Source organism: Desulfomonilaceae bacterium, assembly GCA_041662605.1.
GTDB lineage: Bacteria > Desulfobacterota > Desulfomonilia > Desulfomonilales > Desulfomonilaceae > CAJBEZ01.
The window spans coordinates 1-42,039 of sequence record JBAZSD010000032.1 but is presented as its reverse complement, the minus strand read 5'-3'; the positions used below and the strand labels follow the sequence as shown (position 1 = coordinate 42,039).

Sequence of the window (42,039 nt, the reverse complement as noted above, 5' to 3'; positions counted from 1 at the left end):
TTTTTTACGTTGGCGCTTGGACCTGTTCAGTTTTCTGCTGATACGAACCGGGCCCTTCAAGCAGCTTGATAAAAAAACCGGTCGGAAATTTTGGATGATTTTAATTCCCAGACCGACGGGCTCCTAGAATTGCTACCATCTGGGGAATACTCTCCCGCTGAGTCTCCAATTCTGAAAGGAGCATTGCCGCCAGGGATAAATAACCGCCAACCTGTTTCCGAGATAGTCATAAGGAACGAGAAAAACGATCATTGCGAACTATATATTCAGGAGGTTATTGAGTGAGCGAAAATGTGGGAAAAGACGGTTTGTTGGCTTTTCTTGGACTTTATCAAAAGCTATCTAACGATGGATTTCTCGGCGCTGTGCTTGTAACGGACACTCAAGGGATTCCCGAATCACTTCATGCTCGGAACGTAATTGGATGCTACACATCGTCTCGCCCCTTGCTTTTTCTGGTCGGTAATTGTCTAGCGGCCTCTTCCAATTGTTTGACATAATCAACTTCAGCCATTAACTCCCTGAATTCCCTTCGGCGAGCCTCAAATTTGTCATATTCGGTTCTCGAATGGTCCTCGGCTGTCTCTTTGCTAACTTTGCCGGCGTCGGGAAGTACCCTGCGATCGTTGAACCGAAGAAATTCGTCAAGTTTTTGTTCCCAGTCCTTCACGAACACCTGTTTTCGCCGTTTGGCCTGATCCTCAGCAAAATCGAGCCACATAACCACAATTCGGTTCAGTTCCTCAATTTCCTCTTCTTTAAGATAGCTTTTGCCGTGGTCATATCGGTCTTGCGAACTTCACTTCCCTTCCAGGTAGTGAGGCCCATGTTAGGCATTTGATGGTCGGCTCGGGACCGGATTAGTTCAGCAGCGGTCATACCGGTAGCGGCAAAGTGCAGTTTGTTCTGGATGACACTGAAGAATTTCGTGGTTTCTCTCCATGTCGGTTCGTAATCCGCCGCCATGGCGAAGATTTCTCTGACCCGCAGGTACATGCGCCGTTCGCTGGCACGGATATCACGGATACGGGTTAGCATTTCATCGAAATAGTCAGGAACGGCCGATCCCTTTACCGGCGGGTTCTTAAGCCGTTCGTCATCCATTACAAATCCCTTGACGATGTACTCTTTCAAGCGCTCGGTAGCCCAGATGCGAAAGCGGGTGGCGACCAGGCTTTTCACCCGATACCCCACCGAAATGACCGCGTCCAGATTGTAGAACGTGAGTCGACGGACAACGTGTCTGGCCCCCTCCAGGCGAACTACCGAGAATTCCTCGGTAGTTCCTGATGGGGTGAGTTCCCCTTCGCTATAGATGTTTTTCAGATGCAGGGAAATATTGTCCGCAGTACATTGAAACAAATGCGCCATATCATTTTGCGTCATCCAAAGGGTCTCCCGTTCCAGCCGCACATCGAGTTTTATCTTTCCGTCGTCCGTCTGGTAAACCAGGATTTCAGTCTTGAAAAGTTCATCCTTTTTCATATTCAATCAATGGGCCAACACCCCTGACGCATTCCTTGCTGATTTCAGAGATGGTTTTATATCCGTCCTTGAACGCCCCCGACGCTTTGTCGCAACGTTCTGGTAGTTGAACCATGATGAACTTACGATTACTACCATCTTCGGCGTTGAGTCTCATTACAGCGTTAGCGATGGTTCTTTCAAAGTCTTTGTCGTCGTCATCTGTTTCTTCGTCTCCTGTCGCGCTTGACGCCATGGGATTTAAGTATAACCCCAAAATATCCTTCTTGTCCAAAAGATCCCAAGGAAAGTGTCTCATCCTGAAGATATGGGTCAATCTGGCCTTGTAAAATATCCAAAAATAATCTTGATAGATCTGATTTCGTTTTTTGTTGGAAACCAGTCGTCTTTGCAAAACATGTCGAGCCTATTGCAAGATTCTGCCGGAGATGAAAAACGAGTCGATTAAATGAATATGAAAACTATTTTTGGGAATTGACGTATCTCGCGGATTGAATAAAGAGGATCAGTTATTTCTTATTTTCATCCCATTTAATCGTGTTATCCTATAAACTCTAACCTTCGACTTACCCTTGAGTCCGGGAGTCAACTTCTATGAACCTTTTGAGCTACAAGCTTTCACCGCTGGACTTACGTCAGGAACTCATTGGTCTTGTGGAAAGAGAGATTCTCGGTCCGGCAGGTGGTCCCGAAGAAGAAATAGACGAACGTCGAGTCAAAGACCGGTACCTCGTCGGGTGTCTCGCGCCTAAAGATTCGATGACTGTCCCTGAAGAAATAGATGACTCAGCCATCGGCGGCGATGATAGGTCCGATGATGGCAAGGCCGATTCAAAGCCAATAGAACGCGCGACCTTTCTTCAATCGTCACTCGGATTCACCCTGATTGTCGACGCTGACGCCCCCAAATTACGAATTGGCGCAAGATGGGGGCAATACACCAGGCAAGAAAGCGCTAACGCGATTAATGAGAAAACAGGTGAACCGAAACTGGTCTGGAAGCGAAATCCAGTAGAAGGAAGTTGGGACAATGTTGATGTAAACTCTCTGAACCAGGACTCGTACGAAATTTTTAGAAGCGATTTTGGCAAGGTTTTTATTCAGTTGGTTTCAAAAGCTCTGGTCAACGAACAGGAATCCCCAAAGAGGAATAATGTTGGAACGCTGTGAAGGGTTGACCAAGACCTATAATTGTTTCCACAAAACAGATGAGGATTCACAAGATATAGTCGAATTGCGCCGTTTACATGTAGAAATGGACAATGCTGTCGCAGCGGCATACTGCTGGACGGACCTAGACTTGGGCCATGGCTTCCATGAAACGAAACAGGGCATCCGATACACAGTAAGCGATGCCGCTCGTCGTGAGATCCTTGACCCTCTCCTGACATTGAACCATGAACGTTACGAAGAGGAAGTTAGAAAGGGCCTCCATGAGAAAGATAAGCCCAAATCCAAAAGCGCAGGGCAGCGATCGAAGAAGGGTGGATCCGGGCCGCTGTTTGGGGGCTAGAGCTGGTGAAGCCAAGAATGCGTAACTGGACATTGATAATGTCAATCTGACTGGACCTAGAAAAAGATCGAGCGAACCTATGACAACGAATAAGACACACGACTTACATGATTTCATGCGGCAGATTAGTGACCAGATGGCCGCCGAATATGAACGTATAGAAAAAAGAGCTATCGCGGATCCAGGAACTGCCGGCGATCAAGGAGAGGAAAACTGGGCGGCCCTACTAAGAGACTGGCTTCCCACATATTACCACGTTGTGACAAAAGGCAGGATCATCGGCCAAGATGGGAATACAAGTCCTCAAATCGATATAATTGTTTTGAAGTCGTGTTACCCCCATAAACTTCTTAATACAAAGCTGTATCTTGCTGGAGGTGTTGCCGCTGCATTCGAATGTAAGACAACTCTTAAAGCTACTCATATAGCTAAGGCTGTTGAAAACTGCGCCAAAATTAAAAAACTTTGTCCGGAAAGAAGCGGCACTCCATATAAAGAACTCCACTCCCCCATCGTATTTGGTCTTTTAGCGCATTCCCATAACTGGAAAGGTGAGAAGGCAAGACCGGAACAAAATGTTGAAAAGAGACTGATCCAGGAAGACGAAAAGCATGTTAATCATCCGCGCCAACAATTGGACCTGCTATGTGTTGCTGATTTAGGAACATGGACATCTTCAATAATTACCTTCTTAGGTCCGTGCAACCTACCGTCAAGCAAGGCCGATATCTGTGGCCCCAGTGGTTCAGCATTGACTGCCTATATCGGCAACACCCGCCGACATGAGTCCCAATCCCTTCATTTTAAGCCCATCGGTGTATTAATTTCCTATTTGTCTCAGAAGTTGGCGTGGGAAGACGTTTTGATAAGAGATCTTGCAGATTACTATCGCATTACAAATATAGCCGGGGCCGGGACAGGTACAACACGCTCGTGGCCAAGCACGATCTATTCAGAAGATATACGACCGAGAGTAGAAACAGGCCATCTTTCCAATGGTGTATTTTGGGATGAATGGTCAGTTCACTTTGAATAGTTAAAATATCATCCGGACGTCAATTCAGAGGATTTGCTTTTTCCCGTCCGCTGCGATGCCCTAACAGAGCCAATTATGCTCGTAGAAACGTCTAATAACATTAACAAGCTTTTGATAATATCTCGATTTATCGAAGGGCTACATTTGTTTAGCAAGGAGCAAGTGAATGACAATTGCAAGCGCTCCATTTTACGCTTCTTTTTTATCCACATTGACAATTTACTCAAGATTGTCCCCAGGACAAAGAACAACCTGTTCAGAGAATGTCTTATAACTCAGAAACAGAAAAAGGAGATTGAACGACTCACAAAGATCCTATCAAAAAGCTATGACAACGCATACGACACTATAAGGGACAAAATTGGAGCCCACAGCCAACCCGTTGACCTAAGCTCATTACTGAAGTGGTGGCACGAAATAGATTTTACTACTGTTGAAGTGCTTTATGAAGACGCCACAAATCTTCTATCAAGTTTTTCCGTTGTCAATTGTGTGAAATTTCTCCCTGCGCCGGACCATACCCCGGTAGTACTCCCTGCAAGGTCAAGGCTGTCTCCAGATGTAACCCAACCTTCAATCTCTACGGACAGGTTGGCAGTCATGAAGCCGAACACGATGGCCATGATTGCTTGCCACCCATCCCAAGAGAAAGCGCAGCTAATTCTCTCAATAATAGAATTCTTGGAGATTGATTTCGAATTTACATCAATTGTGGAGGAGCCAACGACGATCTACCATTCAACCCTGTTTGAAGTCGCTTGGCTTCTTGCCATAATGGATACCTGCTCTTTGCTGGACAATTTATTTGAAGATACCGGGTACGACAAATCACTCTTAAACTACTGGAAGGAGATTAACGCTGCCGGATGCCATGATCTTGAAGATTTTCTATCGAGGCGTGATAGCGAATTCGAATCATCTCTAAGAAATATCAGAAACACCTTGGCGGCTCATATAGACAACGAAAAGCCCTTTCAGGAACTATACAAAAGATATCTGGAACTTGATCTGGAAGCCCTCTACAAATACGCTTGCATATTTATTAATTGCTTCCGCACAGCGTGTCGCCGAGATCATCGAACAAAAATGTTCAACATTCACAACATGCCGGTCGATGGCGTTATCAGTGTACCAAATTGGACTAAGCCCTTTGACAATTGAAACTTGCTTATCAGAATAGCCGTAAATGAAAGAAAGAGAGAATTCAATGAGAATAATTACGGTCACTGTCGATACCAGTAACTGGATTGCGTGGCTTCACAAATGTGAATCCTATGATTCTGTGTGCAAGATGCTTGATTGGCATAAAAATAAACTTTTCGAGTTATGGAACACCAGTCGAGTGGTGCAGGATTCTGCCGGAATGGATTCGGGTCAATCGGCTAACCTGCAGAGACTTTTCAAAGACTACGCGATACGCATGTCTTCTTGTCCGTTGCGCTGGAATTACTCGCGATGGAATGGTCCGGATGTTTTTCCAGGACCAGCAACAGAACACCGCCCGCTTCAGCAAATAATTGAATTCAGAAAACTCATTCCTGAACCCACAAGTCTTCCTAAAGATCAAATCGGTAATAGACTTTCGAATAAGCTTGGGGACTATGATGCACTTAAAGATCACTATGAAAAAAACCGGGATGTCTTTGTCACTCTTGATAGGCATGACATTTTTCATGTCAACAAACGGCCTCTCTACAAACAAAAATTGGGATTAATTATTCTCGATCCCAGAGAGTTTGTTGCATCATATGGTTCGTCTTTGGTCTGATAACAGGAATTAGTTGTGTTGGATATCGCTGCATTACGTAAAGAGCCTGTCACTGCAGCCGAACTTGAGGAACTGATTCAGGAGCTACTCACTCATGGACGCTTGTTTCAACTAGATGACGAGGGCATTGCCAGATCTTTCGTTGATCATTTTTTCGATGGAAACGCGTGGAAGTTAAGCCTAGGTCAACTCCGTCAAGTGATTGCAAAGTTGTACGGCTGTTCGGAAGACATTCCTTCAGACCCAGATCAAGTACCGAACTGGGTCAGAAAGGAACTGTTTGGGTTTGAATATCTGCCTCGAGACAAGTTGGCAGAAATTTACAGTTGGGCATCGGAAGACCTTTCAGCTATAGAAGCAAACATAGCCGATTGTGATCGTGCCATAAAGAAAGTGGAGCGCCGCTCACCGAAGACGGATGAAGACCCATCAGACATTAGATTCTATAGGTACTATCTGCAATTAAACAAAGAGGCAAAGGACGAGATTATTGATGTCCTGACAAATAAAAATAAACTATGGCGGAAAGCCCTTAGTGCTTCATATAGGCCTTACTCAATGATTGCCGGCTTAACGATGCAAACGCCATGGTCATTTCGATGGTACCCTGAAAGATTTCACCCCTCTAATTTCTCATCAGTTCGTCATGCGTTTGGTCGGCTTCCCCTGCGAATATTTCGTGAGTTTGAAAGGCTTTACGAAGCTCAGGATAAAACAGCTCAGAATAAAATTCAATTTTATCAACGCGTGGAAGAATTTATTGCGCACTTTAAGCCAACCGAAGATATTAGACGCTTGCTCGATGAACATCACTTACTTGCAGATCGAAAAAGGATCCTGTTGCCAGCGCTTGAGGCCTATGAGCGAGAAGAGTTCGAGTTGTTCATCAGCGCCACAGCTACGCAGATTGAGGGCATCATAACAGATGGCTGTTTTTTGTCTGGAATCTCACTTGAAAAACTGCGGTTGGGCTCGATCATCGAAAAACTCGAGGTTCTTGTTCGTGATACCGCTGTTCACATTGACTATGTCTACTATGCCTTCAAATTTCCTGTCTTAAGAAATCGGATTGCTCACGGCCACATGCTCAGAGATGACGTGCGACACACCGCACATTTGCTACTACTGGACCTTTACGACTGTTGTCGAATTGTGCGTGAGCACCCCGGCGCTCCGAACTCATTAGTGGAGTTCCTGCGGCGAGTAAAGTCTGACATGGCGACCGTAGCTGACCTGGTAGAATTTGCCGCAATTTATGTGGAAACCGATGGTGAACCTCCGAATGACTTTTATGAATTAGATCAGGAGTTTGAGAAGTTTCGGTTGCTCCTGGATAGGCAGGCATTCTGGAATTTTCTGCACAAACTTCTCGATCCCAAGCACGAGGTAATTGACATCGGCTTACGGTTCATCACAGATCAGCTAAATCATGAGACTCCGGCATTAGGGATCAGGTGTAAAAGCCTCATGAAGGGCATGGGACAAAGGGGCGTAGGCAAATTTGATCGAGATGATTTCATGAGTGCTGTACGACGCCAGCAGGGTCATGATTGTCTTGTGAAAAATATGGAAGAGATTCGTTAGTTGCTTATTGTCCGCTTCAGGGATAGGGCGAAAAGCCCCATCTTGAAGCGAGTAATTCAGCAGGCCTGCGTGTTATGCGCCACCGTCACAATATTTCGCACGCAGTTAATGACGTGAAGCGTAGCGCAGGGCGTATTCACGAGATGGGATGGACAGCGGGATATATTGGGTCTCAATAGCCCATAGGAGTGTTGAAATTCAATCAAGATAAATTCGGTGGGCCATCTCCAGAGCTTCTTTTTTAGACTGAGCAAAGTCCTTAAAACACGAGGCCGTCTTCTCTTCCAGGGAAGAAAACGCCTTTTTTAAATCCTCTTTGGACTCAAACAGGACAACCTTCTTCATTTTAAGCTTCTTTAATGAGTTCACTTTATACCTCGCAAAGGTTATTTAGAGCGTGACTTCGGACTGCGAATGACGACAATGTTGCATTTTTTCGAGTGTCGGTAATTCCCTGATCGTTTCCCCAGCTTTGCTTTCGGCAAGGCGCAGGTCATAGATCTTTTGCAGGTTCATCCAGAATTCCGGGCTTGTTCCAAAGAAATGCCCGAGACGCAAGGCTGTGTCGCCGGTTATGGAGCGACGACCTTTCAGGATTTCAGTCACACGGTTTGTCGGCACATGGAGCTGCCGAGCAAGCTCCGCAGCGCTTATGCCAAGCTCTTCAATCTGTTCGGCGAGATGTTCGCCAGGGTGTATAACACTTCGGCTCATTGTAAATGTTTCCTTTGCCGATTCAATCACCGAATTGCCGAAGCGAATTAACGAATTTCAGGTAAATATCCCTGAAGTCTTTGTAGACCTTTTGGTCGGGATACTTGATACCCATCACATACCGTGTGTTTAATTGTTTGTTCTCCGTGTCAACGTAAGACCTCGTGTAGCTCTTGTCCCTGGCTGCAATGGTAAACCAGCGAACCGACAACTTGGCGCCCATTTTTTGTCTCTCGTCAGGCTTGTTCTCAACCTTTTCAGACACCAATTCTTCGGTTTCGGGCTTTAGGGCTATGTCTGATGGTTCACCATTCCATTGAGGCGAGAACACATAAAATTCAACAGCTCCGTCGGGGGAAGTGAAAAAAGCGCTATCAACTCCTTTGACTGAGGTTCTGCTCTTTAAGGATGGCCTGACCTGGAATCCGGACGGATATTCAACAGAAAACCACGCGCCTTTAAAAGACTTCCAGCCCTCTTCAGAGTCGGCCATGGCGCATGACGTCGCGGCAAACAATAACGTAAACAGACATAGACACATTCGGCTGATTCTTTGCATCTCATTTTTCCTCTGGTTTGGTTGCAACGAGGCTGCGCGTAAGTCAATTTTACACGGATCGAGCCGTAAGAGTATAAACAAGTCTCGTTCCGTTATGAGTTTTTTTATTGACTGAACGAACCTCGATTCATGGGCAGACCCAGATAGCCCAATATTCGAAATAGGCAAAACTATTTCCTGGAAATCAATCCAAATTAGAAGAGAGTATTGTTTTTTTCAGATTTCATAATTATTGTCAGACGCACGAAAAAACATTAGTCGGATGACCAATTTTACAGTAATGGACTCGAAATGGACGAAGATCCTATAATAATCGCCGCAATGATGGACGAAGAAGAAAGACGCCGCATGGAAAAGAAAGACGCTGAAAAAAGAAAGAAGCCGCTCTTTGATCTTTATCAGCCATTCCAATCCGATCAACCGGGTGGTGTTTCCAGGCTTGGATGGATCATTGTCGGAATTATAATCGTCGTCATCTACTTAATATTTCGTTTCTGATACCATATTCTTACGTTGGCACAAAACAAACTAATCACTCTTGTTTAGTGATTCCATTGCTGATATCCGACAACTCGAGTTCCTCTTTGGAGTGCCAGTCCCCTCCTTTTGGAAAAAATATTTTTGGAACATCAATTATGACGATCAGCGCAACGACAGGATAGCAGTAGTCTACTCCCGGGTAGCAACAATGACCCCAAGCAGAATGAGGACACCGCTGAGGACATGGATAAAGCGAACGGGCTCATCGAGTAGCGCCAAGGCTTCAACGCCACTGAAAACCGGAAGTGAATAATATACAAACGCCGAACGAACTGGGCCAATAACCATAATTGCTTTGTTCCAACATAGGAAAGCAAGCAATGACGGGCCAACACCCAGATATACGATGGATGCTATTGCGGTTGAAGAGAGATTGATGGTGTCCACGTTTCGCAGTTCCCATATTACCCATGGAACCAGAAATATCAGCCCAAGCACAAAGGTGGAACATAAGAAGGCTATTGAACTCAGGGCCACGGGCTTAATGCGAGCGAGGATGCTATAGGCGCCGAAAATTGCCGCTGCCAGGATCATCCATACATCGCCCTCCGAAAAGGTGAGACCCATGACTCGGTGTAGTTCACCTTCTGTGACAAGGAGGACAACCCCAGAGGTGGCCACAATAAGTCCGATAATTCTGCGAGGAGTGAAAAGGTCTTTTAGGAACAAGCGGGCAAACAACGCTATGAATATAGGTGATGAGACAGCGATTAGCGACAGGTTTACGGCCTTCGAGGTATGAGCTGCAATGTAAATGAGTGTATTAAACACTGTGACCCCCAGAAACGCCGTCAGGGAAATATAGCCCAAATGGGCGCGAATGACCCTAAAATCACGGCAAATGGGTCTTATGGCAAACGGCAAGAGCACAACCGCTGCCGTCGCCCAACGCAAAAAGGCCAGCGTGACGGGAGGTACAGAACCGGAAAGAATTCTTGCGACAATGAAGTTGCCTGACCAGATTGCGGTAGCGGTTAATGCGAGCAAATAACCAACAGCATCATTTGACTTCAATTCAATAGCGGCGCTGGAATGTCTCTGCTTAGTAAGTATGTCCCATGCCTCCTTTCCGTAACGCAGAGACCTAGGTATAGGCCATTCTTTCTGACACGAATCAGACCCATTTGGCGAGAAAAAAGAATGTCAGACCGTTTATTTGGTCCATAAATGGCTTTTTTCAGAATTGATCGCCAGGGTGTATAATATTTCGTCCCATTATAAGCCTCAATGATAATCATCAATTTCTACAATTACCGACCCCGGAGATCCAGCAACCGCCATCACGTTCCCAAACAAACATCCTGATATAATCAAAAAGGAACAGATGTTTTTAATTGAGCGCAATACCTGATATAATCCAAACAACACAAACGAGTAACATGGAGAGACTGTTCGAACTCAGAATAGCGTTCAACCGTCTACAATCCCTAAAGTTTACCACAGGGTACCCAACCAATATAAGCGAAAATGGAGGGTCGATACTAATGGCTAAGACAATGGGGCTCTCAGATTTTCTCAAGTCAAAGGCACACAGCGCCCAAGACGAGACTGCTCTAACTCCAATGGATTGGCAAGACAGGAAGAAAAAATGGCTTAAACGTATCGATGACTTATATGGACAGGTTAGGAACTGGCTGGAATCCTTGGAGAAAGAAACCATTCTAAGTTTAGTCGACTCAGAAATAACTCTAGATGAACCTCCGCTCGGTCAGTACAATGTGAAGGTTTTGACCATTGTCATCGGCGGTCAAAGAATTAGTTTCGTTCCGAAAGGCACGCTAATCGTTGGGGCGCAAGGAAGAGTCGATATACAGGGTCATAAAGGCATGAGGACGATCATCCTCAGTGGTGACAAATGGTCCATTGTTCAGCGAACGCCGAACCTTAGACTTCTGGATTTTGACCAGTCGTCATTCCAGAGCATTCTTGATGATGTGATGGAATAAACAGAGATGCGGCGCACCTATGAACAGGTCTCCCTCGAAGAGGTATGGGATCACTATGAGCTTACCAGGGACAGCCTTGTTCGGAGAAAGGAGAGTATCAAGCAAAATTTACTTACCGGCCGTGGATCAACCGAGCCCAGATTCTTAGGTATGAGCTTGGATGACATAGATGAGTTTATCAATTATGAATTAAATGAAATTGATCACCGTACGTGCCTTTTTCTTATAGCTGCCGCTGAAGCCGTCCTTGTCGTTGACTTTTTGAATCGGGTAGGTGGTCGTAAAAAGGACACGACAAGTAAGAACTTCAAGGATATATTGAAAAAAGAATGCGAGAAAAACTAAAAAAAGTCCGACTTGATAAACATATTCTCGATGTCTGGCGAGACAAAGATGGTAAGACGAAATCTCTGATCGGTGATTTTCGGGGCGCTCTCAATTACCGCCATTGGTTGGCTCATGGAAGACACTGGACCCCAAAGCTTGGACAATATTATGATCCTTTGGGGACAGCGAATATTGTCATTCAACTTTTTAAGGAAATAGGACTACGCATACCCAGCATAAAGGCTAACCAAAACTAATTGTGGGATTCACAGACATCGTTTCACTTCTGCTAATTTCAAATATTGAATCGCTCGACTGATTTCCCCAGCAATCGGAAACAGGCTTCACTCAGTCCTTTCTCATCTCGCTCCTGAAAGATTTCCCTGGCTGCGAACATCACTCTGCCTCACTTCTGTCACCGATACCGCTACAGGATGGCATTTATGTGGTATTTATACCACAATCAACGGAATATTAGATGGCTGTTAAAGGAATTAACAAACGATGCGAACGGCTATTTGCCTCGGCGTTAGCTGTCCGTTTGAGTTCACTCTGAAACTCGTAGGTGGCCTGAAATTCATTCAACCGAGTGATTCAAAATCCGAAGTTATCAGGTGGAGCAATATATATGGAGAGATTTTCTTGCGATGTATTGGTTTTAGGGAGCGGCGCCGCAGGTCTGCGAGCCGCTATATCAGCCCGTGAAGCAGGTCTACGAGTTTGTGTGGTGTCAAAGGGCCCTGTGGGCAAGTCGACCTGCACTTGGCTCAGCGCCGGCGTAATGGCTGGTGGTTTTAATGCCGCTACGATCAAAGCGCATCTCGAACGCACACTCCTCGCCGGTCGCGGTATCAATCAACCGGAACTGGTAGAAATCCTTGTAAATGACGCTCCTCAGAGATTGGATGAGTTGCGTAAGTGGGGGATAGAAGCCGAATTCAGGAATGGATACCTGTTCGCCAAGGGGCATCCACCGGTCCAGGGTGAAGAAATTATAAGATGTCTAATAAATAGAAATCGAGAACTGGGAACTCAATTTTTAAGTAAGTTCATGGTAACTGATCTCGTGATGAAAGACGGCGCCGGTATGGTGAAGGTTCTGGATCAACCTTCCGGCGAATGGCAAACTCTTTCGGCTAAAGCGATCATTTTGGCCACTGGTGGGGCGTCAGCGCTCTATTTTCGTCATGACAATCCGAAACGGATGTTGGGTGACGGCCAAAGACTGGCTCTTGAGGCCGGCGCAGTCCTTCAGGACATGGAATTCGCTCAGTTCTATCCTCTGTGTCTATGTGGGCCAGGGATCCCACCCCTAGTGATTCCTCCAAAGCTCGCTGACCAGGGACGACTCGTAAATGACCTTGGCGAGGATATCCTTGTCAAGTATGGAATTCAGGAGCGTCCTGCGGGGGAAAAGGCGAGAGACCTCCTGTCTCAGGCCATCTTTACCGAAATTTATCGCAATGGACAGAAGGTGAATCTGGATCTTAGCGACGTGTCTGATCAACAGTGGCGCAGTGACCCATTCTCAGCTTCAGTGGAGCGCATTTTAGAAAACCAGCATGGAGCGAAACACCAGCCGGTGCAAGTTGCTCCTGCAGGTCACCACGTTATGGGAGGAGTGAAGATCAATGGCGCCTGCACGACTTCCGTCCCAGGTCTTTTTGCGGCTGGAGAGGTAACAGGAGGGCTTCATGGAGCAAATCGTATGGGAGGGAACGCCCTGACCGAGACTCTGGTTTTCGGCGCGCGGGCGGGAGTTTCCGCTGCGCATTGGGCAAAGGGAATCAGCGATTCTTATGAAAAGATCCCGTTCGAACAGATGTCCGAGCGTCCAGTTAGAGAAGACTCAAAATTGTCCATAGCTGATCTTCAAACAAGACTCCGAAAGACTATGTGGGAAGAGGCTGGAATTATCAGAAACAAGAACAGTCTGATTCGAGCCTCAGATACCGTAAACGAATTACGCGAAATTGCGCTCAGTATGCCTATTGAATGTTCACGTCAAGGCCGTGTGGGCACAATTGAACTCCGGTCCGCAACGAGAATTGCCGGTTTAATCATACGGGGGGCGTTGAAAAGAAAGGAGAGTCGTGGCGCTCATTTTCGAGAAGATTTTCCGCAACAAAATGACGAAGAATGGAGGGGCCATCTTCAGGTCCGTGTGATAAACGGAAAAGATGAGTGGGATTTTCAACCTCAGATCCAGGGAGAGTAAATCCGTGACATATTGAGTCAAGGCCTGAAACCAAGGAGGGATTACAAACATGGGTAAAAAGCAATTCAGGGCTATGGTTGTCAACGAATCCGTTGATCACATCTTCACAAGGAAAATTACTACCAGATTTATTGATGACTTGCCTCACCACGAAGTGCTTATAAGAGTGCATTATTCGTCGGTAAATTATAAAGACGCTCTTTCAGCCTCCGGAAACAAGGGCGTTACAAAGAATTACCCGCATACTCCTGGAGTCGACGCCGCGGGCATCGTAGAGGATAGCTCGGTTGAATCATTCCGGCCAGGAGACAAAGTCATAGTCACAGGCCATGACCTCGGAATGGATACACCTGGAGGGTTCGGTGAATATGTGCGTGCGCCGGCGGAATGGGTCGTTAAGTTACCAGAAAATATGTCCTTAAAGGATAGTATGATCTATGGAACAGCAGGCTTCGCCGCAGCGCTTTCTGTTTATAAACTCACGGGAAACGGAGTCTCTCCGGAGCAGGGGGATATCCTCGTCACCGGCGCCCCCGGAGGAGTTGGAAGCGTCGCTGTATCAATTCTGGTGAAGTCAGGGTTCCAGGTTGTGGCTCTGAACGGGAAGATAGATCAGCGGGAATATCTCCTAAAACTCGGAGCGAGAGAGGTGTTGAGTGTCGAGGACGCCATGGATAAGTCCGGAAGACCGCTTCTTAAAACACTCTGGGCAGGTGTTGTCGATACAGTAGGCGGCGCCATACTTTCGACCGCTATACGATCAACGAAATATGGCGGTACCATTACTTCCTGTGGAAATGCGGCGTCTCCAGACTTACCACTTACGGTCTATCCATTCATCTTGCGTGGAGTCAGTCTTCTCGGGGTCGAAACAGTTAATTGCCCACTAAACGTTCGTCGCGAAATCTGGCGCAGGCTTTCTCAAGAATGGAAATTGGAGCGCCTCGACATGATTGCCACCGAAATTTCCCTGGATCAATTAGACGAAAGCCTGGATCTCATGTTGCAGGGTAAGCAAAGAGGGAGAATCGTCGTCAACTTGATGAAATAGCATATACACAAAGGGGTTGCGGGAGTATGCCGTGAAATTGGTTATAGAAGGCAGGCGATCATGGTTAACCAATCCACCCCCAACACGCAACAGATTTTGCAAAAATCATATGTCTGCCATGGAGATGATTGCATTGAAAATTGAAATAAAACATGAATTGCCCGACTCCAACTGGGACATCATTTCCGAAACCCTGAAAGCAGTTGGAATGGCCTATTATGAACCACACGTTCACAAAAAAGCATTCGAGAACAGTCATACCAGTATTTTCGTGTACCACGGAGGTCGATTGATTGGATTCGGTCGGGCTATTTCTGATGGGGTTTATCAGGCAGCCATCTATGACGTTGCCATTATCCCGGAGTTCCAAAAGGAAGGAATCGGGACTACCATTATCAAGAATATTGTTTCGCGTCTCCCCTCGTGCAATTTTATTCTGTATACAATGCCCGGAAAAGAAGACTTTTACAGAAAACTTGGTTTCCGCAAAATGAAAACTGGTATGGCCCTTTTTATGAATGCCGAAAATATGAAATTGAAAGGCTTTACCGAGTGAATCTTGACGAACCGGATAAAAGACGGAACAAACAAAAATCGGCTTACGAGTTTCCTGGAGCATGGAAGGGTGAAGCCCTCACCAGGTTTGAACAGGGCGAATTCGAGACCAGAGAGCCTCTTGAATGATCCTCATTAGGCTTCTGATCTATCCCGGATATGTTCCTCCATACGGTGCTTTGGTCGTGTATTGGAGTTAGTTGGTGGCGCCGTGGCGCCAGTCATTGACATGACTTTCCTGTAGATCCGGTTCTGTTGACCCGGAAGTATATATTCAATGACCGTAAAAACTTTCCTAAACCACCGTGTGTCACTCCAGATTTGCGCCACATTGGACACAGACTGAACGCCGGCGCCACCAGAAAAGCTCAATTGACTTGCGCTGTCCCAGGTGTTATCCAAAAAATAAGTCTTATTCGATTTCACAATTTGTCCTGTTTACTTGTCTAGAGAGATTTAGAGAGTCTGTTGATGATCGGAACTACTGTTATGGACGGTGCGTTTGACCGGGACGAGTGGAAATCTCTATGCTGGACCTTATCTTTGAGGGAGATGTTATGAGTTCAAGAAAGATTGGACGGCGAAAATTTATACAGGGAGCGTCATCCGCGGTTCTGGGACTGGCGGCGGCTCCTTTCTGGAACGTCAATCCTGCCTTTGCAGACACAGAAAAGACGGTCACGCCCGAGTACCGGACTCTTGGAAAGACCGGATTAAAGGTGACAGCAATTAGCATGGGAGTCATGAACTGTAGCGATCCGGCAGTGTTGCGCCGCGCATTCGATCTTGGCGTCAATTTTTACGACACTGCTAATTCCTACATGGCGGGCAAGAACGAAGAAATGGTCGGCAAGGTATTTCGTGGAAAACGCGACAAGGTACTTATACAGACAAAGATTCGGTTCCATTCTACAGAAAAGGAAAACAGGGAGTCTCTTGAGACGAGCCTTCGAAGACTCCAAACCGACCATGTCGATGTACTTCTGGCTCACTCACTTAAAACCCCTAAAGAAGTTTCCGATCCAGCGCTCATTGAGTTCCTCCAGAAGATAAAGAAAGAAGGTAAGGCTCGTTTTACCGGCTTTTCTTCACACTCCAATATGGCGTCCCTTTTGAATGAAGCGGCAAAAGCCCATGTCCATGACGTTGCGCTGGTTTCGTACAATTTTACGCATTCAAAGGACTTAAAGGACGCAGTGGCGTCAGCCGCAAAATCAGGGATAGGCGTCGTGGCGATGAAAACCCAGGCAGGGGGCTATAAGGCCAAGGATATGGGGGGACTGAATCCCCATCAGGCGGCTCTCAAATTTGTAATTATGGATCATAATGTATCAGCAGCCATTCCGGGTGTTACCACGATAGAACAAATCGACGAATGTTTCGCTGTTATGGGAACAGCCCTGGCGAACAGGGATTTGGACGCTCTGAAGCAGTATCAGTCCCACCTTAAAGGAAGAATCTGCACGATGTGTGGTGGCTGTATCGGAGAGTGTCCTCATGGCGTGGCCCACACTGATTTCCTGAGAGCGGTCATGTACCACGATGGATATAAAAACGACAAACTGGCCACAGAAGTATTGCGGGCCGGAGACGCTTTACAGAAAATTAACCAGTGTTCGGAATGTTCATCCTGCGCCGTAATTTGCAGAAGAGGTCTCGATATTCACGCACAATTAAATTCATTGCGTCAAATGTTTTCGTGAGAATCTAACGCGGAGAGGAGAGCGGTCTGTGATGAGGCGTGAAGGTATGATTATTCTCTGTTTTCTCATGGTGTTGTTCGCTTCTCAGGACGTCTTATCTGAAAAGACTCCGATAGAATCGCTCGTTCCCAAAGTCGCCCCCAGCGGATGGATTCTGAAAGCCCCCCTGGAAACGTATTCTAGGGAGACTTTGTTTGAGCATATTGATGGTCAGGCTGATCTTTTTATCCATTACGGATTTGAAAAGTCCATCTTTGCAATTTATCAGAACGAGAATTCCTCTGATGACAGAATAGACGTGGACATTTATGACATGGGAAATCCACTCCAGGCTTTTGGTGTTTTCTCAAGGTTCCGTCAGGAGGGAAGCGCCGCCGGCATCGGACTGGATTCCTCGCTAGGGGACCACCACGCTATTTTCTACAAGGGCAGGTATTTTGTGGTTCTCCAGGCCGTAGATACAAACGCTTCAGCCTTGAAACGGGTAGCAATAGAGATAGAATCCCGAATTTCGGACAATGCCGGCCCACCTAAAGAAATTGAGTATTTCCCAAAAAACGGACTTAAACCCGGTTCGATAGAATACTTTCCCGACGGGCTTCTCGGTTATCAATTCTTAAAAAGAGGCTTCAAAGCGTCCTATGCAGAGAAAGATGAGAAACAAACAGACTCAAAGACTGTGTCGGAGGACCAGGAGTTTCATCTCTTCCTGTCTATTTTTGATAATTCTCAGGAAGCGATGGATGCAATGAGAGTTTTCAGGGAGAATTTGTCCAGGAAGGGGAAAATAACTGATGGGATTTCTGCGCAATTTGGTCCCGATGCTTTGACTGGTGTAGATCCCTATCAGGGCAAAATTATCGTGGCGCAAAAGGGACCTTATCTCGTGGGCGCCGTTGGTTTTGAACAGGATAGGGACGGTGAGCTGCGACTGGCTGAACTGATAAACATAGTAAAGTGACCAACCCCAAGGGGTGAAAATTTCGACCCTGATTAAACAGTAGTTTACTTGTCCGTTGTTGCGTCTGGATTGGACAGCAGGTTCGCCCGGATCCTGCCCTCCCCAGTAAACCGACGGCTCAGCAGCGACAGGTTATCCTCTCAAAGTCAGACCGCTCGCATGTCCAATGAAATCATATCCTTGAACCATTCCGGCAGGCGCACAAGTCATCCGGGGACATGTCTCACCTTGACAAGCTGATCATCCTGCCCATACTTTAGTAATAAGGTCAGGAATGATCTTGAGTAAACAGAAAGGAGACAACCATGAAAAGGTATATGGTTCCTCGAATCGCTCATTGTAGTGACGGCTGCCCTCTTTGGTCCTGAGCATGACCTTAAAAGGCTCTTAGAAATAAGAAGGCGCTATGCGCTTAACCTTTATTTAAAAGGGATTGACAGGTAAAGCGATACACACTCCCACCTCCACCACGTGACAGTCAATTCTTTTCAATCTCTCTAAACGAAGTTTCTACACGAATTCTGTTCTGCCGAAGAAACACATGTTATTGACTTTTCCTTTATTTCAATGAGACAATTTAACCCATCTATGTAATAACAAATTAAGCGGTTACAACTATATTACTTACACATTGTAAGAGCGGATAGCGTCACAAGTCTAAGCAAGACTTGTGGACCCCATTTGACACTAGGCTCTGTCTGGAGTGAAGATGGACCACACAGGTTTTAGCACGCGTGAAGACAGTACATTAGCAGAAAAGCACCTTTCCGATTTCTTCACTCAACTGGGATGTCAGGTCATCCAATTGGAAAGCGGCTTGTGGCATTCCATAGGCTTCAGAATCTATCAACCTGTCATAATGAAAGGACCTTCAAAACCATCGGAACTGGAGTTTGAAACACTCTGGAAGGGAGGCAGCCTGTTTCTCCGATATCCTACCACAATAGATCATCGCGGCATTTCAAGTTACATTTATCTGGTAGATGACAAAAACTATGATCTTGATTCCTTGCATGGAAATCAACGTAAGGAAACCAGGAGATCATTGAGACATTGTCACGTTGAAAGAGTTGAAATCAACTACCTCATTAAACACGGCATGGATCTGGTCGCCGATACATACCTCCGGCAGCATAGATATTCAGATCCACAGGTCATAAACTGGTGGAAACGAAACCTTGAGCTGTCTGCCGAGAATCCACTCTTTGAAGGCTGGGGAGCCTTTGTTGGAACTGAACTTGCGGCGTTTCGAGTGGATTACACTTACCGCGGTGGGTTCTACGGAGACGTCCTGTTCAATCGCAAAGAACTCCTGAAATATCAGGCCATGAACGCCTTGATGTTTGTTTCGACACGGGAGGTTATACGCAGGCCGGAGATTGACCATGTGTCTTATGGAATACGCGCTGCATTTGGGGACGCGCCAAGTCTCAATCGGTTCAAGGAATCAATGGGATATAAAAAAGTCGAGGTGGAAGAAAGGATAGATATCGCTCCCAAGATTAAGCCTTTTTTCAGTACAGGTCTTGTTTGCAAATGGGGCAAGCGATTTGTCGGTAAGTTCACCGAAAAATCCGACAAGGCCAAAAGGATTTACGCTCTCTTTGACATTCTTGAGGAACAAAGGATGATCGAGCGTTCAAGACCTTAACAAAAAGGCGATCACTCGCTTCCCTTCCATAAATGACCTCTCAACGGTCTATCCAATTCTGCAGATATTTAATAGCCTCGCTCGCGGCTTCTTCAGCGGCATGTTCATAGGTATATAATTCTACGGTTACAAAATCTTCATAGCCAATTTCTTTGATAGTCTTTAGCGTATCCTGCAAATCAATGGCTCCGTGACCAAGCATGAGGTGATTATGTTCTCTGGTGGCGGCGATGTCTTCAAGGTGGAAATGATGAATATAACTTTTCATGCTTCGAATGAGTCCTGAAGGATCTTCATGCACACAGTAAAAATGTCCCACATCAAAATTGATACCAAAAACATTTGGATCAAGGTCCTTGACAAAATCGAGGAACTGAACGCTGTTCTCTATTAACAGCCCAGGTTCCGGCTCTATAAGGATTCGGATTCCTGTTTCTCTGGCCCTTCCTTCAACAGCCATGAGCCCTTCCCTATAAAGCCTAAGCCCCTCCTCACGACTCATGCCATCCAGGGGCCCACCTGGCTCGGTGGATATGGACGGAGCCCCGAGTAGCCTGGCAAGATCAATGCAACGGAGAGTATAATCGATGCGCTTGGACCTCAGCGCGGGGTCTTTTTCGATCCAGGACGGATGATAAGTGTCTCCATCAGCATGATGCATAAAGGCGTTTATGTTGGATACCGACAATTGATTATTTTTCAGAGTCTCCCGAATAGTCTCAATAGACCCGATATTTAAATGCGCTGGAAAAGCGTGGGGGGTATCGGCCATGATCTCGATTCCTTTGTAACCCAAGGCCGAAATAATCCTGATGGTATCCATTAAATCATAGCGCAAAAACGCATTGGAACTGAAAGCGAACTTCATATCTTCTCACCTTTCAACATTCGCTGAACTCGAAGCGTTCCTTAAAAATTCGAGCGCCTGCCTCGCAGCTTCTTCCGGTTTGTTCGGGTAGGTGTATAGTTCTACTGTGGCAAAGCCGTTGTAGCCATTGTCCTCCAGGAGTCCAAACAGCCTGGAAAAATTCATGTCTCCCATTCCTGGAACCAGGTGGTAGTGCTTCCTGGATCGGATGTCTTCGACGTGGACATGCAGGATCTTCGAGCCTAAACCTTCAATGACACGTCTGGGATCCTCTCCAAGGACGTGACTGTGACCTAAGTCAAGGTTGGCTCCCAGGCTGGAAGCGCCAATTACATCCATCATGGTGACCAACTCTTCGAAGCGTTCAATTAAAAGTCCTGGTTCGTATTCAATACCTATGCAAATGGATCGCTCTTCAGCGTAAGAAACAAGTTGTTCCAGCGATTCCCTCAAAAAATTGAATGATTTTTCAGGCGCCAGACCAGGAACTAATTTCCCCGAAGTCACGCTCACGCAGGGAGAACCGAAGTAATGCGCCAGATCGACACATTTCGTGGAATATTCTAGTCTCCAGCGCCTTAGACCTCTGTCTGGATTAGCAAGAGATGGCTCAAATAGAGGTTCCCAGAATTCTCTGCCGTACCAGCCCATTGCCGTATTAGCGTTTATGTTGACTATCTTCAATCCTGTTTTATCAATAGTCTCCCTGAGTTTTTCCAGATCAGAAATTGAAAGCGAGTCGGCATATAGATGTGGAGCGTCGGCGAGTAGTTCCACTCCCTCGTAACCGATTTCCGCAATACGTTCCACAGCGTCACAAACTGAGTATCGAACAAATCCATTTGTACTGAATGAAAACTTCACATTGCCTCAAATCATGCGTCTTTACTCGATTGACCGGCTTTTTGACAATAATCCATAAGCATCTGATATTGATTGTTAAATCCATGTTCACTCGATCCAAGAGGATCCTTGAAGAAGGACGCTAGATGGGGGGCAGGACCGGCCTCACCTCTGCGATGGGCCAACTCCATGAGGCGGACAAGATCAAGAACCAGGGGCGCGGCCAGTAACGAATCATATCCTTGCCATATAAACTGAAGGGACATTTTAGCCCCTAGAAATCCTTTGAAATGAATAAAATCCCAGGCGGTTTTCTGGTCGGCCAAGGACGGAGTGTAGTTTATGTGTACTTGCGAATGGGGGCTGTAACCCAGAATCTTTGAAAGCACGGCGTCTTTACTATTGATCTTGGATTGCTTGTTTTCCGGATGATCCAGTATTTTCCCATCCATGTTTCCGAGAATGTTAAAACCTTCCCAACCCAGTATTTCAAGGTTTCGGCATTTAAACATAGGCGCCAAGGCCGACTTTACCAGCGTTTCGCCGGTCTTGCCGTCGTTCCCCATGACAGGGACACCATTTCGTTCGGCCAGTTCGACAATTGCCGGGAAAAGCGCGCCGTTTGACGGCGTGAAGTTTACGTATGGACAATGAGCCTTGATTGCGGCGTAGCTGTAGATTGTACTGGCTCTTAAAACTCCCCGGTTATTACGATCAATGCAATCTTCAAAAGTGGAAATCTTCTCATGGCAATCTTTAAGTTCGAGAGGCGGTTCCGTCGAGGCAAGATTCACTACGACCACATCCTGAAATTGATTTGACAGCTTGAATTCATTGAGCCGTTTTACAATCTGATCAATTTCTTCCCGCACAGACATGCCAGTCGCCGCATGGGCCGGTGCGAGGCGGCCTATCGCTTCCCCGGAGTTCAATATGGTCCCCGATGATATATGTTGTTCTATCGACTCAAGATCCTTTTCAAGGGATTGTATGATTCCGGGATCAATGCCTCCTGCCTCCCTGCGCAATTGAACCGCGGAATCAACAAGAGAGCCCGGACGAACATCACATCCTCCAAATTCGAGGGCTTCCACGGGAACAAGGTCTAATCCATCAAAATCCGTGGTGGCAGTCACCATGCCACTGTTGTCAAGCATCCCTTTTCGAGCGGCAAGAGCCCCGACAATTACGGTGACGGAGATGGAGCCCAATGCTCCGACGATCCATACTCCTATTTTTCTCATGTGGATCTCACACCTTTCGATGTTGCGTCAAACGTTTCATAAACCCAAAGACATTTCAGCAGGGATAGATTTGAGTACCCCTAGGAGCTACCTGAGAGATGACTTGGACTAAGCCCCGAAGGGCTCATCCAATATCACTCTTAAAGCGCCTGGAAATAAATAACATAGCCACGCCTGCTGCGAATGCGATTAAGGCTATCATAAGGAAAAACATTTCCTTTTGCATTTCTTCCCAGTACTGGCCTAGAAACCCTGCCGTGTAGTTGCCGGCGAAAGAGGACAGGAACCATACACCCATCATCATGGAAACTATGCGTGTCGGCGAAAGTTTTGTCACTAGCGAAAGTCCGACGGGAGACAAGTACAATTCACCAATGGTTGCCAGCAGGCTAAAACCTATGAGCCATGACACCCCTACGGGCCTTCCCTCGGTTATGTATAGGCCTGCGGCCGGAATCATGACTACGAATGCAAGCCCTAGCAGAAAGCATCCGATACCCATTTTAAATATCGCTGATGGTTCCTTGTTGTTCCTGGATTGCCACGACCACAAGGTTGTGATGACCGGGGTAAGGAAAAATATCAAAGCCGGATTCAAAGACTGAAACCAGGACGCCGGAAATTCCCAACCGAATATATAACGATCAGTATATGCGTCAGCCCAGAGGGCAAGAGTGTTGCCCTGCTGTTCATAGGCCGCCCAGAATGCGACGCTCACCAATCCCACGGCTATCAGTAATGAAAGGTCTCCCTTTTCCTTCCTGGACATTTGTGGCATTGCCATGCTCCGAGCGACTTTTCCTGAAAGAGCGTTTTGTGGCCTTAGCCATTTTTGTCCGGCAAGATAAATGGACAAACCTATTAGCATGCCTACTCCTGCAGCATTGAACCCATAATGCCAGCCGTAAAGTTCACCCAAAGAACCGCAGACCAAGGGTGAAAAAAAGGCCCCGATATTGACGCCTACGTAGAATATACTGAAGGCTCTGTCACGACGCTTATCCAAAGGATCGTAGAGATCACCAACCTGACTTGAGATATTAGGCTTGAAAAAACCGTTGCCCATTATCAGAAAAAAAAGGGCTACGAAGAACAAAGACTCAGACGCCATCATGAAGTGCCCGACAGCCATCAGTCCTGCGCCAAGAATAACGGCTTTACGGCGACCGAGTATGCGGTCTGCAATAAATCCCCCAAGGCAGGGAGATAGATACACAAACCCGGTGTAAAGACCGTATATATGGGATGCTAGTCCCTGATTGAACATGAGTTGCTTGATCATGTAATAAACAAGCAACGATCTCATGCCGTAGTAGGAAAACCGTTCCCACATCTCAGTCAGAAACAATATGAAGAGCCCTTTGGGGTGACCCCACAGATTGTTACCATGCGAAAAAGGCATGCCGGACCTTACGGAATCCATTGATAAGAGGATATTGATGTTCAAGCTGTCAGGATTTACTCATAATCTCCTTCTTACTAACACATTCCGTCTTGATTTTATCAATTAGTTCCTTCATCACCGCAAAGACATTTTCCCTCAAGTCTCCAGCAAGGACAACATAGAGGAGATCGTCACCCACACTGAAATCGCCTTCAAGAGCCGCAATTTCCACTGCTACTATACCCGGTTTGGATATAGCCCATGATTTTACCTGTTCTATCGCCGCCCGATCTACTTTAACGCTGAGCGCCCGAACTTCCTTTCCGCCCACGCGAGAATAATCCCGGACAATCCCGTTGTGACACAGTATCATACCCGCCTTGGAAATATTGGGATGAGATTTGACCTTTGCTATCAAGCCTTCCAGTGAAACAGATGGTTCCTTTTTCATGGTCGCTCCTTGTTTAATTACCGAAAGTCGTCATTTGGGCTAATTGCTGTTTCAACTGCAAAGGTATGAAGTCATTTGCATACTCAAGATCAACGTCGGGCCTCCCTCCAAAAACCTGGTAGGCCCGATTCAGCGTTCTGTCATCCCAAATACTCTTGACTTCATTCCTCTGCAGACTTTCGGCGGTGATGGCATGGATGACTGTGCCTAGCATGCTGACAATCCATCGGTTCGCTAAATTCACTACAGGCTGAAAAAGGTTTGGGTCATTGAACCAATTCAATTGTGATGAAGGTGTTTCAAGCCTGTTCAACATTAGCCAGGCCAATGAAACCATATCGTGAGCGACTACAGAATCGGACGTTATTACCAAACCTGTAACTGGCTCGACGACGTATCCCTTGTCCGGTCCGTATGTCGTAAGGACTTTATCCGCGACAGTGACGACAAGTCGCTGTTTCTTCAATAGTGTGCCTACGGTGTTCCCTTCGGCGGCTTTTTCATAAAAGCTGGTAGCGTCCTTATGGTACTCCAAACGAGTGTCAGTGCGCCAGTAACCCACTGCCGCTTTTAATCCCAGGGTACTGCCGGCAAGCGCATGGCGCCCACATCGTGGCATCAGGATAATGTGATCCATTTCACGGAGGATAACGGGCAACATCAACCCCTTTTTCCAGTGTGACCCCGTGACTGGTAAATCTTCGTAGAACGCGTTCCAGCCGGCCTCCTCGAAAAAATGTAGCTCAGCTCCAGCTCTTAACGCGGCATCCGCAATTCCAGATTTCTCCATCAACTTACGTGTGCTGCCGGATACACCACCAGGAGAAAGTTTAATATGCTCTATGCCGGACATGTCACCCACTACCACCCGCCCAGCTCCCCTATCCTTGAGGAGTTTAACCATCGCCGCAATTCCCCGCGGACTAGAGGTGGACGGATAAGAATATCCAGAGTTGAGAGCCGGCTTAATAAACACGGAGTCTCCCCTGGAAAGCCAAGAGAAATCTGTACCCGCTTCTACCGAAGCTCGCACCGCTTCCTCTACTGATCCATCAGCGGATTCTCTTTTCACCCCAGCTAAAAATACTTTTGCCATCTAATCCTCCTCGAAGCCTATTCCCAAAGCATTCAAACTGGACATGCGTATTGAGCGATGCGAAGTCAACTCAATAAACATTTTACACGTTTTCAAGGTCACTCAGCCCCTGAAGTTCCAAGTTCCAGCGCTTTAACGCGGTTGAGATCAATTTTCTTTCAGAACCGGTTTTTTCGGTCTATTCGCTTAACCAGAGTTTCATGTCCGGAGACTCCCTCATGATTTCCTCCTCAGCCCCGATAAAGGTTCGGTAGCCACCACTGAGGTTTCTTGATTCAAAGCCGTTTTGGACAAGTATTCGATGGGCGAGATAGCCTCTCATACCGACGGCGCAATATGGGATGTATTGTTTGTCTCGGTCGAGTTGAGCAAGCGCTCCTCGCAATTCATTAATTGGTATATGCAGGGAACCGGGTATAGCGCCTGCCGTTTCAATTTCATCTTTGGAGCGCAAATCCAATAATATAGCTCCACTCAGTAGCAATCCTGCATATTCATGCCAGTGAGTAATCTCCATGTCCCCTTTTAGGATATTTGAAGCTACGAAACCAGCTATGTTAATTGGATCTTTTGCGGATGAATATGGTGGAGCGTACGCCAGTTCAAGTTCTTCGAGGTCCATGACGGTCATACCTCCGTGAATAGCAGTAGATATGATATCTATACGTTTGTCCACACCGTCTGTCCCGACTATTTGGGCTCCAAGAATTCTGCCCGCGTTCGGACAGAAAATTAGTTTAATCGCCATTGGTGATGAGCCTGGATAATATGAGGCGTGCGACCCTGAGTGAGTGTAGCTTACCTGGAAGGGGATCCCGTTCTTCACCAGTGTTTTTTCACTTGCCCCTGTCCCAGCGATGGCCAGATTGAAAACTTTGACGATCGATGCGCCCAAAGAGCCGGTATATAGTGATCGTCGTCCCATAGTATTGTCCGCAGCAATTCTTCCCTGTTTATTCGCAGGCCCTGCCAGAGCCACAGACGTCGGGAAGCCGGTGACAAAGTCTCTTATCTCAACTGCGTCTCCAACCGCGTAAATATTCGGGTCTGATGTGGTCATGCCGGCGTCGACGCGAATATGGCCTCGCGCCCCTAATTCGAGCCCTGCTTCTTTAGCCAGTTTATTTTCAGGCGCCACTCCTATCGCGGAAATTACCAGATCGCATTGAAATTCGATCCCTTTCGAGGTTGTCACCAAGAGTCCGGCGTCTCCGTGTTTTATAGCTTCAACTTTTTGCTCCAGCGCAAGACTGACGCCCTGTTCCTTCAAATGAGCGTGAACAATCGCGGCCATTTCTGGGTCGAGAGGCGCCATCACCTGTGATCCCATTTCTACAATTGTAGTGTTGGCACCTCTAATGGCGATATTTTCAGCCATTTCAAGTCCAATGAACCCGCCTCCAATAACTAAGGCCGACTTTGGCCTTCTAGAATCGATCATGCTCTTTATTCGATCCGAATCCGGAATATCCCGGAGGTGAAACACACCATCCAAATCTATACCAGGAATGGGTGGCCTAATTGGTTCAGCCCCCGGAGCAAGGATCATCTTGTCATAAGACTCTGTGTACTGTTCGTTGGAGTTGAGATCTCTAATCAAGATCGTTTTCTTATTCCGATCTATCGCCAGGACTTCGGAGTTGATACGCACATCAACATTGTAGCGCTTCATGAATGCCTTGCTGGTAGTTACCAGCAGGTTGGCCCGGTCTTCGATTACTCCACCAATGTAATAGGGCAATCCGCAGTTTGCGAAAGAAATGTGCTCTCCTCGCTCAAAAAGTATAATTTCGGCCTGTTCGTTTAATCTTCTCGCCCTGGCGGCTGCGGTAGCGCCTCCCGCTACTCCGCCAATTACCAGTAATTTGGTCTTCATAAATATCATACTCCTTCCAACAACTTGTCACAGTGTTGTAGTTATGTGACGAAAATTGAGTCAATGAGCCATTGCTTTTAATGGGTGGCGCCGCGGGACTGACTCGAACCGTCGACACTAGGGTTCCCATTGTGAAAACCTATGGCGCCCTCGTTAACATGAATATAGTGGTTTTCGGACGAATCGAACAGGAAACAGAGTACCTTGGGTTTCTGATTTTCATTCAGAGCCCTTTTAGTGGGGACGGTTTGTCAACAGGATCCTAGAGAGGTTTTGGGATGGCGCCCCTTTCTTAAGGTCCAGTAATTACACGAGGAAACTGCCTATTTCATTCCACCAATCTGATACCATAACATAGCCTTAAATTCTTTCTTTGGGCAAACAAAAACTCCAAAAGTCAGCAAAAAAGGATACCGCTCACGCGCAAAACCACAAATGAGGGACATGAAGATATGACAATTTATGAAGCCTATGGGTATCTCTCAAAATCGGCTCGGCAGAGACCTTGGAGTTCCTCCCCGTCGAATAAATGAAATAATTCATGGCAGAAGGAGGGTTACGGCTATCATTTCAAACGCATAGAGAAATTGAAATTTGAGGTGTGAGGGCCGACCAGTGTGCAGTTAAATACCAAAATGCGACCGGGCCCTGTCAACCGGCCCGACATAGACCTCGAAGTTGTCCCGCTTGCGAACAATAGAGACTTTCCCATCCAGCTTCGGATTTCTAAGCAGCTTTTTTATGCAGTCAAATGTGGCCGCCGAGGTCTTCAGATAATTGCCGCTTCCCTCATGCTCCACAATATAGCCTTTTTCATTAAACAAAAATCAACCTCCAAATATAAATTTTATTTATACTACGATTATAACCACGTCCAAGTCAAGCTGTTGCCTCAATTATGTCACATTGACACTGAAAATTGACAAATTTTTGAAACTACTTCCTGAATTTCAATCCTCTCCAAATTTGGGTTTCCTCTTTTCCAAAAAAGCTTTCAGCCCTTCCTGACTGTCAGGGGAAGCGTAGCAAGCGCCGAGACATTGGTTTTCAATTTTCAAACCTGTTGCCAAATCTGCCCCCATCCCCTGGTTTATAGCTGTTAAGGCGTATTTCATAGCGACAGGACTCTTCTCCGCCAGCTCTTCCGCCCATAGAAGGCTCTCATCCATCAACATCTCATGATGAACGACCTTATTAACCAGCCCTATTCGAAACGCATCTTCCGCTGCAATGATTCGCCCCATAAGTATCAACTCGGAGGCTTTCGCTTTTCCTATCAATCTGGGGAGTCTCTGTGTGGCGCCTGCTCCGGGAATTATACCAAGGTTTATATCTAGCTGTCCGAGAGAAGCTCTTTCCGACGCCAGTCTTAGTGTGCATGATAGGGCCAGTTCAAATCCAAACCCGAAGGCATAACCGTTAATCGCAGCAATTGATGGGATTTGAAATCCTTCGATCCTGTTGAGGATGTTCTGTCTCTCAATAGAAGCTTCTATTCCTGTTAATGCATTCCGCTGTCTAAGCTCCTTTATATCTGATCCGGCAATGAACGACTTGTCCCCGGAGCCCGTAAAAATTACAACTCTTATTCCTGAATCGTTCTCAACCTCATTTAGAGCCTTTTCGAGTTGTTTAAACATAGCGGCGTTCAGAGCGTTGTGGACTAGTGGTCTATTAAATCTCAATATAGCAGCCCTATTAACTTTCTCAGTGATGATTTCGTTGCCGTTCATTTGCTGCCTCTCTTGATCCCTTTTTTCATGTACATGTAACTTTTGCATCCTAACGTTTCAATAAGTTTGATCTGTGTACTGTTTAGACAATTCAACAGGAAAAAGTTGTTAGTTTCCATGTCACTATTTGTAATTCAAAGCTTAACTCATATCGCAGACCCTCTCTTCTAATAATGATTCCTTCTTTCTTAATGCCTCGACCAGGGCCTTTCCGAATGCCTCAGAAGCGGCAGGGCCTTTAGCCGTAATGATCTTTTCATCTTGCTGAACGAGCCCGCCGACGTATTGGGCTCCATACTTGCGAAGTTTCTCAGATTTGGGTCCAGTTACACGCCTGCCCTTAAGCAGTCCTGCTTTTCCCAAGACATAGGTCCCGGCGCAGATGGCCCCAATAAGCTTATCTGAGTCGTAGAAGCCATGAAGCAAGCGATTAACTTCCGGGTCTCCCACGTATTTCCAGACGGAGTACCCGCCTATGATGGCCAAAGCGTCGTAATCCCCGGTTCGAACCTCTTCCAAGGTGAGATCCACTGGTATATTCGCCCCATTAAGATCCTTTGCGGAAGGGTCTTTGCACGCTACTCTTACCTTGCACTGAGACGATTCGAGCGCTTGCCGGGTGACACCGTACTCAGTGGGATGATTCATGGTAGGACTGACCAAGAGAAGCACGGTTGGCTGCTTCCCATGGGAAACCCCAAGGCCGGCGGCAAAGATGAGCGTAACTACTGTGACTATCTTTATATAAAATCTCATGTCAAGAGGCCTCCTCTTCGACTCCCGTTCTCAGAAATTGCCTGACTATGGAATACCCAAAGGTGTTTCCATGAGACATGCCCTTTGCCCATATAACCGTCCAACACTGACTTTGTAAAGCTCAGCGTAATGGTTCAGTGGTAGCTGTTTGCCTTCCACCGTTGTCAGTTGGACGCTCATGCATACTCCTGCTCCAGGTTCCGGGGTTCATATTATGACTCCCATCGGGCAACTAAACAACTTGTTCTCTCAGTTTTTGTCCAGATTGGGCTGAAACATTATAATAGAATTAACGTTTTCGGGATAACCGTGCCACCCCTTGGTGGCAGGATAGAAGACATTCCCATACTCCTGGAAGAGATCATGTCGAAGCTGGCCGTGGAACTTCAACTAACTCATCTCCCGTTATCGATCCGGCCTTCGCAACTACGCTCACGAGATATGACTGGCCCGGCAACGTCAGGGAGTTGCGGAACGCTCTCGAGCGAGCATTGATGCTGTCCAACGGGCATCGATTGAGCTTGACACTCCCTTCCGGTAAAGCAAGTTCTGGGAACTGGTCTCACGTGTCCAGTTTTCCGGCGTAAGAACGCACGCTTCACGACGTGACGGATGAGCTGATCAAATCCCTGATTTTGGAGGCGCTCCGACGTTGCGAAGGCAATAGAAGATCCGCAGCCCGTACGCTTGGTATAGCCCGAGATTCTCTTTATCGTCACATGAAGCGTTTTGAGATCATGAGCGAAAACCGCACAGCAGACGAGGATGATTGACCTACATTAAGACACTATGTGAATTCGTAACTCATTGATAAAACACATATCAGTAATTTTGTGGTCCGTTATTAGGACGTTCGCACCTTTCTTGCCGACCCCCTTGTATCTCATCTCCTCACCCGTCGCTGTAGTTAACTAGCTAACAACACAGCTTTTATAGGAAACCTCATCCATTGGTCATGTTTGGCACGTAAAATGCTAAGTAGCCTGCAAGGGTTATAAGCGTCATCACTCGATAATCTGTAACGTTATTTGAATCTGTTTACCAGGTGTAGCAACTGCCGGCGTATCCGGTGACGTCTCACGGGGATGACCGAATCGATATTAATTCCCGCTGAGAAGCCTCTAGGCTGGGCGTGAGGTGCTTAGATTCGCTCAGGTATATATTATAGGCGAGCCAGGCAACGCTTGGTTATATTAGTCTGGCATGTTTGCTTATTAATTCAACGCCGGGCTCTCACGAAAGTGAATCTCGGCAAAAATATTTTTAAACAGGAGGCCCATTATGGCGGAAAACGAAGTAAACCAAGATGTGAATGCTCTCAGAGACGATCTCAAACAGTTACGTGAAGACGTAGCCACAATCGCAGAAAGTCTGAAAAAAGTAGTCCAGGGAGGAGCAAAGGCAGTTCTTGCCAATCAACCTGACGATCTCTATGGTCAATTCAAAGAAGGCTATGAATCTTTACGCCAGGAGGGTAAGCACGCACGAACCGCAGTGGAGAGAGAAATCGAGGAGAGACCGTTTACGGCGCTGCTAGGGGCTTTCATTGTTGGCATTATCCTTGGCAAGTTCATGTCGGTGCGCTGAATGTTATGCGACAAGTAGTTGAGATCTGTCTGGGGTTTGTCGAGCTTATAACGGCTGAGTTGGAACAGTCCAAGAGGGCCTTGTTAAATCTCGGAATTGCTCTAGGGCTGGTTTTCGCTGCGGTCCTGTTTCTGATCTGCGCCGTCGGATTGATGCTCTATGCAGTGTACCTTTCAGTTCTTGCGGCTTTCGACCCCAAGTGGGCTGTTTTTGCGACCGCCCTTGGAGCATTCGGATGTGCAGGAATTTTGTTCTGGATCGCAGGACACAGAGGCGGACGTTGACGGCTAGGCAAAAGGATAATCGTATGCTTACTCCGCAAGAGAGATCTGAGGCGGCTCGCCGCCGTATTCTGAAGGCTGCGGAAAATGTACCCGGCTCTTTCCCCGGTTTTGTGGGGAAGCAGCCAATTTCTGCAGTTGCATTCGCTCTACTGGGCGGATTTGTGATCGGCTACTCGCCTCGTGTCAAGCGAGTGCTTATAAACAACGTCGCAGGTCTACTCCGTTTCTTGAGCAACCTCAAGTTGTAAATCTACGGGATCGGCCTTGAACGATGTGCATGAACAATCCTGGCGGAGACTTTCTCCATATGGGAGGAGGGGAAAGCGCATAATTCACGAGTTGCGCTTTTTGACAATAAAAGGCTTCATCCCCGACCCGGCTTATACCATTTCGCTTTTTAAATCGTAACTCTCAGATATTCAAAGTTGGTCATTGAGCGAAGTCTTTCTGGATCGTCCTGCAGTTTGCGCAATCCCTCACAAAGAGTTCGCTCTACTGCGTCAAGGGACCGAAAAGCTTTGTTGGGAAGATGCTTTTCTCTCAACTCATCCCACAGATGCTCCACCGGATTCAGCTAGGGACTACGCGAAGGTTGATATATGAGCCTTATGTTTACAGGGACCTTGAGTCATTCTGTTCTATGCCAACCGGCGCCGTCTACCAACATGAGAACGAAATAGTCTTTGAAGTCCATCGATAATTCTTCCAGGAATAAGTTCATCATTTCTGTATTTGCATAGGGAAGTATTAGGGAGGTCTGTTTGATCTGTACAATTTGAGGATCGACAGGATTTGCTGGGACATAAGTCGGGGCGAATAACGACTCACTACAGCCAGGCGGAGCTTCTTAACTTGATAGCAGCAAGTAATAAAATAGTTGAACCGTCGGAGGCGCACAAAAGTCGCACAGTGACCTTATTAAGAAAAAAACCACTCCTGGTTGTTAATGGTTAACATCTTGGAATGGTTTTGGAATGCGTGGCGCCGCCCCAATCAGTAGTGATGACACGCAAAACTCACGCAAGGATTTTGGTTTTTGAGCGAAGATATTCTATGAAAAGACGGCGCCAAATTTAACCTAGAAATCTTCACCTAATCAGCTTCTGGTCGGTGTTTCATGGACCTGAGCCGGGGTGTTGTGTGTCCTATAATAGAGGAACTACAATCGGGGGGAAAATTATGGCAGAACCAACGCCGTAAGTTATCAGGGAAACCAGGAACGCTCTTTTCTCTATGGACGATGAATACTGGAAAATCCTGGCCATTTATGGAGACGATCAAACGATTGCTGAGACTAAATGGGTACGCAAGCCACGTGCGCCGGAGAATTATTTGGAAATGATTGGCTAAACGGATTGATATGGGGTTAAAGGGGGATAGTATGGATTCGGAGAGATCTGGAGTTTATCGGCTTGATGTGACGATGGACACACAGAGAAGACGAGGGGATTAACGGCCAGGGATAATTAGTTTGACAAGCGCCTTACTTTTACAAGATAAGCAATAATAAGGGTTATTATGATCAAGCCCTTCCACCACTCGCATACGTAGCTTCCCGTTAAGAGGAACCTTCCATGCAAGACCATGATAAGACCAAAGAACAGCTTATCGATGAATTGAATAAGTTGCGCCGTAAGGTGACTCTGAGAGATATGGCTGAGGATAAACTATGCAAGCCTAAGGGTTTACCTTCAGAACACGAGGATAAGACCCCTGAGGAGGTAATTCACGAACTCGATGTCCACCAGATTGAGTTAGAGTTACAGAATGAGGAACTGAGGAGAGTTCAGCTTAAATTAGAGAAAACCAAGAACGATTACCAAGACCTTTATGATTTCTCTCCTGTAGGATACTTTACCTTAACTAACAAAGGGATCATCACACAGGTCAACCTGACAGGGGCGGCGCTTCTTGGGATGCCGCGTCCAAAATTAATTAATCGAGGTCTTGGGCGCCTTATCGCTCCCGAGAACCTTGACAAATGGGATCAGCATCTCGCTAACGTGTTTGGGCATGAAGAGGCGCAGACTTGCGATCTAAGGCTCATACGTGAAGATGAATCGACGTTTTATGCCCGCCTCAACAGTATTCGAATAGTTGTGCCGGATGAGTGGGAAAGGGAAACCTACTTGATTCATACGGCGGTCACTGACGTCAGTGACCGGATGCAGGCAGAGAAGGAACTGAGAGAGAGTGAGGAGCGATTTAGGAACTTCTTGAACGCTACTGATGATCTCGCATTTTTAAAGGATCAACACTACCGCTATGTGTTTGTGAATAAAGCGAATCAGGACTTTTTCGGGCTTTCTGAGCAGGAGATTATTGGAAAGACTGATTTCGAATTGATGCCGGAGGAACTAGCGGAAGAATGTTTAAAGTCAGACCGACGTGCAATTGCCGAAAACGATATAGTAACCGTAGAAGAGAGATCCGCAGACAGGATCTTCGAAATTCGGAAATTTCCAGTAAAACTTGAGTGTCAAGAGGTCGGCGTTGGCGCATTTATAAGGGATATCATCGACCGCAAGCGAGCGGAAGAGGCGCTGAGGGCCAGTGAAGAGAGGTTTCGGGCAGTAATACAAAACCTACAGATCGGTATTTCAGTTCTCAATCCCAGTATGGAAATCGTCGCAATCAACCCATTCTTCCAAAAGATATATCCTCGGGTTCAGGCAGGGACAGGGCAGCTTTGTTTCGATTCCTATAATGATCCGCCCAGGACATCGCCATGTCCCTATTGTCCTTGTGTGAAAACCTTCCAGGATGGAAAGGTCCACGAAAGCCTAACAGAGACCCCCACTGGGAGCCAAGCCCGCAATTACAGGATTATATCCTGCCCCATCAAGGATGCTCAGGGCCAGGTTGAACTGGTGGTCGAGTTAGTGGAAGACGTCACCGAGGCCAAGCAATCGGAGGAACAAAATCTGAGGCTTGCAGCCATCGTCGAGTTCTCAGATGACGCAATCATTGGCAAAACCTTGGATGGGATTATCACAAGCTGGAACAAAGGGGCGGAAAATATTTATGGTTACAAGGAACACGAAATAGTCGGCAAACCCGTAACGATTTTGGCGCCGCATGACCGTGAGGATGAGATTAAGGGGCTCCTTGAACAAATTAAAAGTGGGAAATCAGTGCAACACCTCGACACGGTTCGCCGGAATAAGATTGGCGACCCCATCCCTGTATCCTTAACGATTTCTCCGATTATTGACAAGGAGGGCAACATAGTTGGCGCATCGACAATATCCCGTGACATTTCTGATCGTGTAAATGCGGCGCAACAGAGAGAGACTCTTCAAGAACAACTCTTCCATGCCCAGAAGATGGAAGCCATAGGAACGCTTGCAGGAGGTTTTGCTCATGACTTCAACAACAAGCTCCAGGTTATAGCTGGTTACGTGGAATTGATTCTTTTCAACAAAGACCTGTCGGAGACCTTAAAGCCGGACTTGGAACTTATAAAGCAAACCGTTGATAGTAGCGCCGAGCTAATTAAAGGGATGATGGCGTTCAGTCGGAAGACGCCCATAGACCTTCAACCGATTGAACTCAACAAGCTTGTTACGCAGACCAGGGCCATGCTAACCCGATCCATACCCAAGATGATAGAAATCGAGCTTTTATTGGCCGATGATCTTTGGGCGATAAATGCCGCCCCAAATCAAATTGATCAGATATTGATGAACCTTGCCGTAAACGCAAGCGACGCTATGCCGGATGGTGGTAAACTGACCATACAAACACGGAACACGGCATTGGATGAGGAGTTTTGCCGTTCCTATCCTAACACAAAACCTGGGAAATATGTTCTGATGATAGTATCAGATACAGGCGCTGGGATGAATAAGGAGACAGTATATCATATTTTTGAGCCATTCTTCACCACCAAAGCGCCAGGTAAAGGAACAGGACTTGGCCTCGCAGTGGTATACGGGATAGTGGAGCAGCATGGCGGCAGAATTGTTTGTGATAGCCAACCATCTGTAGGGACGACTTTCAGTATCTACTTTCCAGCGATTGAGGAAGTCCCCCAAGAACAACATTCTGAGAAGAAAGAACCACCGAGGGGACGAGGTGAAACTATTCTCGTGGTTGACGATGAGGCCAACATCATTGAATTGACTGCACGTATTTTGAATCAATCCAATTATAGGGTGATCACAGCCGTAAATGGAGAGGAAGCTTTAGAGCTTTATGAAAAACATGGGCAAGGAATCAGTCTGGTCATCCTGGATCTCATGATGCCGGGGATGGGCGGGAGAGAGTGCCTTCGAGCCTTATTGAAAAAGGATCCTAAGATTAGAGTCCTTGTGGCAAGCGGTGGTTTGAAGCCGGGAGTGGAGGGAGATCTGAAAGAGGCAGGAGAGAAGGGTACCATAAGGAAGCCATTTGATATGGCCAATCTGCTAGAGAAGATCCGGAAGATTTTGGATGAAGATTAAATAATATGGAGACATCTGATGCCCTACGCGCTTCAGTCAAAGTCCTATAATGGACTTACCGGACCTGCTAGAGCCGCATGTGTGAAGCTGTTTGTGAACCAGAAATGGGAGATGCCTGAAGAGTTAACGCCAAGGACAGCACAAGCGCCGCCAAAAGTATTTACTCTATGGGAGGCAGTTCAAGAAAACTGGGAAAACGTCATCCCTTTCTTTGTTTTCCCCGAGGATATCCGCAGAATAATTTACACTACCAACGCTATTGAAAGTCTGAATATGAGGCTCAGGAAGATTACCAAGAATCGAGGGCATTTCCCAGGAGACGACTCAGCGTCAAAGCTGATCTATCTGACATTGCGCAATGTCTCAAAAAAGTGGACAATGCTCCCGCATTGCTGGAAAAAAGCCCTGACACAATTCGCCATATTTTTTTGGAGAACGTCTACCTATATCATGGACCTGAATATTAATTTAATAAACGGAGAACGACCCTTACACAAAAATAATGACAGGTCCGACCAGGCTGCACGTCAAAGAGACTATCTCCGAACCGAGTGGGCGTGCGCGTGCGTCCTCGCAGATTAACGTTTCCTTCCTTGAGGCTTCCTGTGTCAATAGTTCCATCTTTGATATGTCTGGTGGCTGCCCCATGACCCTTCCTGGTGGTTAATCGGTCTTTAACCGTTCCCTTAAAGACCGCCTAAAAGCAAAACACCCACGGGTACAATATCAAAAATCGCGAACTGGTATAAGGTCCACATTCAACGCGTGACTGTGTCGCAACTGTTACAAATTTCGTGACATCCTACCCCAACACCCTTCACACCCCTCATTAGCTCCGATTCAAGCGTATAACCTGAACCCAAAGTCGAGTGAGTGTAGCCGATACGTATGGGTTTCACTCTTTCAAAAAGCGCTTTTTCGATAACGAATGTCACAGCCCTCTCAGTGAAAACTTTGTCATCTTCTTTCTGTGCATCCAGAGCCATGATGAGATAAGGGCCTCTCCATCCGCCTTCGTCCATCAAGACTCTGATCGCCTGAGGCGCTTCCTGTTCCATCAGGAATTGTTTGATCTTTTCCATTGCTTCTTCACTAACTTCAAACATATGGAACTCCTTTCAGTAGATTTACCATTCCGTAGTGAATCCTCATGAGCCGCCCTTGACCGAGAACGCAATTATATCTTAATGCATTTCTCCCGATGGACCACCGTTCAGGTAGCGGATTTTACAAGCCGGGGCCAGTTTTATGCATATCGTGAGTACCATTTGGAGCGTCTTGCCCAAATGGATGTCGAATTCAGGAATGACAACCCACTAGCCAAGGCTGCCGATACACACGTATTTTATCTCCAGATATTCCTCAATACCGTATTTGGAGCCTTCACGGCCGATCCCAGATTGCTTGACTCCCCCGAAGGGCGCGACTTCAGTAGAGATCAAGCCCGTGTTAATTCCCACCATCCCGTACTCCAACGCTTCGCTTACACGGATGACTCTGGCCAGATCGCGGCTGTAGATATACGCAGCAAGACCGTAAGGAGTGTCGTTAGCGATAGAAATGGCCTCGGCTTCGGATCGGAAACGCATGACTGGCGCGACTGGGCCGAAGGTCTCTTCCCTCATGCAGAGCATATCAGTCGTGACGTCGGTCAATATGGTCGGCTCAAAGAATGTCTGCCCGAGTGAGTTGGGCTTTCCGCCGAGACTAAGGGTCGCTCCTTTTGATACTGCGTCACGTACATGCTCTTCCACTTTCTCCTGAGCTGCACGATCAATGAGAGGGCCTATCTTCACTGCCGGATCGAGTCCGTTGCCTACCGTTAGAGGCTTGACGGCCGACACAAATTTATGAACAAAGGCGTCATAGATACTGTCTTGGACGAGAATTCGGTTGGCGCACACGCATGTTTGTCCTGACGAGCGATACTTCGCTACCAGAGCCCCTTCGATAGCAGCATCCAAATCCGCGTCCTCGAACACAAGGAACGGCGCATGGCCACCCAACTCAAGTGAGATCTTCTTGAGGGTTCCCGAACTTTGTCGCATGAGCAGTTTGCCGACTTCGGTGGACCCAGTGAACGTCAGCTTCCGCACGAGCAAATTCTCTGACAATTCCCGGCCTATTACGGCGGAATCACCTGTCACCACGTTGAGCACTCCTCTGGGAATCCCGGCACGCTCGGCTAGTTCCATCAAAGCCAAAGCTGACAGCGGTGTTTGTCCCGCAGGTTTCAAAACCATTGTGCACCCTGCAGCCAAAGCCGGAGCAATCTTTCGGGTAGGCATCGCGCTCGGAAAGTTCCAGGGCGTGATGGCAGCGCAAACTCCAATTGGCTGCTTAATTACCAGAATTCGGTTATCTGCTCTATGAGTCGGAATTACATCACCGTACGTACGTCTGCCTTCTTCCGCAAACCACTCGACAAAAGCGGCAGCGTAAGTCACTTCGCCCTTGGCCTCCTCAAGCGCCTTGCCCATCTCGGATGTGAGGATGATCGCCAGGTCATCCCGGTTTGCCATAATCAACTCGAACCAACTGCGCAGGATGACGGCTCTTTCTTTTGCCGTTCGGTTACGCCAGCCTATCCACGCGTCATGGGCAGCCTGAATGGCGCGTCTGGTTTCAGTTGATCCCATATTTGGGACTCGGCCCAATATTGTTCCGTCAGCCGGATTAATCACGGGGAAATCGGACCCATCATCCGCTACAACCCATTGGCCGTCGATATAACATTGTTGCCTGAGCAAAGTCTTGTCTGCGAGGCGGTTTGAGATAGACATTGGATTGTCCTCCGAGTCGTTTTTCACTCACATTACCATTGACGTGCGTGCTGTTATGGCTCGCATTGAGCGAAAGCTGTAGACGCTTCAAATGCTTGATAACAGCGATGTTAGCAAAATGTTAGCATTTTCGAGATTAAGGTGATTAGTGAGTCAGTTTTGGGAGATCTGAAAATTGGAGCTTGTTGAAATCCTTGGTCATTGCATGGTGCCGAGGGACGGAATCGAACCATCGACACAAGGATTTTCAGTTAGTAAACTACCATTAATAAGTAATTAATTAAATCTGTTACCTGACCGACCGTTGCTTTAAATCGGTTGATATCGGTAGTGATGACACGCAAAACTCACGCAAGAATTTTTCGCGTTGGAGCGAAAATATCCTATCAAAAAATGGGACCAAATTTACCGGACTATTTAGCCCAAACTGGTCACGTAAGCCGTAATAAACGCATTGCTTTGATTACAAGTTTCTTACTGTGGAGGTGCAGCTAGAAATTCTTTCCAAAACGCCTAGAATTTCTAACATCCTATCTCGCTTCATGATAAAATCGAATTATTGGTATTTCTCGGAACAGAGCGAACAATTCCTTAAATATAATACATATGGGGCAAAACAATGGCGAGGTGCAGACACCATGAAGTGTGTGGTCTTGATGGTCTAGGCGATGCGGATTTATGTATTCTGCATTCGGAAGACCCTGAGAAAGATACAATGCAATTCTGGGAAGCTTTTAACTGTCATCGAAGGAGTACCGGGGACACCTTTTTTCGTTTTGTTTTTCCAAGAGATTGTGACTTCATTAGTACTAAGTTCGAAAAGGGCGCCAACTTCGCTAATGCAGTGTTCAACGAAGATGCTCAATTTTACCATGCCAACTTCATCGGAGGTGCCAACTTCCGTCATGCTATTTTCGGAGGGCGTGCCGACTTCGGCAGGGTTGAATTCAAAGGGGCGGCCGACTTCTCCGATGCTAAATTCCATGGGGATGCTCTATTTTATCGAGCTTCGTTTGTGGGAACGGATTACTTCGGCGGCGCTCTACATCAAGCACAACTTCACCCCTCGGAGCCATCAGTCCCGACATGTGCCGACTTCTTTGGAGCCAAATTTAATAGTGATGCGAGTTTCAGTGAAGCTGGATTTACAGATGCGCCCGACTTTAGAAGTATCAAATTCGCCAAGGCAGCATCCTTTTATGCCACAGTGTTCCAAGACAGGCCCAACTTTTCCCGTGTAAGGTTCCAAGATAAGGCCAACTTTGTCAGGACTAGGTTCAGGCACGGCATTGTGTTTACCGGATCTACCTTCGGAAAAACATGTATTCTTGCTTCTGAACGAGATGAAGACCATAATTTTGTCATCTTCTCCGGTACGCAAGTTGACTTTAACTGGGTAATCATTGAGCCCGACTGTAAGCTGATTTTTCGAGATGCAGACTTACGAAAGTGCCAATTCCTAGGTACAGACCTGCGGAACATCGAATTCACCAACGTGATATGGCCCCAAGTGGTTTCTAGTGGCTGTTGTATCAATATTGGGGAAGATCGTATTGGTATTTATGATGAAGTCTTGTTTTTAGAAGGGCAGCCTGTCCCGTTGATACACATCGAGAAGGCTTACCGTGAGCTAAAACAAAATTACGAAGATCGGAGAGATTACGATCGAGCCGGTGATTTCCATTATGGTGAAAAGGAGATGCGCCGCATAAATGTAGAAACTAGCCTCCAACTTCGTTCCATCTTGACAGTATATGGGATTGTCAGCGGCTACGGAGAGCGATATCTGCGACCATTGGCTTGGACATTCTTGCTCTTTATCTGCTCCACGGTTGGATATCTGTCCTTTGGTCTGCATTCAAAACAAATGGATCGACAATTAGTTTGGGGGAACATGTGGGATAGACTTACGGCTGGCTTGTACAGTTTACGAGTCATGTCCTTGCTCAGCCCCGAGGACTTAGTTCCCGTGAATTGGTGGGGTTTCTTGGTGCAAACCATAGACAATCTCTTCGGACCTGCGCTGATTGGTCTTTTTCTTCTGGCATTGAGGCAGAGATTGAAACGCTGAATTGCTTTTTTTGATTGCAGATGACCTTGAAACCTAGCTAGACTTCATTTTTTGGTTCTTGAAGCCAATTCTATTAATACGTCCGCTCAAGAGTCATCCAAGAGATTCGAGGACAATATGTCGTTTCTCTATGGAGTATCAAATGAATCGTAAGAACATCTTATGCATAATACTGATTTTATGTTGTTCGTTCCTTGATGTGAGACAGTGTCTCTCCAGCGACCTAACCCTCAATAATATCCCCCTCAGTGTCTACTTCAGCCCCAACGGTGGCTGCACGGATGCCATTGTAAAAGAGATAGGTAACGCTAAATCCGAAATACTGGTCCAAGCATACAGTTTCACCTCAACTCCCATTGCAAAATCCTTACTGGAAGCCCACAAGCGAGGAGTCAAGGTTGAGGCGATTCTTGACAAAAGCCAGCGCAAGGCGAAATACACGACGGCTACGTTCCTTGCCAATTCCCGAATACCCAATTGCGAGATCGTACTATCCACAAAAGCCATACCATGATAGATGGAAAAATATGATAGGGGCTAAAATCGAAGATGTTTGGCAATTTAAGTGATTTCGTCCTTACGGCCTAGTCCGACAATCATCGGACAAGCACGCCATCCGGCGCCGGTTCGGCTCGTAACGACTAGGTACCATTATATTTGCATTCCTAACACCCACAGTCAATAGCAATTTTGAATTTTCCGCCCACTACTCAGGAAAAGAATATCAATTCGCAGGGACAAGCAAAGAAATAGCACAGTTACCCGAAGCATATATTGATTGGCTGGTTAACAGAAAGCCTGCTCCGAGTCCACAACCTGTCATAGGCAATGGTAATGGCGACGGAAAACTCAAGGGGAACCAGGGCAGAAACAATGCCGTATCGAAAGAGGTTTTTAAATTACGGAAGATCGGGATTAGCGGTGAAACGCTGTTTGATGCAGCGCAACAGGATCTTCCACCTATACGATGGATAATCGAAGACATCCTGCCAGAAGGGCTAACACTG

Annotated in this window: 43 protein-coding genes and 2 pseudogenes; 26 read left to right on the top strand and 19 right to left on the bottom strand. The window is 46.8% G+C overall.

Features of this window, described 5'->3' with window-relative positions:
* Nucleotides 1-427: 427 nt before the first annotated feature.
* Nucleotides 428-1,371 (bottom strand): annotated as a pseudogene (locus tag WC647_18015) (virulence RhuM family protein).
* 100 nt (nt 1,372-1,471) lie between these two features.
* A complete protein-coding gene (locus WC647_18010) occupies nt 1,472-1,720 on the bottom strand; it encodes a hypothetical protein (protein ID MFA6224199.1) in 249 nt (82 codons plus the stop codon).
* 359 nt (nt 1,721-2,079) lie between these two features.
* Here WC647_18010 and WC647_18005 point away from each other — a divergent pair, with 359 nt between their 5' ends.
* From WC647_18005 to WC647_17980, 6 genes are all read left to right on the top strand, one after another.
* Nucleotides 2,080-2,655, top strand: coding sequence for a hypothetical protein (locus WC647_18005; GenBank protein ID MFA6224198.1), 576 nt, complete (start codon nt 2,080-2,082; stop codon nt 2,653-2,655).
* Complete coding sequence (locus WC647_18000; GenBank protein ID MFA6224197.1) at nt 2,639-2,998, top strand: hypothetical protein; 360 nt, start codon at nt 2,639-2,641, stop codon at nt 2,996-2,998. Before WC647_18005 ends, WC647_18000 begins: the two co-directional genes overlap by 17 nt.
* Before the next feature lie 79 nt (nt 2,999-3,077).
* Nucleotides 3,078-4,034 (top strand): DUF6602 domain-containing protein, encoded by a 957-nt coding sequence (locus WC647_17995; GenBank protein ID MFA6224196.1) that lies wholly within the window; start codon nt 3,078-3,080, stop codon nt 4,032-4,034.
* A gap of 75 nt (nt 4,035-4,109) precedes the next feature.
* Entirely contained in the window at nt 4,110-5,195 is a 1,086-nt protein-coding gene (locus WC647_17990) for a hypothetical protein (GenBank protein MFA6224195.1), read from the top strand.
* Between the two features lie 46 nt (nt 5,196-5,241).
* Nucleotides 5,242-5,802 (top strand): hypothetical protein, encoded by a 561-nt coding sequence (locus WC647_17985; GenBank protein ID MFA6224194.1) that lies wholly within the window; start codon nt 5,242-5,244, stop codon nt 5,800-5,802.
* 15 nt (nt 5,803-5,817) lie between these two features.
* Nucleotides 5,818-7,386, top strand: a complete 1,569-nt coding sequence (locus tag WC647_17980) for a hypothetical protein (protein ID MFA6224193.1) — start codon at nt 5,818-5,820, stop codon at nt 7,384-7,386.
* A gap of 198 nt (nt 7,387-7,584) precedes the next feature.
* Here the strand turns inward: WC647_17980 and WC647_17975 are convergent, their stop codons facing one another.
* From WC647_17975 to WC647_17965, 3 genes are read right to left on the bottom strand one after another with little or no spacing between them, the layout of a single operon-like run.
* Nucleotides 7,585-7,731 (bottom strand): hypothetical protein, encoded by a 147-nt coding sequence (locus WC647_17975; protein ID MFA6224192.1) that lies wholly within the window; start codon nt 7,729-7,731, stop codon nt 7,585-7,587.
* A 45-nt stretch (nt 7,732-7,776) separates the two neighbouring features.
* Nucleotides 7,777-8,100, bottom strand: a complete 324-nt coding sequence (locus WC647_17970; protein MFA6224191.1) for a HigA family addiction module antitoxin — start codon at nt 8,098-8,100, stop codon at nt 7,777-7,779.
* Nucleotides 8,101-8,122: 22 nt separating this feature from the next.
* Nucleotides 8,123-8,659, bottom strand: coding sequence for a hypothetical protein (locus WC647_17965; protein MFA6224190.1), 537 nt, complete (start codon nt 8,657-8,659; stop codon nt 8,123-8,125).
* A 291-nt stretch (nt 8,660-8,950) separates the two neighbouring features.
* On the opposite strand from WC647_17965, the gene WC647_17960 reads away from it, so the two are divergent.
* A complete protein-coding gene (locus WC647_17960; protein MFA6224189.1) occupies nt 8,951-9,157 on the top strand; it encodes a hypothetical protein in 207 nt (68 codons plus the stop codon).
* 171 nt (nt 9,158-9,328) lie between these two features.
* Here WC647_17960 and WC647_17955 read toward each other — a convergent pair whose 3' ends face one another.
* A complete protein-coding gene (locus WC647_17955) occupies nt 9,329-10,213 on the bottom strand; it encodes a DMT family transporter (GenBank protein MFA6224188.1) in 885 nt (294 codons plus the stop codon).
* 470 nt (nt 10,214-10,683) lie between these two features.
* Here WC647_17955 and WC647_17950 point away from each other — a divergent pair, with 470 nt between their 5' ends.
* The 10 genes from WC647_17950 (at nt 10,684) to WC647_17905 (ending at nt 19,611) form a co-directional block, all read left to right on the top strand.
* Nucleotides 10,684-11,145, top strand: a complete 462-nt coding sequence (locus WC647_17950) for a hypothetical protein (protein MFA6224187.1) — start codon at nt 10,684-10,686, stop codon at nt 11,143-11,145.
* 6 nt (nt 11,146-11,151) lie between these two features.
* Nucleotides 11,152-11,490, top strand: a complete 339-nt coding sequence (locus WC647_17945; GenBank protein ID MFA6224186.1) for a hypothetical protein — start codon at nt 11,152-11,154, stop codon at nt 11,488-11,490.
* Entirely contained in the window at nt 11,475-11,729 is a 255-nt protein-coding gene (locus WC647_17940; GenBank protein ID MFA6224185.1) for a hypothetical protein, read from the top strand. Before WC647_17945 ends, WC647_17940 begins: the two co-directional genes overlap by 16 nt.
* A gap of 371 nt (nt 11,730-12,100) precedes the next feature.
* Nucleotides 12,101-13,690, top strand: a complete 1,590-nt coding sequence (locus tag WC647_17935; GenBank protein ID MFA6224184.1) for an FAD-dependent oxidoreductase — start codon at nt 12,101-12,103, stop codon at nt 13,688-13,690.
* Nucleotides 13,691-13,739: 49 nt separating this feature from the next.
* Entirely contained in the window at nt 13,740-14,741 is a 1,002-nt protein-coding gene (locus tag WC647_17930; protein ID MFA6224183.1) for a YhdH/YhfP family quinone oxidoreductase, read from the top strand.
* Nucleotides 14,742-14,874: 133 nt separating this feature from the next.
* The gene (locus WC647_17925; GenBank protein MFA6224182.1) at nt 14,875-15,297 is read left to right on the top strand and encodes a GNAT family N-acetyltransferase; all 423 of its coding nucleotides are present in this window, start codon (nt 14,875-14,877) and stop codon (nt 15,295-15,297) included.
* Complete coding sequence (locus WC647_17920; protein ID MFA6224181.1) at nt 15,294-15,425, top strand: hypothetical protein; 132 nt, start codon at nt 15,294-15,296, stop codon at nt 15,423-15,425. Before WC647_17925 ends, WC647_17920 begins: the two co-directional genes overlap by 4 nt.
* A 428-nt stretch (nt 15,426-15,853) precedes the next feature.
* Nucleotides 15,854-16,999, top strand: a complete 1,146-nt coding sequence (locus tag WC647_17915) for an aldo/keto reductase (GenBank protein ID MFA6224180.1) — start codon at nt 15,854-15,856, stop codon at nt 16,997-16,999.
* Nucleotides 17,000-17,030: 31 nt separating this feature from the next.
* Nucleotides 17,031-17,960, top strand: a complete 930-nt coding sequence (locus WC647_17910) for a DUF6599 family protein (protein ID MFA6224179.1) — start codon at nt 17,031-17,033, stop codon at nt 17,958-17,960.
* Between the two features lie 709 nt (nt 17,961-18,669).
* Nucleotides 18,670-19,611 carry a hypothetical protein gene (locus WC647_17905; protein ID MFA6224178.1) on the top strand — a complete coding sequence of 314 codons (942 nt, stop codon included), beginning with the start codon at nt 18,670-18,672 and terminating at the stop codon, nt 19,609-19,611.
* Between the two features lie 40 nt (nt 19,612-19,651).
* Here the strand turns inward: WC647_17905 and WC647_17900 are convergent, their stop codons facing one another.
* The 7 genes from WC647_17900 to WC647_17870 all read right to left on the bottom strand — a co-directional run bounded on the left by WC647_17900 (nt 19,652) and on the right by WC647_17870 (nt 27,373).
* Nucleotides 19,652-20,479, bottom strand: coding sequence for a sugar phosphate isomerase/epimerase family protein (locus tag WC647_17900; GenBank protein MFA6224177.1), 828 nt, complete (start codon nt 20,477-20,479; stop codon nt 19,652-19,654).
* 6 nt (nt 20,480-20,485) lie between these two features.
* The gene (locus tag WC647_17895; GenBank protein ID MFA6224176.1) at nt 20,486-21,343 is read right to left on the bottom strand and encodes a sugar phosphate isomerase/epimerase family protein; all 858 of its coding nucleotides are present in this window, start codon (nt 21,341-21,343) and stop codon (nt 20,486-20,488) included.
* Between the two features lie 11 nt (nt 21,344-21,354).
* Entirely contained in the window at nt 21,355-22,566 is a 1,212-nt protein-coding gene (locus WC647_17890) for an inositol-3-phosphate synthase (protein ID MFA6224175.1), read from the bottom strand.
* A 124-nt stretch (nt 22,567-22,690) separates the two neighbouring features.
* The gene (locus tag WC647_17885) at nt 22,691-23,968 is read right to left on the bottom strand and encodes a peptide MFS transporter (GenBank protein MFA6224174.1); all 1,278 of its coding nucleotides are present in this window, start codon (nt 23,966-23,968) and stop codon (nt 22,691-22,693) included.
* Between the two features lie 49 nt (nt 23,969-24,017).
* Complete coding sequence (locus WC647_17880; protein MFA6224173.1) at nt 24,018-24,401, bottom strand: molybdenum cofactor biosynthesis protein MoaE; 384 nt, start codon at nt 24,399-24,401, stop codon at nt 24,018-24,020.
* A 13-nt stretch (nt 24,402-24,414) separates the two neighbouring features.
* On the bottom strand, nt 24,415-25,497 hold the full coding sequence (locus WC647_17875; protein MFA6224172.1) for a DUF362 domain-containing protein: 1,083 nt from the start codon (nt 25,495-25,497) through the stop codon (nt 24,415-24,417).
* 178 nt (nt 25,498-25,675) lie between these two features.
* Entirely contained in the window at nt 25,676-27,373 is a 1,698-nt protein-coding gene (locus WC647_17870; GenBank protein ID MFA6224171.1) for an FAD-dependent oxidoreductase, read from the bottom strand.
* Between the two features lie 80 nt (nt 27,374-27,453).
* Between WC647_17870 and WC647_17865 the strand changes: the two genes are divergently transcribed.
* Both WC647_17865 and WC647_17860 read left to right on the top strand, forming a co-directional pair.
* Nucleotides 27,454-27,639, top strand: coding sequence for a hypothetical protein (locus tag WC647_17865; GenBank protein ID MFA6224170.1), 186 nt, complete (start codon nt 27,454-27,456; stop codon nt 27,637-27,639).
* Between the two features lie 196 nt (nt 27,640-27,835).
* Nucleotides 27,836-27,955 (top strand): helix-turn-helix domain-containing protein, encoded by a 120-nt coding sequence (locus tag WC647_17860; protein MFA6224169.1) that lies wholly within the window; start codon nt 27,836-27,838, stop codon nt 27,953-27,955.
* Nucleotides 27,956-27,996: 41 nt separating this feature from the next.
* Here WC647_17860 and WC647_17855 read toward each other — a convergent pair whose 3' ends face one another.
* The 4 genes from WC647_17855 to WC647_17840 form a co-directional block, all read right to left on the bottom strand.
* Entirely contained in the window at nt 27,997-28,197 is a 201-nt protein-coding gene (locus WC647_17855; GenBank protein ID MFA6224168.1) for a hypothetical protein, read from the bottom strand.
* A gap of 126 nt (nt 28,198-28,323) precedes the next feature.
* Nucleotides 28,324-29,106 carry an enoyl-CoA hydratase-related protein gene (locus WC647_17850; protein MFA6224167.1) on the bottom strand — a complete coding sequence of 261 codons (783 nt, stop codon included), beginning with the start codon at nt 29,104-29,106 and terminating at the stop codon, nt 28,324-28,326.
* A gap of 141 nt (nt 29,107-29,247) precedes the next feature.
* Complete coding sequence (locus WC647_17845; protein ID MFA6224166.1) at nt 29,248-29,862, bottom strand: DJ-1/PfpI family protein; 615 nt, start codon at nt 29,860-29,862, stop codon at nt 29,248-29,250.
* Between the two features lie 45 nt (nt 29,863-29,907).
* On the bottom strand, nt 29,908-30,042 hold the full coding sequence (locus WC647_17840; GenBank protein MFA6224165.1) for a hypothetical protein: 135 nt from the start codon (nt 30,040-30,042) through the stop codon (nt 29,908-29,910).
* 1,101 nt (nt 30,043-31,143) lie between these two features.
* Between WC647_17840 and WC647_17835 the strand changes: the two genes are divergently transcribed.
* The 5 genes and pseudogenes from WC647_17835 (at nt 31,144) to WC647_17815 (ending at nt 36,601) form a co-directional block, all read left to right on the top strand.
* On the top strand, nt 31,144-31,449 hold the full coding sequence (locus tag WC647_17835) for a hypothetical protein (GenBank protein MFA6224164.1): 306 nt from the start codon (nt 31,144-31,146) through the stop codon (nt 31,447-31,449).
* 5 nt (nt 31,450-31,454) lie between these two features.
* The gene (locus WC647_17830) at nt 31,455-31,733 is read left to right on the top strand and encodes a hypothetical protein (GenBank protein MFA6224163.1); all 279 of its coding nucleotides are present in this window, start codon (nt 31,455-31,457) and stop codon (nt 31,731-31,733) included.
* A 23-nt stretch (nt 31,734-31,756) separates the two neighbouring features.
* The gene (locus tag WC647_17825) at nt 31,757-31,981 is read left to right on the top strand and encodes a hypothetical protein (protein MFA6224162.1); all 225 of its coding nucleotides are present in this window, start codon (nt 31,757-31,759) and stop codon (nt 31,979-31,981) included.
* 1,326 nt (nt 31,982-33,307) lie between these two features.
* A complete protein-coding gene (locus WC647_17820; protein ID MFA6224161.1) occupies nt 33,308-36,178 on the top strand; it encodes a PAS domain S-box protein in 2,871 nt (956 codons plus the stop codon).
* Between the two features lie 162 nt (nt 36,179-36,340).
* Nucleotides 36,341-36,601 (top strand): annotated as a pseudogene (locus WC647_17815) (transposase).
* Nucleotides 36,602-36,936: 335 nt separating this feature from the next.
* On the opposite strand, the gene WC647_17810 reads toward WC647_17815, so the two are convergent.
* Together WC647_17810 and WC647_17805 are read right to left on the bottom strand one after the other, a co-directional pair.
* Nucleotides 36,937-37,284, bottom strand: coding sequence for an IscA/HesB family protein (locus WC647_17810; GenBank protein MFA6224160.1), 348 nt, complete (start codon nt 37,282-37,284; stop codon nt 36,937-36,939).
* Between the two features lie 210 nt (nt 37,285-37,494).
* Entirely contained in the window at nt 37,495-38,961 is a 1,467-nt protein-coding gene (locus WC647_17805) for an NAD-dependent succinate-semialdehyde dehydrogenase (GenBank protein ID MFA6224159.1), read from the bottom strand.
* A 619-nt stretch (nt 38,962-39,580) separates the two neighbouring features.
* On the opposite strand from WC647_17805, the gene WC647_17800 reads away from it, so the two are divergent.
* Complete coding sequence (locus WC647_17800; protein ID MFA6224158.1) at nt 39,581-41,032, top strand: pentapeptide repeat-containing protein; 1,452 nt, start codon at nt 39,581-39,583, stop codon at nt 41,030-41,032.
* A 142-nt stretch (nt 41,033-41,174) separates the two neighbouring features.
* Nucleotides 41,175-41,546 carry a phospholipase D-like domain-containing protein gene (locus tag WC647_17795; protein MFA6224157.1) on the top strand — a complete coding sequence of 124 codons (372 nt, stop codon included), beginning with the start codon at nt 41,175-41,177 and terminating at the stop codon, nt 41,544-41,546.
* The last annotated feature ends 493 nt before the right edge of the window (nt 41,547-42,039 follow it).

Excerpts from the sequence above, each read along its gene's own strand:
- WC647_18010 (MFA6224199.1), bottom strand. The coding sequence starts at position 1,720 with ATGGCGTCAAGCGCGACAGGAGACGAAGAAACAGATGACGACGACAAA.
- WC647_18005 (MFA6224198.1), top strand. The coding sequence starts at position 2,080 with ATGAACCTTTTGAGCTACAAGCTTTCACCGCTGGACTTACGTCAGGAA.
- WC647_18000 (MFA6224197.1), top strand. The coding sequence starts at position 2,639 with ATGTTGGAACGCTGTGAAGGGTTGACCAAGACCTATAATTGTTTCCAC.
- WC647_17995 (MFA6224196.1), top strand. The coding sequence starts at position 3,078 with ATGACAACGAATAAGACACACGACTTACATGATTTCATGCGGCAGATT.
- WC647_17990 (MFA6224195.1), top strand. The coding sequence starts at position 4,110 with ATGCTCGTAGAAACGTCTAATAACATTAACAAGCTTTTGATAATATCT.
- WC647_17985 (MFA6224194.1), top strand. The coding sequence starts at position 5,242 with ATGAGAATAATTACGGTCACTGTCGATACCAGTAACTGGATTGCGTGG.
- WC647_17975 (MFA6224192.1), bottom strand. The coding sequence starts at position 7,731 with ATGAAGAAGGTTGTCCTGTTTGAGTCCAAAGAGGATTTAAAAAAGGCG.
- WC647_17970 (MFA6224191.1), bottom strand. The coding sequence starts at position 8,100 with ATGAGCCGAAGTGTTATACACCCTGGCGAACATCTCGCCGAACAGATT.
- WC647_17965 (MFA6224190.1), bottom strand. The coding sequence starts at position 8,659 with ATGCAAAGAATCAGCCGAATGTGTCTATGTCTGTTTACGTTATTGTTT.
- WC647_17960 (MFA6224189.1), top strand. The coding sequence starts at position 8,951 with ATGGACGAAGATCCTATAATAATCGCCGCAATGATGGACGAAGAAGAA.
- WC647_17950 (MFA6224187.1), top strand. The coding sequence starts at position 10,684 with ATGGCTAAGACAATGGGGCTCTCAGATTTTCTCAAGTCAAAGGCACAC.
- WC647_17945 (MFA6224186.1), top strand. The coding sequence starts at position 11,152 with ATGCGGCGCACCTATGAACAGGTCTCCCTCGAAGAGGTATGGGATCAC.
- WC647_17940 (MFA6224185.1), top strand. The coding sequence starts at position 11,475 with ATGCGAGAAAAACTAAAAAAAGTCCGACTTGATAAACATATTCTCGAT.
- WC647_17935 (MFA6224184.1), top strand. The coding sequence starts at position 12,101 with ATGGAGAGATTTTCTTGCGATGTATTGGTTTTAGGGAGCGGCGCCGCA.
- WC647_17930 (MFA6224183.1), top strand. The coding sequence starts at position 13,740 with ATGGGTAAAAAGCAATTCAGGGCTATGGTTGTCAACGAATCCGTTGAT.
- WC647_17915 (MFA6224180.1), top strand. The coding sequence starts at position 15,854 with ATGAGTTCAAGAAAGATTGGACGGCGAAAATTTATACAGGGAGCGTCA.
- WC647_17910 (MFA6224179.1), top strand. The coding sequence starts at position 17,031 with ATGAGGCGTGAAGGTATGATTATTCTCTGTTTTCTCATGGTGTTGTTC.
- WC647_17905 (MFA6224178.1), top strand. The coding sequence starts at position 18,670 with ATGGACCACACAGGTTTTAGCACGCGTGAAGACAGTACATTAGCAGAA.
- WC647_17900 (MFA6224177.1), bottom strand. The coding sequence starts at position 20,479 with ATGAAGTTCGCTTTCAGTTCCAATGCGTTTTTGCGCTATGATTTAATG.
- WC647_17890 (MFA6224175.1), bottom strand. The coding sequence starts at position 22,566 with ATGAGAAAAATAGGAGTATGGATCGTCGGAGCATTGGGCTCCATCTCC.
- WC647_17885 (MFA6224174.1), bottom strand. The coding sequence starts at position 23,968 with ATGCCTTTTTCGCATGGTAACAATCTGTGGGGTCACCCCAAAGGGCTC.
- WC647_17880 (MFA6224173.1), bottom strand. The coding sequence starts at position 24,401 with ATGAAAAAGGAACCATCTGTTTCACTGGAAGGCTTGATAGCAAAGGTC.
- WC647_17875 (MFA6224172.1), bottom strand. The coding sequence starts at position 25,497 with ATGGCAAAAGTATTTTTAGCTGGGGTGAAAAGAGAATCCGCTGATGGA.
- WC647_17870 (MFA6224171.1), bottom strand. The coding sequence starts at position 27,373 with ATGAAGACCAAATTACTGGTAATTGGCGGAGTAGCGGGAGGCGCTACC.
- WC647_17865 (MFA6224170.1), top strand. The coding sequence starts at position 27,454 with ATGGGTGGCGCCGCGGGACTGACTCGAACCGTCGACACTAGGGTTCCC.
- WC647_17860 (MFA6224169.1), top strand. The coding sequence starts at position 27,836 with ATGAAGCCTATGGGTATCTCTCAAAATCGGCTCGGCAGAGACCTTGGA.
- WC647_17850 (MFA6224167.1), bottom strand. The coding sequence starts at position 29,106 with ATGAACGGCAACGAAATCATCACTGAGAAAGTTAATAGGGCTGCTATA.
- WC647_17845 (MFA6224166.1), bottom strand. The coding sequence starts at position 29,862 with ATGAGATTTTATATAAAGATAGTCACAGTAGTTACGCTCATCTTTGCC.
- WC647_17840 (MFA6224165.1), bottom strand. The coding sequence starts at position 30,042 with ATGAGCGTCCAACTGACAACGGTGGAAGGCAAACAGCTACCACTGAAC.
- WC647_17835 (MFA6224164.1), top strand. The coding sequence starts at position 31,144 with ATGGCGGAAAACGAAGTAAACCAAGATGTGAATGCTCTCAGAGACGAT.
- WC647_17830 (MFA6224163.1), top strand. The coding sequence starts at position 31,455 with ATGCGACAAGTAGTTGAGATCTGTCTGGGGTTTGTCGAGCTTATAACG.
- WC647_17825 (MFA6224162.1), top strand. The coding sequence starts at position 31,757 with ATGCTTACTCCGCAAGAGAGATCTGAGGCGGCTCGCCGCCGTATTCTG.
- WC647_17820 (MFA6224161.1), top strand. The coding sequence starts at position 33,308 with ATGCAAGACCATGATAAGACCAAAGAACAGCTTATCGATGAATTGAAT.
- WC647_17810 (MFA6224160.1), bottom strand. The coding sequence starts at position 37,284 with ATGTTTGAAGTTAGTGAAGAAGCAATGGAAAAGATCAAACAATTCCTG.
- WC647_17805 (MFA6224159.1), bottom strand. The coding sequence starts at position 38,961 with ATGTCTATCTCAAACCGCCTCGCAGACAAGACTTTGCTCAGGCAACAA.
- WC647_17800 (MFA6224158.1), top strand. The coding sequence starts at position 39,581 with ATGGCGAGGTGCAGACACCATGAAGTGTGTGGTCTTGATGGTCTAGGC.
- WC647_17795 (MFA6224157.1), top strand. The coding sequence starts at position 41,175 with ATGAATCGTAAGAACATCTTATGCATAATACTGATTTTATGTTGTTCG.